This is a genomic window from Streptomyces sp. SP18BB07 (assembly GCF_036322545.1).
Taxonomy (GTDB): domain Bacteria; phylum Actinomycetota; class Actinomycetes; order Streptomycetales; family Streptomycetaceae; genus Streptomyces; species Streptomyces deccanensis.
This window is the reverse complement of the sequence record NZ_JAQYWT010000317.1, coordinates 1-56,444: the sequence shown is the minus strand read 5'-3', so window position 1 is coordinate 56,444 and position 56,444 is coordinate 1. Positions and strand designations below refer to the sequence as shown.

Here is a 56,444-nt window from a genome sequence, read left to right as displayed (position 1 = left end):
CGCCGTGGTGCTGGGCGGCCTCGACCCGGGCGGCCACGTCGGAGACGGAGAAGTGCACCTGCCAGTGGGGGCGGATCGTGGGATCGGGCGCGGCCTCCAGCGCGCCGGAGGTGATCCGGGCCACCACCTCGCCCTCGCTGCGCAGGACGACCTCGTTCGCCTCGTAGTGCACCTCGCAGCAGCCGGGCTTCTCGGTGGCCCACTCCAGGACCTCGCCGTAGAAGATCGCCGCGTCGAAGGCGTCGCGGGTGTGCAGCCGGATGAAGGCGGGGGCGGCCTTGCGCCAGGTCTCCCAGTCCGTGAAGAGCGCGCCCTCCCAGATCCCGAAGGAGGCGCCGTGCCGGTCCGCCAGCAGGGCGGCGCGGCCGGGCGGGAAGGAGAGGGGGCCGACCGCGACCGTCCCGCCGCGCTCCCTGGCCCGGGAGGCCGCCGCGTCGGCGTCCGACACGGCGAAGTACGGGGTCCAGGCGACCGCCATCTGCCACAGGGAGGCCACCCCGGCGATCCCGGCGACCGGCACGCCGTCGGCCAGCGCGATCCGGAAGTGGTCGCCGAGCTTGGCGGTACGCCACTGCCAGCCCAGCACGGCGGCGTAGAAGTCCTCCGTGGCCGGCAGGTCCCGGCTGGTGAGGCTCACCCAGCAGGGCGCGCCGAAGACGGAATGGCTGGAGACGACGTTCTCGGCGTCCCGGTGATCGCTGTCGCAGTTCATGGCAGTCGTGTCCTGATCTCGTCCGTCGGCACACCCCGGCCCCACTCCAGTGTCCAACCGGATCCGGGGCCGGTGCCCGTCGAGTACCCCGCTTCGGTGTTCCGACCCCGGTGGCGGGCGATCTTCGGACGGCCGTTCGAGTGATGACCGGGTGTCCCGGGCCCTTACCGGGCGCCGCCTCCGAGCGCGTGCGCCCGGAAGCGGATCAAGGGAAGATTCGACGCATGGCCGACATGAAGGAACGTTCCGGGCCGGGGCCGGCCGCGTCCGGCCCCGCCGCGCCCCGTCAGACCCTGGCCCTCGCGGCGATGATGTTCGCCGTGTCGATGACCTTCATCGACCAGACGATCGTCGCCATCGCCGCTCCGAGCATCGTGGACGAGCTGGACCTCTCCTCGTCGGGCATGCAGTGGGTCGTCAACGCCTATCTGCTCGCCCTGGCCGCGTTCTTCGCGCTCGGCGGCCGACTCGCCGACATCCTCGGACACCGCCGGATGACGGTGATCGGCACCCTGACCTTCGTCATCTCCTCCGTGCTCTGCGGCTGCGTCCCCGACAACGGCTTCGCCCAGACCTGGCTGATCGTCTTCCGCGCCACCCAGGGCCTGGGCGCCGCGCTGATGTTCCCGGCCGCGCTCGCCGTCGTGGTCGCCGTTTTCCCGGTCGACAAGCGGGGACGGGCCCTCGCCCTGTTCTTCGGGCTGTCCGGCGCCCTCACCGCGCTCGGCCCGCTCCTCGGCGGCTGGCTCACCAGCTGGACCTGGCGGGCGATCTTCTGGGTCAACGTGCCCGTCGCGATCGTCGCCCTCGTCCTGACCGCCCTCGCCCGCATCCCGCACCAGGCCCGTCGTGAGCGACTCGACCTGCCCGGCGCCGTCCTCGTGGCCGTGGGCATGGGGCTGAGCGTGCTCGGTCTGCAGCAGGCCTCCGCCTGGGGCTGGAGCAGCTTCGCCACCTGGGCCTGCGTCGTCGGCGGCCTCGCGGTCCTGGTGCTGTTCTGCGCCTACGAACTCCGCGTCGACGAACCACTCATCAAGCTCCACGTCTTCCGCGACAAGGCCTTCAGCGTCGACGCGGCCGTCCTGTTCTTCGCGATGCTCGCCTTCGTCCCCCTGTTCTTCTTCGCGTCGGTGTACGCGCAGGTCTCGCTCAGCGCCTCTCCCAACCAGGCCGCGCTGTTCCTGCTGTACTTCTTCATCGGCTTCGCCATCGCCTCCCAGTGGGGCGGCCGGATCCTCGACAAACGCGGCGCCCGGCCCGCGCTGAAACTGGGCACGGCCCTCGGCGCGGTCGGCTTCGCCCTGTGGGCGAACAAGCTGACGGACCTCTCGATGCACGACCAGTGGCCCTACGTCGCCCTCGCCGGCGCAGGCATCGGCTTCCTGCTCGCGCCCGCCTCCACCGACGCGGTGAACCGGTCCCTCAACGCCTCGTACGGCGAGGTCACCGGCATCACCCAGACCGTGCGCAACTACGCGGCGGCCGTGGGTCTCGCGGTGTACGGCACGATCCTGACGCATGTCACCACCGACAAGGTCGTCGAGACGCTGACGTCCAGGGGAGTGCCGGACGACGCGGCGCGGGACGCGGCCCGTGACGTCTCCGAGGCGGTCACCGGCAATCCGGACAGCCAGGCACCGGGCGGGGACAGCGAGGTCGCCACGGTGATGCGCGACTCGATGGACGCCATCCGCATGGACTTCGCCGAGGCCAACCAGTGGGTGTTCTACGGCATGGCCATCGCGCTCGGCATCGGGTTCCTGTGCGCGCTGCGGCACCCGGGCACCCGGGTCACCGAGGAGACACGGACACCCGACCGGGAGCCCGTGCACCACTGACGGCGGCACGGGCCCCGGACGTGTGCGGCTTCAGGCGGACTCCCGCCGCACCAGCTCCGTCGGCAGGATCACCGCGGCCGGGGCCTCGCCGCCGATCTGCGCCAGCAGGACCCGCACCATCTCGTTGCTGATCCGGTCGTAGGGCTGGCGGATGGTGGTGAGGGCCGGGACGGACTCCGTCGCCGCGGCCGAGTCGTCGAAGCCGCCCACGGACACGTCCTCGGGGACCCGGCGGCCCGCCCGGCGCAGCGCCGCGAGGGCGCCCTGCGCCATCAGGTCGGACGCCACGAACACGGCGTCCATGTCGGGGGCCCGCTCCAGCAGCAGGTCGGTGCCCACCTCGCCGCTGGCCCGGCTGTAGTCGCCGGAGGCGATGAGCCGCTCGTCGATCTCGACACCGGCCTCGGTGAGCACCTCCTTGTAGCCGGCGAGGCGGTCGACACCGCCGGGCGAGTCCAGCGGGCCGGTCACGACACCGATCCGGCGGCGGCCCAGCGACAGCAGATGGCGCACCATGTCCCGGGCGCCGTCGCGGTCGTCCGCGGCCACGTAACTCACCTTGGAGCCGGGCGTCATGGGCTTGCCGCACTGGACGAGGGGGATGCCCGCCTCGCGCAGCTCCTGGGCGACCGGGTCCGCGGAGTGACTGGACACCACCAGCACCCCGTCGACGTGGCCCGCCGTGATGTACCGCGTGATCCGGCGCCGCTCGTCCTCCGTACCCGCCACCATCAGCAGCAGCGGGATGTCGTGCGCGGCCAGCGCCTGGGTGCAACACCGCAGGAGGACATTGAAGTTGGGGTCCTCGAAGAGCTTCTCCTGCGGTTCCGTCAGCAGGAAGCCGATCGAGTCGGAACGCCCGGTGATCAGCGAGCGGGCGTGCCGGTTCACGACGTAACCCGTCCTGCGGATCGCGGCGTTGACCGCCTCGGCTGCCGTCGGGCTGACGTAGTGACCGCCGTTGAGCACGCGTGAGACGGTTCCCCGGGAGACTCCCGCCTCGCGCGCCACGTCGTGAATGGTCGGCGGTTTGCGCCTGCCCCCCGTGTTGCTCATGGTCATGACTTTACGGCTCCGGAGAGCAGATCGAGGCTCCAGAACCGCTGGATGACCAGGAAGAGCGCGATCAGCGGGATCACCGCAAGCAGCGCGCCCGTGATCACCAGCGTGTAGAGCGCCGGCGTGTTTGACCCTTGTTCGAGGAGCGTGAACAGGCCGAGGGTGATCGGGAACTTCTCGTCGTCGCTGAGCATGATGTACGGCAGCAGGAAGTTGTTCCAGACCGCCACGAACTGGAACAGGAAGACCGTCACCAGCCCCGGCACCATCATCGGCAGCGCGATCCGGGTGAAGATCCGCCACTCGCTCGCCCCGTCCATCCGCCCGGCCTCCACCACGTCGCCGGGGACCGCGGCAGCGGCGTAGATCCGGGACAGGTACACGCCGTACGGGGAGAGGACCAGCGGCAGCAGCACCGACCAGTAGCTGTCCGCCAGGTCCGCCTTGGCCATCAGCAGGTACTGCGGGATCGCCAGGATCACCGGCGGCATCAGCACGCCCGCCATCAGCACGTTGAAGACGGCCTCGCGGCCCTTGAAACGGTAGATCGCCAGCGCGTAGCCGCTGATCGCGGAGACGGCCGTCGAGAGGACGGCGCCGAGGCCCGCGTACAGGGCGGAGTTGCCCATCCACTGCCAGTAGACGCCGTCCCGGTAGGCGTTCAGGTCGGACAGGTTGTCCGCGAACCCGGTGCCCGGCAGGAAGGTGAAGGTGGAGAACAGCTCGCTGCCCGACTTGGTGGCCGCGATCAGCACCCAGGCCACGGGCAGCAGACAGTAGATCGCGCCCAGCAGCAGGGTGAGCGTCGGGACGAGGGCGATCCGGCGGCGCAGCGGCGGGCCCTGGGCGGTGCCGGGCGTGGTGCCGGCCGCCGGGGCGGCCTTGCGTACGGCAAGAGAACTCATCGTGCTGCCTCCTGCTTCTGACGGGAGTTCGCGGCCCTCAGGAAGCCGAAGGAGAGGACCAGGGTGGCCACGGCGATGATCACCGCGCCGGCTGCCGCCGCATAGATGTCGCCCTCGCCGAACGCGTCCCGGTGCACCTTCATCAGCGGACTCCACGTCGTGGAGACCGAGTTGGTGAGGGGCTTGAGAGTGGTGGGCTCGCTGAACACCTGGAGCGTGGCGATGATCGAGAAGAAGAAGGTCAGCACCAGCGACGGCGCCACCATCGGGATCTTGATCCTCAGCGCGATCTGGAGCGGCGTCGCGCCGTCCAGCTTGGCCGCCTCGTACACCTCGGCGGGGATCGACTGGAGCGAGGTGTAGATGACGATCATGTTGAACCCGGTGCCGCCCCACACCGCGATGTTCGACAGCGCCGCGTACAGGCCGCCGCCGTCCAGCAGGTCAGGCTGCGGCAGCCCCAGCTTCTCCAGGACGAAGTAGAAGGGGCTGACGTCGGGCAGGTAGAGGAAGCCCCAGAGCAGGGCCGCCACGACGCCCGGGACGGCGTACGGCAGGAAGATCGCCAGCCGGGTGAACGGGGCGAGGCGCACCTTGTCGCTGTCCAGCATCAGGGCGAGGACCAGGGCCAGACCGAGCATGACCGGGACCACGATCGCGCCGTAGCCGAGGACGCGCAGGGCGCCGTCGATCAGCTCGGGGTCGGTCAGCGCGCCGGTGTAGTTCTCCAGGCCCGCCCACACCTCGCTGCGCGCGCCCGCACCGAGGCCGAGTCCCTTGACCTGCACCTTGTGCAGGCTGAGCCAGACCGCGTAGCCGATCGGGAGCGCGAAGAAGAGAGCGAACAGGATCGTCGCGGGGAGGAGGAAGGCGTACGGGGCCCCCTTGACCCCGTACGACCTCCGGCGTGCGCTGGTCACTCCGCGACCTCGAAGCCCTGCTTCTTCATGTCGGCGACCGTGTCGTCCTGCATCGTCTTCAGGGCGGCACCGAAGTCCGACTTGTTCTTCGCGGCGGCGCCGAACGCGTCCTTGAAGGTGGTGTACGCGACGTTCACGTTCGGGCCCCACGCCGAGGGCGCGGTCGTCTTCGCGACCTCGGAGGCCACGGTGTAGAAGTCGGCCTGGTTGGAGAAGAAGGCCGGCGGCTCGGCGAACGCGTCACTGGTCTGCGCGGTCGTGGCGGCGGGGTAGATGCCGCCCTCCTTCGCCAGCGCGGTCAGCGCCTCGGGGTCCGTGTTCAGCCAGGTGGCGAACTTCGCGGCGGCACCCTTGTTCTTGGAGTCCGTGGTGACGGCGGTCGAGGAGCCGCCCCAGCTGCCGGTGGTGTTCTCGGAGGCCGACCACTGCGGCAGCGGCGCCACCTTCCACTTGCCCTCGGTGTCGGGCGCGGCCGTGGTCAGCGTGCCCGGCGCCCACACGGCGCTGACCCAGGCGATCTGCTTGCCGGTGTTGAGCGCCTTGTTCCAGGCCGGGGTGTACATCGGCTGGTTGTCGATGGCGCCCTCCTTGACGAGGCCGCCCCAGAAGTCGGCGACCCGCTGCGTCGCCGTGTCGTCGATGGCGACCTTCCACTTCTGGCCCTCGGTGGTCCACCACCGGGCACCCGCCTGCTGGGCGAGGCCGGCGAAGAGACCGGAGTCGGCGGCGGAGAAGGTGGTGAGGTCGACGTCCGGATTCTCCTTCTTCAGCTTCCGCGCGGTCTCGGCGAACTCGTCCCAGGTCGCCGGGACTTCGAGGCCGTACTTCTTGAAGAGGTCCTCGCGGTAGTAGAACATCATCGGCCCGATGTCCTGCGGTATCGCGTAGACGGCGTCCGAGCCCAGCGTCGTCTGCTGCCAGACACCGTCGGCGAACTTGCCCTTCGCGTCGCCCGCCTCGCCCGCGATGTCGGCGACCGCGTCATTGCTGACCAGGGTCGGCAGCGCCTGGTACTCGGCCTGCACCAGGTCCGGGCCCTTGCCCGCCTTGTGCGCGGTGAGGATCTTGGTGACCAGGGTGTCGCCGGAGGCCTGCTTCTTCGCCGTGACGGTGATCTGCTGCTCCTTGCCGGGACCCTTGTTCCACAGGTCCACGACCTTGTCCATGCCCGGCGTCCAGGTCCAGTACGTCAGCTTCGCCGGCCCCGACTGGGTCTCGCTGTCGTCGGAGCCGCCGCAGGCGGCGAGTGTGGTGGCGCCGAGCGTGACGGCGACGGCGGTGGCCACAAAGCGCCGGTGCTTCGTGATGTTGGGCATGGATCGTTCTCCCCTGACCTGGGTCCTCGCCTGCTGCGAAGACCATGCCATGCTGCTGTGAGCGTTCACAGTAGAGAAACATCCCGGACACTTGTCAATGGTTGTTGCTGTGCGGTTATGTTGGGCTCGCACCGCCGCCGCCGTGTGTGCACGTTCCCAAATGATCGACTCAACGGGAGAGATCCATGCCGGAGACCACCCCCACGGGCCTCACCAGGCTCGCCTTCGGTGGGGACTACAACCCCGAGCAGTGGCCGGAAACCGTCTGGCACGAGGACGTCCGGCTGATGCGCGAGGCCGGCGTCACGATGGTGAGTGTCGGCATCTTCTCCTGGGCCCTGCTGGAGACCTCACGAGGTGTCTACGACTTCGGGTGGCTCGACCGGCTGCTCGACCTGCTCCACGAGAACGGCATCCGCGTCGACCTCGGCACCCCCACGGTCGTCCCGCCGGTCTGGTTCTACCGCGAGCACCCCGAGGCGCTGCCCGTCACCGCCGACGGCACCCGCTACGAGTTCGGCTCGCGCGGCGCCATCTGCCACAGCAACACCGACTACCGGGCCGCAGCCGCGACCATCACCACCAGGCTCGCCGAGCGCTACGCGGACCACCCGGCGCTCGCCCTGTGGCACGTCCACAACGAGTACGGCGTCCCCGTCTCCGCCTGCTACTGCGACTCCTGCGCCGCGCACTTCCGCCGCTGGCTGGAGCGGACCTACGGCGACGTCGCGGCGGTCAACGAGGCCTGGGGCACCGCCTTCTGGGGCCAGCACTACACCGACTTCGCGCAGATCAACCCGCCCCGCACGACCCCCACGGTCGGCAACCCCGGGCAGGCCCTCGACTACAAGCGGTTCGCCGACGAGACCATCCGCGAGAACTTCGTCGCCGAGCGGGACATCCTGCACCGCCTCGCGCCCGGCATCCCGGTCACCACCAACTTCATGGCCGCGCTCAGCCAGTGCGACTCCATGGACTACTGGGCCTGGGGCCGCGAGGTCGACCTCGTCACCAACGACCACTACCTGATCACCGACGGCCGCCGCACCCACGTCAACCTCGCCATGGCCGCCGATCTCACCCGCTCGGTCGGCGGCGGCGCCCCCTGGCTGCTCCTGGAGCACTCCACCTCGGGCGTCAACTGGCAGGCCCGCAACCCCGCCAAGGCCCCCGGCCAGATGGCCCGCAACTCCCTCGCGCATGTGGCGCGCGGCTCCGAGGGCGCCATGTTCTTCCAGTGGCGGCAGTCCCGGCGCGGCGCCGAGAAGTTCCACTCCGCGATGCTGCCGCAGGCCGGCACCGAGTCACGCGTGTGGCGCGAGGTCGTCGAACTGGGCGCGTCCCTGGACTCCCTCAGCCAGATCCGCGGCACCCGGACCGTCGCCGACGTGGCCGTCCTGTGGGACTGGCACTCCTGGTGGGCGCAGAACCTCGCCTGGCGCCCCACCGAGGACCACGAGGCCCGCGAACGCGCCGACGCCTTCTACGAGGCCCTCTACGACCGCCACCTCACCGTCGACTTCGCCCACCCGGAAGCCGACTTGTCGGCCTATCCCCTTGTCGTCGTCCCCGCGCTGTACCTGATGACCGAGGCGGCCGGGGACAACCTCAAGGCGTACGTCGAGAACGGCGGCACCCTCGTCGTCTCCTACTTCTCCGGGATCGTCGACGAGCACGACGCCGTCCACGAGGGCCCGTACCCCGGTGCCCTGCGGGACGTACTCGGCCTGACCGTGGAGGAGTTCTCGCCGCTGCTCGGCGGGGAGAGCGTCCGCATCACCGGCCCCGACGGCTCCGAACTCACCGGTGACGTGTGGACCGAGTTCGTGGTGACGCGCGGCGCCGAGCCCGTGTGGACCTACGCCGACGGACTCGCCGCCGACCGGCCCGCCGTCACCCGGCACCGGCTCGGCGAGGGCTCCGCCTGGTACGTGTCGACCCGTCTCGACGCGCACGGCCTCGACGCGCTCCTCGGCTGGGCCGCCGACGACGCGGGCATCGCCCCCCGCGCCGACCTGCCGCGTGACGTCGAAGTGGTGCGCCGCGCGGGGGAGTCGGGCGACTTCCTCTTCGCGATCAACCACACGGCGCTCGACACGAAGGTGCCGCTGGACACGGCCGGCACGGAGCTGTTGACCGGCGAACGAGCGGCGGGCCACCTGGGCGTGCCCGCCGGAGCCGTCAGGGTCGTACGACTCGACACCTGACCAGCAACTGTGGGCGGCGACCGGTCACCGAGCCGTAGGGGTGACCGCCGCCGCTCCCCGCCCGGGGCCGTTCCTCAGCCACGGGCCATCCCCGACCCCGACCGGATCTCTGGGGACATCCGGTCGGTCCGGCGGCGCCACGCCCACGGCCTTCGGGCGTGGCGCCGCCACAGCACCGCACCACCCGGCTCCCCACCTTCGTCGAAGGGACGACGATGTTCCACGCGAGACGCGCCCTCAGGGCCCTGCTCATACCGCTGTTCGCGGGACTGGCGCTCACCACCCTGCCCGCCGGCTCGGCACACGCCGCCTCCACGCTCACCAACGGGGGCTTCGAGTCCGACGGCACCGGGACCGCCACGCCGGCCGGCTGGTCGACGTACTCGGCGGCCGGGCAGAACGCCGCCTCGTTCACCGAGTCCGGTGGCCACGGCGGCAGTTACCGCCTCACCCATTGGTCGGCCTCCGCCTACAAGGTGGAGACGTACCAGTACCTCTCCGGCCTCACCAACGGGAACTACAAGCTCACCGCGTGGGTGCGCTCGGGCGGCGGCCAGAACTCCGCGTACCTCGCGCTGAAGAACTGCGGCAGCGCCGAGCAGCGCACCGACATCCCGGTCTCCGCGAGTGGCTGGATCCGGATCGTCACCTCGATCGCGGTGACGAACAACCAGTGCACCATCAGCATCAATTCCGATGCCAACGCCGGAAACTGGATCAACGTCGACGACCTGACCTTCGCGTCCGGCACGTCGGGCGTGCCCATCAAGGGCTCCGACGTGTCCTCGCTCATCAAGAGCGAGGCCAAGGGCGGTGTCTACCGGAACAGCTCGGGCACCACCGGCGACGCGCTCGCCATCCTCAAGGGCGCCGGGCAGAACTACGCCCGCGTCAAGGTCTGGGTGAACCCCGCCGACGGCTACAACAACAAGACGCGGGTGCTCGCCGCCGCCAAGCGCGTCAAGGCGCAGGGCATGAAGCTGCTGGTCGACTTCCACTACTCGGACACCTGGGCCGACCCCGGCGCCCAGACCGTGCCGTCCGCGTGGACCGGCCACTCCTACAGCCAGCTGCGGACGGACGTCTACAACCACACCTACGACGTCCTCAACGCCCTCAAGTCCCAGGGCACCACCGCCGACATGGTCCAGGTCGGCAACGAGATCAACGGCGGCATGCTGTGGTCGGCGGGCTCCACCTCCAACTGGTCGCAGCTCGCCGGTCTGCTCAACTCCGGCTACGACGCGGTCAAGGCGGTCAACTCCTCCACCCAGGTCGCGCTGCACCTCGCCAAGGGCGGCGATCTGTCCGGCACCCGCTGGTGGTTCGACAACGCGGTCGCCAACAACGTGAAGTTCGACGTCATCGGCCTGTCGTACTACGGCTACTGGCACGGGACGCTCGCCGACTTCCAGACCACCCTGGACGACGCGGCCTCGCGCTACGCCAAGCCGGTGTTCGTCGCCGAGACGGCGTACCCGTTCCGGCTGGACAGCGAGGACGCGCACGAGAACATCATCGATCTGAGCAGCGAACTCGTGTCCGGCTACCCGGCCACGACCGCCGGTCAGACCCGGTGGATGAAGGACATCGCGAGCATCGTCGAAGCCGTCCCGAACGGCCGTGGTCTCGGGATCTTCTACTGGGAGTCGACGTGGACCGCGGTCTCGGGCAACGGCTGGGACCCGACGGACGCGGCGTCCGGCAACGGCTGGGAGAACCAGGCGCTGTTCGGGTACGACGACCGGCTGCTTCCGGCGGCGGTGTGGTTCAGCCACCGGTGAGTGCGCGCGTCTGATTGATCGGAGGGGCCGTACGTTTCGACGTGCGGCCCCTCCGGCCGTTCACTCGCCGAGGAACGCGTGCAGCGAACCGGCCATGGCCGTGACGAAGGTGTCCCGGACCGGCTCCGGAACCCGGTCCACGGCGGGCGAAGTCCAGGTCGGCCCCCGTGGCCTCGTAGGGCTCCAGGACCCAGCGACGGTCGGGATCAGGCGCGTACAGGGCGTACTGGAGGGTGTCGTCGACGTAGTAGAAGGACACCTCGTAGCGGAAGTCGACGCGCGGCTGGACGAGGATGTCGCCCCAGGTCAGGCCCGCCAGCTCGGGGCCGGTCAGGAAGCGCAGGCCGAGGGAGTCCGCGCCGTCCTTCGGCTTCACCGGGTACGAGGCGGCCTCCGGCAGCCGCTCCAGGTCCTCCGGCCGGTCGACGGTGGGGATGACCGGGTACCCGGCACCGGCGAGGTCCGGCAGGTACTGCTTGCCGACCATGTCGCCGCGGCCGGTCAGCGGGTTGTAGACACGGGTACCGAGGGCGCGGGCCCGCTCGCGGAAGGCGTCGTACGCCTGCTGTAGTGCAGGACGGCCCCGCTGTTGCGGACCACGACCGCGTCGAAGCCGTCCATCAGGGCCGCCGCGTCCAGCGGATGGCACAGGGCGAGGTCGAACTCGGCGCGCAGCCGGGAGGTGAGGAAAATGTCCTCGTCGCCGTAGCGCCGCCCCCGGCCCGGGTAGGCGAGGTCGGTGACATACAGCAGGCGGGGGCGGGCGGCCACGGCGGTCTCCCTGGTCGGCGGCGGTGGTCCGTGGCGGCCAACCTGACCCGAGGCCGTGTGGGGCGGCCCGGCCCCCTGCCAGGATGGTCCGGCGCGGGCATCGGGCGGACCACCGGGAGGCGGACATGGCGGGCAGGGCGGTTTCACGGGGCGCGGGATTCCTGCCGGAGGCGTACGTCGGGATCGGCGGCCGCGGGCCCGAGGACGTCGTCGCCGACGGGCGCGGGCGGGTGCTGACCGGTGTCGAGGACGGCCGGGTCCTGCGGGTGGACGGGCTCACGGAGCCGGGGCGGGCCCGGGTCGAGACGCTCGCCGACACCGGCGGCAGGCCGCTGGGCCTCGAACTCCTCCCGGACGGCGACCTGTTGGTGTGCGACGCCGAGCGGGGGCTGCTGCGCGTCACGACCGGCGACGGCACCGTGCGGCTGCTCGCCGACGAGGTGGACGGTGAGCGGCTGCGGTTCTGCAGCAATGCCGTCGCGCTGTCCGACGGCACGGTGTACTTCACCGTCTCCAGCCGCCGCTATCCCCTCCACCAGTGGATCGGCGACATCGTCGAACACACCGGGACCGGGCGGCTGCTGCGGCTCGCGCCGGGGAAGGGGGCGCCCGAAGTCGTCCTGGAGGGGCTCCAGTTCGCCAACGGCCTCGTGCCCTCCGCCGACGAGTCGTTCCTCGTGGTCGCGGAGACCGGCCCGCGCCGGCTGACCCGCGTCCACCTCACGGGAGCCGGCGCCGGCACGAGCGAGCCCTTCGTCGAGGACCTGCCGGGCACCCCCGACAACATGTGGCGCGACCCCGACAGCGGCCTGATGTGGGTGGCGCTGGCCGGCCCGCGCATCGGCGCCCTCGACCGGCTGCACCGCGCCGGTCCGGCCGTGCGGAGCGCCGCGAGCCGGGTGGCGGTGCGGGCACCCTTCCGCCCGCTCGGCTTCGCCGGTGTCGTCGCGGTCGACGACCAGGGGCACGTCGTCCACACCCTTGTCGACCGCCACTCCCGATACCGCATGGTCACCAGCGCCTGCGTGGCCGAGGGCCGGCTGATCCTGGGCAGCCTGTGGGAGCGCGGGATCGCGGTGTGCGAGCTGCCGGGGAAGGGGCAGTCGGGCTGACGTCGGCCCCCGCCCGGGCACACGAGGCGCGTGCGGTGCCGTCGGGGCCCGCGTTACGCTGTTGACCGGCCGCAGGACCCCTCGTCCTGCGGCGCGGCGGTGGGGCCCGCCGTACCCGAACCGCGGCATCGCTGCCGACAACGGTCCCTGCTTGCGACGGAGCGTGCCCGGCGGACACCGGGCCCCGGCGAGTAGGAGACGTACAGCGTGCCAGCCCCACAGCTCGACGGGCCCGACGCCCCCGTCCCCGATCCACCCCGCCCCGCCCCCTGGCACGGCCAGGCACCGGTCGTCGCGGTCGTCGCCGTCGGGGGTGCGACCGGGGCGGTGGCCCGCTACGCGGCCGCCCTCCTCTGGCCCACCGGCACGACCGGCTTCCCGTGGACCACGTTCTGCGTCAATGTCGTCGGCTGCTTCGTGATCGGTCTCCTCATGGTCGCGATCACAGAGAAGTGGACGGTCCACCGCCTCGTCCGCCCCTTCTTCGGCACCGGCGTCCTCGGCGGCTTCACCACCTTCTCCACGTACGCCGTCGACATCCAGCGCCTGATCGAGGAGGGTCGGCCCGCCACCGCCCTGGCCTACCTCGCCGCGACCCTCCTCGCCGCCCTCACGGCGGTCTGGGTCGCGGCGGCGACGGCCCGGCGCGTGCTTCCCGCCGGGCCCACCGCAGGGCGTGAGAAAGGTAAGAGGTCGTCGTGAACTGGGTGCTCGTCATCCTCGGCGGAATGGTCGGCGCGCCCCTGCGCTATCTCACCGACCGCGCGGTGCAGTCCCGTCACGACACGGGCTTCCCCTGGGGCACCTTCGCCGTCAACGTCTCCGGCTCCTTCGTCCTCGGCCTGCTCACCGGTGCCGTGACGGCCGGTGCCGCCGGCTCCCACCTGCAACTCCTCCTCGGCACCGGCCTGTGCGGGGCGCTCACGACGTACTCGACGTTCTCGTACGAGACCCTGCGGCTGGCCGAGGGCGGCGCCCGCTTCCACGCCGCCGCCAACGTCGTCGCGAGCGTGACGGCGGGGCTGGGCGCGGTCTACGTGGGGCTGGCGGTGGCGCGCGGTCTCTGGTCCTGAGCGCGTCCCTTACCCGGCTGCGGTACCACTGCGTCCACCGCCCTCGCAGACCTCGCAGAACAGAACTGGACCCCATGAGCACCATCAGCGTCGGTCAGGCAGTCGTCCTCGGAGCGGTGGAGGGGCTGACGGAGTTCCTGCCGGTGTCCTCCACCGGCCATCTGAAGATCACCGAAGGGCTGATGGGGATCCAGGTGGACGACAAGGCCGTCGTCGGGTTCTCGGCGGTCATCCAGGTGGGTGCCATCGCCGCGGTGCTCGTGTACTTCCGGCACGACATCGCCCGCATCGGGTCCGCCTGGTTCCGGGGGCTGTTCGACGCGGGGGAGCGGCAGGAGCGCGACTACCGGTTCGCGTGGTGGGTGATCGCCGCGACGATCCCCATCGTCGTCGTGGGGCTGGCCGCCCGGTCGCTGATCGAGGGGCCGCTCGCCTCCCTGTGGGTGGTGGCCGGCTCGCTGGTCGTCGGCAGCGGTGTGATGTGGGTCGCCGAACAGGTGGGCCGGCGCAGGCGTGCCGAGGAGGACACCCGGTTCCGGGACGCGATGCTCGTCGGCGGTTCGCAGATCCTCGCTTTGCTGTTCCCCGGCTTCTCCCGCTCCGGCGCCACCATGTCCACCGCGCTGCTGCTCGACCTCGACCGGGTCGCCGCCACCCGGCTCTCCTTCTTCCTCGGCATTCCGGCCCTCACCGGCGCCGGGCTCTACGAGCTGAAGGACGCCCTCGGCGCGGGCGTCGGCGCGGCCCCGCTGATCGCCGGCACCGCCGTGTCGTTCGCGGTCGCGTACGCCTCCGTCGCCTGGCTGCTGAAGTTCGTGACCAGGCACTCGTTCAACGTGTTCATCTCCTATCGGATCGTGGTCGGGGTGCTGCTGTTCGGGCTGCTCGGCGCGGGTGGACTGAGCTGACCAGCTCAAAGATCAAATCAGGGGGCTCTTGACAGCTCCCTCCCGTCACCCGCAGGATCACCCCCGTGAACCTGTCAGACAGCCAGACAGGTGGCTCGGCACCCCGGCGCGTCAGCGCCATGGAAGCGGTGCTCACCCACCTCCGCGACGCGATCGAGCGCGGCAAGTACGCCATCGGGGACAAGCTCCCCTCGGAGGCGGAGCTCTGCCGACAGCTCGAAGTGAGCCGTCCGGTCCTGCGCGAGGCCCTGCGCGCCCTCCAGGTGATGGGGCTGACCCAGTCCCGTACCGGCAAGGGCACCTTCGTGATCGCGAACGCCGTCGAGGACCCCACCTTCGGCGACTACGTGGCGAGCGACCTGCTGGAAGTGCGCCGGCACGTGGAGATCCCGGTCGCCGGGTACGCGGCCGTGCGCCGCACCCCGGAGAACCTGGACCATCTGGCCCACCTGCTGGACCGGATGGAGCGGGAGACCGACACCACCGCCTGGGTCGCGATGGACACCCTCTTCCACCTGGCCGTGGCCGAGGCCGCCCAGAACCCGGTGTTCCGCCGGGTGATCGAGGAGATCCGGGACGCGCTGGCCCGCCAGTCGGCCTTCCTCAACGAGCTGGGCGGCCGGCGCGAGCAGTCCAACCGCGAGCACCGGGCCATCGTCGAGGCGCTGATCGACGGTTCCGCCAACGACGCGGTGGAGGCCATGTCCCACCACCTCGACCGCGTCGAGACCACCCTCACCGACATCGTGCGTTCCCCGCGCACGGACAGCTCCACGGAAGGCGGACCCGAGGCGTGAGCGAGCAGTCCCTCGAAAAAGACGTCGTAACCGGCGGGAATTCCGCCCATGTCGACGCCGGAGACGCCGGCTACAGCAAGTCCCTGAAGTCCCGCCATGTCAACATGATCGCCATCGGCGGCGCGATCGGCACCGGCCTCTTCCTCGGCGCCGGCGGCCGTCTCGTCGACGCCGGCCCGTCCCTGTTCATCGCGTACGCGGTCTGCGGAGTCTTCGCCTTCCTCGTCGTCCGCGCCCTCGGCGAACTGGTCCTCTACCGGCCCTCGTCCGGCGCCTTCGTGTCCTACGCCCGCGAGTTCATGGGTGAGAAGGGCGCGTACACGGCCGGCTGGATGTACTTCCTGAACTGGGCCACGACCGGGATCGCCGACATCACCGCCGTCGCCGTCTACACCCACTACTGGGGCATGTTCTCCGACGTGCCGCAGTGGGTGATCGCCCTGGTCGCCCTCGCGGTCGTCCTCGCCGTGAACCTGATCTCCGTGAAGATGTTCGGTGAACTGGAGTTCTGGTTCGCGATCATCAAGGTCGGCGCGCTCGTCCTGTTCATGTGCATCGGCATCTGGCTGCTCGTCACCCAGCAGCCCGTGGACGGCCACACCCCCGGCCCGGCCCTGATCACCGACAACGGCGGCCTCTTCCCCAACGGCGTCCTGCCGATGCTGCTGATCATCCAGGGTGTCGTCTTCGCCTACGCCTCCGTCGAACTGGTCGGCGTCGCCGCCGGAGAGACCGAGAACCCCGAGAAGATCATGCCGAAGGCGATCAACTCGATCATGTGGCGGGTCGGACTGTTCTACGTCGGCTCCGTGATCCTGCTGTCGATGCTGCTGCCCTGGTCCTCGTACAAGGCCGGCGAGAGCCCCTTCGTCACGGTGCTCTCCAACATCGGCGTCCCGGCCGCCGGCGGCATCATGAACCTGGTCGTGCTGACCGCGGCCATGTCCTCGCTCAACTCGGGCCTGTACTCCACCGGCCGCATCCTGCGCTCGATGGCCGTCGCCGGCTCCGCCCCGAAGTTCACCGGCGTGATGAGCCGCAGCCAGGTCCCCTACGGCGGCATCCTGCTCACCAGCGGCATCTGTGTGCTGGGTGTCGGCCTGAACTTCGTGGTCCCCGCCGAGGCGTTCGAGATCGTCCTCAACTTCGCCGCCATCGGCATCATCGCCACCTGGGGCATGATCATGATCTGCCACCTGCTGTTCTGGCAGAAGACCGAGCGCGGCGAACTGACCCGCCCCAGCTACCAGCTGCCCGGCTCCCCCTGGACCGAACTGGTCACCCTGTTCTTCCTGGCCGCGGTGCTGGTCCTGATGTACCTGGACGGCGGTGTCGGCCGCACAACCGTGCTGTGCCTCCCCCTCATCGTGTTGGCGCTGGTCGCGGGCTGGTTCGGCGTACGACGCCGGGTCGGCCGGCAGCCGGCCGGAGTGAAGAAGTGAAGCAGGCAGTGATGTACGACCCCACGACCACCGGCGCCTCGGCGACCCCTGCGGCTCCGGTGGCCGCGGCCCCCGCGATCCGGGAACCGCTGCACGCCCCCGTCGCCCACCTCGTACGCGGAGGTGTCATCGAGGGCATCCACTACGGCTCCGTCGTGGTGCTGGGGGCCGACGGGGAGGTGGAACTCCAACTCGGCGACATCGAGGCGGCGTTCTACCCCCGGTCGGCGCTCAAGCCGGTCCAGGCCGTGGCCATGCTGCGCGCCGGACTGTCGCTGGACGGCGACCTGCTGTCCCTGGCCGCCGCCAGCCACTCCGGCGAGGAACGCCACCTCGCCGGAACCCGGCGGATCCTGGAGTTGGCCGGCGCCACCGAGGCCGACCTGCGCAACGTCACCGACATGCCGTACGACCCGGCCGTCCGCGACGCGTGGATACGCGAGGGGAGGCAGCCCTCCCGTCTCGCGCAGAACTGCTCGGGCAAGCACGCGGCCATGCTCTACACCTGCAAGCTCAACGGCTGGTCCCTGGACGACTACCTCGACCCGGCCCACCCCCTGCAGCAGGCCATCGCCGAGATCGTCGAGGACCTCACCGGGCAGGCCATCGCCCGCGTGACCGTCGACGGCTGCGGCGCGCCCCTGTTCTCCGTCTCCCTGCACGGTCTCGCCCGCGCCCTCGCCCGGATCACCACCGCCGCCGAGGGCACCCCCGAGCGCACCGTCGCCGACGCCATGCGCGAGCACGCCGAGATGGCCTCCGGCGCCGGACGCGACGTCGCCGAGCTGATGCGGGCCGTCCCCGGACTGCTCACCAAGGACGGCTTCGAGGGCGTGCAGGTCGCCGCGCTGCCCGACGGCCGAGCCGTGGCCGTGAAGATCGCCGACGGTGCGAACCGGGCGAGGGTGCCGGTGTGCGCGGCGGCGCTCGTGCGGGCCGGCGTCGAGCCTGCGGCTCTCGCCGGGTTCGCGGGGGAGGCGTTGCTCGGGGGCGGGCGGGAAGTCGGGCGGGTCAGTGCGGTGCGGGCGCTCGATCCGTTGCCGCGGTTGCCCTGACGGGGGGCGGGTTGTCGGCTGCGGGTCCGGTGGGGCTTCTCGCGCAGTTCCCCGCGCCCCTGAAGAGCAGGGCTGCGCCCCGTGCTCTTCGGCCCCAAAAAGCTGGGGCGCAGCCCCGCTTTTTCAGGGGCGCGGGAAACCGCGCGACCAGCCCCCACCGGACCCGCACCCGAAGACCGCACCCACCCACGCCACCCCACCCGCACCTCACCAAGAAGGGCTCACCCCACCATGACCGCCGCAGCCACCCGCAGCGAACACGATCTGCTCGGAGACCGTGACGTCCCCGCCGACGCGTACTGGGGCGTCCACACCCTGCGCGCCACGGAGAACTTCCCCATCACGGGCACCCCGATCTCCGCCTACCCCCATCTGGTCGACGCCCTGGCCGCCGTCAAGGAGGCCGCCGCCCGCGCCAACGAGGAACTCGGCCTGCTCGCCCCGGAGAAGGCCGCCGCGATCATCGAGGCCTGCCGGGAGATCCGCGACGGCAAGCTGCACGACCAGTTCGTCGTCGACGTCATCCAGGGCGGTGCCGGCACCTCCACCAACATGAACGCCAACGAGGTCATCGCCAACCGGGCGCTGGAGCTGCTGGGTCACGCCAAGGGGCAGTACGCGCACCTGCACCCCAACGAGGACGTCAACCTCGGCCAGTCCACCAACGACGTCTACCCGACCGCCGTCAAGATCGCGACCGTGTTCGCGGTGCACGGACTGCTCAAGGCGATGGCCGTCCTCCAGGACTCGTTCGCCCGCAAGGCCGTCGAGTTCCGCGAGGTGCTCAAGATGGGCCGCACCCAGCTCCAGGACGCGGTCCCCATGACGCTCGGCCAGGAGTTCTCCGCGTTCGCGGTCATGGTCGACGAGGACCGCAGCCGCCTCGCCGAGGCCGTCGAGCTGATCCATGAGATCAACCTCGGCGCCACCGCCATCGGCACCGGCCTCAACGCCCCCGCCGGCTACGCCGAGTCGGCGCGCCGCCACCTCGCCGAGATCACGGGACTGCCGCTGGTCACCGCCGCCAACCTGGTCGAGGCCACCCAGGACTGCGGCGCGTTCGTGCAGATGTCGGGCGTCCTCAAGCGCATCGCCGTCAAGCTCTCCAAGAGCTGCAACGACCTGCGACTGCTGTCCTCCGGGCCGCGCGCGGGCCTCAACGAGATCAACCTGCCGCCGGTGCAGGCCGGTTCGTCCATCATGCCGGGCAAGGTCAACCCGGTGATCCCCGAGGTCGTCAACCAGGTCGCCTTCGAGGTCATCGGCAACGACGTCACCATCACCATGGCGGCCGAGGCCGGACAGCTCCAGCTCAACGCCTTCGAACCGATCATCCTGCACTCCCTCTCGGAGTCCCTCACCCACCTCCGCGCGGCCTGCCTCACCCTCGCCGAGCGCTGCGTCGACGGCATCACCGCCAACGAGGACGAACTGCGCGCCGCCGTGGAGAACTCCATCGGCCTGGTCACCGCCCTCAACCCGTACATCGGCTACACGGCCGCCACCGACATCGCCAAGGAGGCCCTCGCCACCGGCCGGGGCGTGGCCGAACTCGTCCAGGAGAAGGGCCTGTTGCCCGCCGAACGGCTCCGGGAACTGCTGCGGCCCGAGGTCCTCGCGGGCAGCGGCGCCCCGCCGGCCTGATGGAATCCGCCGCCCTCCGGCCGATCCTGGAACGCATCGCCGAGGAGATCGAACGGACCCCGGGGAGGGGCCGGCCCGCCGACTACATCCCGGCGCTCGCGGCCCGCGACCCGCGCAGCTTCGGCATGGCCGTCGCGGAGCCGGACGGCACGGTGTACGGCGTGGGGGACTGGCGCGAGCCGTTCTCCACGCAGTCCATCACCAAGGTCTTCACCCTCGCGCTCGACCTGGCGCGCGAGGGTGACGCCCTCTGGGAACACGTGGGCCGCGAGCCCTCCGGCAACCCCTTCAACTCCCTGGTGCAGCTGGAGTACGAGAACGGCATCCCGCGCAACCCGTTCATCAACGCGGGCGCCCTCGTCGTCACCGACCGCCTGCACACCTGGACCGGCGACGCGGCGGGCACGCTGCTGTCCTTCCTGCGGGAGGAGAGCGGCAACCCCGGCCTCGACTTCGACCCACAGATCGCCGCCTCCGAGTCCGCCCATGGCGACCGGAACGCGGCACTCGCCCACTTCATGGCGTCGTACGGCAACATCGACAACCCCGTACCGGCCCTCCTCGACCAGTACTTCCGCCAGTGCTCCCTCACCGCCTCCTGCGCCGACCTCGCCCTCGCCGCCACCTTCCTGGCCCGGCACGGCGTCCGCGCCGACGGCACCCGGCTGCTGACCCGCAGCCAGGCGAAGCAGATCAACGCGGTGATGCTCACCTGCGGCACGTACGACGCGGCCGGTGAGTTCGCCCACCGCGTGGGCCTGCCCGGCAAGAGCGGGGTGGGCGGCGGCATCATCGCGGTCGTCCCCGGCCGCCTCGCGCTCTGCGTGTGGAGCCCGGGACTGGACGAGCGGGGCAACTCGGTGGCCGGGGTGGCCGCCCTGGACCGGTTCACCACCCTGACGGGGCTGTCGATCTTCTGACCCCACCCGCACAGGACCCGCCGCCCCGGTACCGCGTCCGTCGGCCGGGGCGGCGGTTCGCTCATGGTCACGTCCTGGTACCCGCACGGAGGGCGTCACGTCGCCTGCACGCCATCCGGCGTCGACAGCCTGACCGAGTGTTGGCCATCGCTTTCCCCGTAGACCTGCGCCGCTGCCAGGCACTCGGCCTGGCCGGATCCGCCTTTCTCGCCCTGGGAGGTGAAACCGCCGGAGCCCTGCCCGTGCGGGAACTGCTCTCGCCGACCTCGGGGCGCGGCGCGCTGGGCCTCGTCGGCGTCTACTTCGGCGTCGTCCTGCTGATAGCCGCCTGGGCGCTGCTGGGCAAGGTCATACGGGGCCCGGAACCACCGACTCCCCGCGCCCTGCTGGTCGTTCTCGCCGTCTGGGCGGCACCCCTGCTGCTCGCGCCCCCGCTGTTCAGCCGGGACGTCTACAGCTACCTCGCCCAGGGCGCCATGGTCGACGCGCACATGGACGTCTATCTGCACGGGCCCGCCCGGCTCGGCGGACCGCTCGCCGACGAGGTCGCCCCGATGTGGCGCCAGACCGCGACCCCCTACGGCCCGGTCTTCCTCTCCCTGGCCTCCGGGCTGTCCGGCCTGACCGAGGGCCGGATACCGGCCGGACTCATCGGGATGCGACTGATCGCCCTGCTCGGAGTGGCGCTGATGGCCGTGGCGCTGCCCCGCCTCGCCCGGCACAGCGGAACCGACCCGGCGGTCGCCCTCTGGCTCGGCGCGCTCAACCCGCTCGTCCTCCTGCACCTGGTGGCCGGTGCCCACAACGACGCGATGATGCTGGGCCTGTTGGGCGTCGGGCTGGCACTCGCGCGGGGCCGCTGGTACCTCGTGGGCGTCGTCCTGGTGACGCTCGCCGCGCTGGTGAAGGCACCCGCCGCGCTCGGGCTGGTGGCCGTGGTCGTGATGCGCGGCCGTACGGCATGGATCCGGACCGTGGCGGGCACCCTGGCCGTCGCCGTCGCCACCACGGCCGCCGCCACCGCCCTGGCCGGCACGGGATACGGCTGGATCGCCGCGCTGCGCACCCCCGTGTCCCCGCAGAACTGGTCGCCCACCAGCGTCCTGGGCCGCGCCACCGGCACCCTGCTGCACGGCCTCGGCAGCGACCTGGCGCCCTTCGCGCTCCCGGCCTGGCGCGCCGCCGGACTGCTGCTGACCCTCGCCGTCGTCCTGCACATATGGTTCCGGCTGCGACCCGGCCCGGTGTACGCGCTCGGCCTCAGTCTGGCCGCCGTGGCCGCGCTGGGCCCGGCGATCCGCCCCTGGTACGCCCTGTGGGGCCTGTTCCTCATCGCCGCCGCCGCGCGGACCCTCTCCGTGCAGCGCCGGGTCGCGGCCGCCAGCGGGGTGCTCGCGCTGGCCGTCCTGCCGAGCGGGAATCCGGCGGACACCGAGCAGATCGTCCTCGCGGTGTGCGGCGGAGTGCTCGCGGTGGTCGTGCTGTGGCAGGCCGAACAGGCCTCCCGGGTGCCGGCGCTGGAGCGTACGGCATGAGCGAACCGCGCCGCACACGGCTCCGGCCACGCACCGACCGGGCCCGCGTCCTCCTCGTCCTCGGGGCGGCCGTCGCCGTCACCGTCTTCACCGCGACCGTCCCGCTGCTGCGTGACTTCTTCGACCTGCGCGTCTACCACGGCACGATCGACACCTGGGTCCACGGCGACGGCCGTGTCTACGACTACCTGGTGCCGGGCACGACCTACGGCTTCACCTATCCGCCGTTCGCGGCCGTCGTGATGTCGCCGATGGCGCTGGTCGGCCTGGGCACCGCGATCGCGCTGTGCCTGGGGCTGAACCTGGCTGCGCTCGCGGCCGTCCTGTCCGTACTGGCCGGGCCGCAGCTGCGCCGCCACGGCTGGTTCGGTGTCTCCCTCGCCCTCTGCGCGCTCGCGTTGTTCGAACCGTTGCGGGACACGTTCAGCTTCGGACAGGTGAACCTCCTGCTGCTGGCCCTGGTCCTCGCCGACGCCTGGCTGCTGGCCACGGGCCGGGGCCGCTGGGCGGGGGTGGGCATCGGCCTGGCGGCCGCGGTCAAGCTGACGCCCGCGATCTTCATCGGACTGCTGTTGCTCACCCGGCGGTGGCGGGCCGCCGGGCTCGCGACGGCCGTCGCCGTGGCCGCCACCGCGGCGGCGGCCTGGATCGCCCCGGCCGCCTCGCGTTTCTACTGGACCGAGGCACTGTGGGACACCAGCCGCGTCGGCCGCCTCGACTACGTCTCCAACCAGTCGTTGCAGGGCGTCCTGGCCCGGTTCGTGGCCCCCCACGAACCCAGCCGCGTCCTATGGGCGGCGCTGGTGCTCGTGGTGGTGTGCGTGTGGGCGTGGCGGACCCGGGCGGCGGTGCGCGCCGACGACTGGATCGCCGCCTTCGCCCTCACCGGGCTGACCGGCTGTCTGGTCAGCCCCATCACGTGGGTGCACCATCTGGTCTGGCTGCTGCCGTCCTTCGCCGTCCTGCTGAGACACCGTCGGCTGTGGCCGCTCACGGCGGCGCTGTACGTGGTGCTGTGCAGCAGCGTCGTCTGGCTGTGGTTCGACGACGCGTCCGGCATCGGCGGCTTCGTCGGCTCCAACACCTATGTGTGGATCACGCTCGGTCTGCTGCTGGGGCTGCCGGTCGGTCAGTCCCGCGCGGACCGGCCGAACCTGAGCCGCAGGGCGAGGGCCATGGCCGCCGCGCCCACGCCGGCCGCGCCCGTGATCGCGCCCACCACCGGCCAGTCGGGAACGTTCACCTCGGCCGCCTCCGCGCGGACCGTCGGCAGGGACCCGGGGTCGGCCTGAGGCGCGGCCGCCGGGCGCGGTGGGACGAGGGAGCCCACGGCGTCGACCCGTCCGGCGGCCTCGAACCCCCAGTCGAGCAGGGAGCGCGCCTCCTCGTAGACGGCGAGGCCGCCGCCCGACTCGGGGCGCATCACCGTCACGACGAGGGTGCGCCCGCCCCGTTTCGCGGCGGCGATCAGCGTGTTGCCCGCGTTGGTGGTGTAGCCGTTCTTGACGCCGATCAGCCCCGGGTAGCGTGCGACGCCGACGCCGGTGAGCAGCCGGTTGGTGTTCTGGATGCCGTACGACCAGCCGCCCGCCGGGAACTTCGCGGTGGCGGTGGCGCAGTACCCGGCGAACTCCGCGTTGCGCAGCCCGGCCCGCCCGAACACCGCCAGGTCGTAGGCGGACGACACCTGGCCGGGCGCGTCGTAGCCGTCGGGGGAGACGACGTGGGTGTCGCGGGCGCCCAGGGCGCGGGCCTTGGCCCGCATCTCCTCGGCGGTGGCCTTCCAGCCGCCGTTGAGGTGCGCCAGGACGCGTACGGCGTCGTTGCCCGAGCTGAGGAAGACCCCGCGCCACAGGTCGGCGACGGTGTACGTGCGGTTCTCCTTGACGCCGACCAGGCTGCTCCCGGCGCCGATGCCGGCCAACTCCTCGCCCTTCACGGTGTGTCTCAGGCCCGCCGGGAGGGCCGGCAGCACGGTGAGCGCGAACAGGGTCTTCAGCGTGCTCGCGGGCGGCAGTCTGCGGTGCGCGTCGTGCGCGGCGAGCACCGCGCCGCTGTCGGCGTCGGCCACCAGCCACGACACCGCGGACACGTCCTGCGGCACTTCGGGCGCCCCGGCCCGGCGCCGCACCTGTGTCCCGTGCCCGTACAGGGACGGTGTCTCCTGCGCGGCCTTGGCGTCCCGCGTGCCCGTCGCGGACCGGGGGCCGGCGGTGTCCGGGTCGGTCACGACGGCCAGGGCCCCGAGCGCGCAGACGGCGGTGCAGCAGACGGTGAGGCGGGCCGCACGGGTGGCGCGGCCCGCACGGGGACCGAGAGCAGCACGGGGAGCGCGAGCAGCACGGGCAGCGCGGGAGGAGAATCCGATGGTCATACCGCAAACGTAGGAAGGGGCGTGCCCCAGTCCGGGATGCCCGGGCCGAGCGCACGGATGGAGCACCCGGATGCCGCATGTCATGCCGCCGGCAGCGTGGGCCGCACCTGCCGCAGGAAGGCCGCGTTGTCCGGCGTGGCGCGCAGCCGCTCCAGCAGCGTCTCCAGGTTCGCCTGCCCCTCGTGCGACCGCAGGGCCCGCCGCAGACCGCGTACGGCCGTCAACTCGCCCGCCGTCAGCAGGAGTTCCTCGCGGCGGGTGCCGGACGGGGTGATGTCCACCGCCGGGAAGACCCGCCGGTCGGCGAGGGCACGGTCCAGGCGGAGTTCCATGTTGCCGGTGCCCTTGAGCTCCTCGAAGAAGAAGCCGTCGGCGCGGGAGCCGGTGTCCACCAGGGCGGTGGCCAGGATGGTGAGGGAACCGGCCTCCTCGGTCAGCCGGGCGGCACCGAAGAGCCGCTTGGGGCCGTGCAGGGCGGCGGCGTCGACCCCACCGCTGAGGGTGCGGCCACCGGACGCGGCCGCGTTGTTGTGGGCCCGGCACAGCCGGGTCAGGGAGTCCAGCAGGATCACCACGTCCTCACCCTGCTCGACGAGCCGCTTGGCGCGCTCCACGACGAGTTCGGCGAGCGCGATGTGCTCCTTGGGGGACCGGTCGAACGTCGAGGCGTACACCTCGCCCCGCACGGAGCGCCGCATGTCGGTCACCTCCTCGGGCCGTTCGTCGAGCAGGACTACCATCAGGCGGGCCTCGGGGTGGTTGGCGGCGATCGCGGCCGCCACCTGCTGCAGCAGGACGGTCTTGCCGGTCTTGGGCGGCGCCACGATCAGCCCGCGCTGCCCCTTGCCGACGGGGGCGATGAGGTCGACCAGACGGCCCGTCAGGCCGCTCGCCGGGTGTTCGAGCCGCAGCCGCTCGCGGGGGTGCAGCGGGGTGAGTTCGTGGAAGTGCGGGCGTCCGCGCAGCTCTTGGGGTGTTCGGCCGTTGATCCGTTCGACCTCGGTGAGGGCGCGCCGACCGTCGTGTACGCCCTCGACGGTGTCGCCCTTGCGCAGGCCGTAGCGGCGGATCAGCGCGGCGGGGACCTGGGGGTCGGAGGGTGCGGGGAGGCAGCCCTTGACGCGCAGCCGGCCCTGTCCGCCCTGTCCGCTCTGCGCGGTCTCCAGGACGCCGGTGACCCGGGCCGGAGGCTGTCGATCTGTGGTGGTGCGTTCGAGTGTGGTGGTGGTCATGGGTGGGGGGTCCTTTCGAGGACGTCGGAGAAACGCGAGGAAGGGGGAGGGGAAGACACACGTCCATGGGGCGGCCCGGTGGGGCGCGGACGGTGCGGGAAAGCTGACGGCCGGTCGGAACCCGACGGGCGCTTCAGCGGAAGAGACCTCGGAAATCGAGGGTGAGAGAGCGGCACCGGCGCCCGAGAAGGGGCGATACACACGTGCCAAGGCCAATGTACCACCATCGGTGGCCGGTCGTTGGGGGATTCCTTACCGATGGCTTACCCGTGGTCGTTGAACTGAACTCGCGAGCCCCCCGTACAGATGGGCGCACCGCCAGCGGTCTTCGCACGGAAGGAACGTCGCGTGTCGCTCTCCACGCGCTCCAGCACATCACCCGACGCGGACACATCATCCGATGCGGACACAACGTCCGACGCGGGCACAGCGTCCGACGCGGACGAGACGGTCGGGAAGGACGGAGCGAGCGAGCCGTCGACGGAGGCCGCACCGGTTGGGCCCGCCGCCCCCGTCCGTCGATGGCGGCGGTACCGGACGGCCCTCCAGGAGAAGTACCCGGTCGCCGCGCGGAGCGTGTCGTGGGGCGTCACGGCGCTCGCCGCCGCCCTGGTCTACTTCGCCCTGCTCATGCCGGGCCAGCCCGAGTACTTCGTGGTCCGGCAGTTCCTGCGGCTGCCCGTGGAGCCGATCCTCGCCGCCGCCCTGATGCTGGTGCTGCCCCGACGGCCGCGGCTGGTCGCCGCGGTCGTCATCGGCGTCGGCCTGGCCGCGCTGGTGGTCGTGAAGGCCCTCGACATCGGCTTCAACCAGTTCCTGGGCCGCGGCTTCAACGTCGTCCTCGACTGGGGCCTGCTGGACGACGCCGAGTCGTACGTCCAGGACACGCTCGGCTCGACGGGCGCGACGGCCGCCGTGGTCGGCATCGTGGTCCTGGTGCTGCTGCTGTTCGTCGTCATGGCACTGGCGGTCGTACGGCTCGTCGGCCTCCTGGTCCGCCACCGGGACCGGGCGGCCCGGGGCACCATCGTCGCCGGCGCCGTGTGGATCACCTGTGCCGCGCTCGGCCTGACGCCCCTGGAGAACACCGCGTTCGCCTCCCGGAACACCATCGGTTTCGTGCAGGACCGCTGGGTCCGTGTCCAGGAGACGCTGCGGGACGAGGCCGCGTTCGCCAAGGAGGCCAAGAAGGACAAGTTCGCCGACGTGCCCGCCGATCAGCTGCTGACCGGGCTGCGCGGCAAGGACGTCATGATCGCCTTCATCGAGAGCTACGGCCGCGCCGCCCTGGAGGACCCGGCCATCGAGCCCGGCGTGGACGCCGCGCTCGACCAGGAGGGCGAGGCGCTGACCAAGGCCGGATTCGCGGCGAAGAGCGGCTGGCTGACCTCCGCGACGTACGGCGGCAGCAGCTGGCTCGGCCACTCCACGTTCCTGACCGGCCTGTGGATCGACAACCAGAGCCGCTACCGCACGGTCACCGCCGGCGAACGCCTCACCCTGCCCGGCGCCTTCGCCAAGACGGACGCCTGGCGCACGGTCGGGGTCGTGCCCGGCGTCCAGTACAACTGGCCGGAGGGCGACTTCTACGGCTTCGACAAGGTCTACGACTCCCGCGATGTCGGTTACCAGGGGCCGAAGTTCAGCTGGTCGACCATGCCCGACCAGTACGCCCTCACCGCGTTCGAGCGTCTGGAGGCCGCCAGGAAGGGCGACAAGCCGCTGATGTCGGAGATCATCCTGACCTCCAGCCACCAGCCGTGGGCGCCGCTGCCGGAGATGGTCGACTGGGACGAGGTCGGCGACGGCTCGGTCTACAAGGACATCGAGAAGGCGGGCAAGGACCCGGCGGACGTCTTCACCGACCCCGTCAAGGTCAAGGAGGAGTACGGCAGGTCCGTCCAGTACTCGGTGCACAGCCTGCTGCAGTACGTGGAGAAGTACGGCGACGAGAACACCGTGCTGGTCTTCCTCGGCGACCACCAGCCCATGGCGAGTGTCAGCGGCAACGGCGCCAGTCACGACGTCCCCGTCACGATCGTCGCCCACGACCCGAAGGTCCTCGATCGGATCGACGACTGGGGCTGGTCCGACGGACTGCGGCCCGGTGACGACGCGCCGGTCTGGCGCATGGACTCCTTCCGCGACCGGTTCCTCACCGCGTACGGCGAGGAACCGAAGGCGGCCGGCTCGCCCGCGCCGTAGCAACATGAGGCCGGCGCGGGCGACCGGGCCGCGCCCGGCTAACCGTCGAGTTCGAAGATCCCGTAGCCGAAGCCCCGTGCGGTGATCGTGCTGCCCGTGACCGCCACGCCCTGTCCCTCCAGGGTGTCGCGGACGGCACGCTCGTACGGCCAACTCGCTTCGCTCCGCTGGGGGTTGACCACCACCAGATATCGTCCGCCCCGGACGTACACGAACGGATATCCCGCGTGCAGCACCTCCACCGAGCCGGCGGAGCCCAGTTCGGGTGTCCGGCGGCGCAGGGCGATCAGGCGGTGGACGAGGTGGAGCAGCGAGGTGTCGTCGGCGCGCTGGGCGGTGACGGTCGGATGGTCGGGGGAGGGGTCCACGGGCAGGTAGAGGCGGTCGGCGCTGGCGGTGGAGAACCCCGCGTTCGGGGTGCCGTCCCACTGCATGGGGGTGCGGGAGCCCGCGCGGTTGTAGTCGGGGCCGAGGACACTGCCCTCCTTGTCGGGCAGGCCCGGGAGGTAGCGCATGCCGATCTCGTCGCCGTAGTAGATCGCCGGGAGCGTCGGCCAGGTCAGCTGGAACGCGAAGGTGGCGGGGAGCTGATCGGGCGTGCGGGGGCCGCAGTTGAGGCGGGAGAAGTCGTGGTTGGCGGTGGGCAGGGAGACGAAGCCCGTACCGTCGACGGCCGCGGTCGCCTGCTGCCAGGCCTCGACGAACGGGTGTGGTGAGCCCGCGCCGCTCGCGTCGAAGAAGCAGTCGAGGGGGTCCCAGTCCTCGTGGACGGTGCCTCCCCCGTTGTTCCACAGCGAGCGCAGGGCGAGGCCGTCGGTGGGGCCGCCGAAGTGGAGGAAGAAGTCGGCGTGGAAACCGGCCGGGATCGACACCTCCGGCTCGCCCCACTCGGCGAGCAGCACGGCGTCCGGGTGGGCGGTGTCCAGCCAGTGCCGCAGTTCCGTCCACACACGGGCGGTCTCGGTCCGGTCCGGGTCGTCCTTGACGAGCGACGCGGCCATGTCGACGCGGAAGCCGGACAGGCCGAGGCTCAGCCAGTGGTCCATGATCGTGCGGAGCGCGAGGCGGTTGGCGCGCGGCCCGTCGGCGTCGACCGGCAGCCGCCACGGCTCGGCCGGATGGGCGCGTGCGTAACCGAAGTTGAGGGCGGGCTGGGAGTCGAAGAAGTTCGGCAGGTACGCGCCCGGCCGGGTGCCGGGGGAGGCGACGAAGCCGTCGGGCCGGCCCTCGGCCGTCCAGATGTAGCGGTGGTCGTCCGGGTCGTTCGCGGAGGCCCGGAACCACGGGTGGTCGACCGACGTGTGGCCGGCGACGAGATCCAGCAGGATCCGGATGCCCCGGCGGCCCGCCTCGTCGACGAGCCGCGCCAGGTCGTCGTTCGAGCCGTAACGCGGGGCCACGTTCAGATAGTCCGCGACGTCGTACCCGGCGTCGCGGAACGGTGAGACGAAACAGGGGTTCAGCCAGACGGTGTCGACACCCAGCCAGGACAGATGGTCGAGACGGTCGCAGATCCCGGGGAGATCACCGATGCCGTCTCCGTCGGAGTCGGCGAAGGACTGCGGATAGATCTGGTAGAAGACGGCGTCGGCCAGCCAGGACGGGGCAGGACGGAACGAAGTCATGTCCCGGACCATAGGGGAGAGTCCGTGCCCGGCGCTGCCCCGAGTCAGGGCCTAAGCTGAGGTGATGTTCACCCCGCAAGGCCCCAGCCTCCGCGAACTCGCCGTTCAGGCGCTCTCCTCCGTCGAACACGGCTACGACCTGCTCGCGCCCAAGTTCGACCAGACCCCGTTCCGTACACCGGACTCCGTCCTGGAGGCGGTCGAGGCGGCCCTGTCGTCGATGGGCCCGTTCGAGGACGGCCTCGACCTGTGCTGCGGCACCGGCGCCGGGATGGAGGTGCTGCGCGAGGTCTGCCGGAAGAGCGTCACCGGGGTGGACATCAGCGCCGGGATGCTGGCGGTGGGCAGGGAGCAGGTGGGTCCCGGGCGCGCGTCCGCCGGCGAAGGCCCCCTCCTCTCCTGGGTGCGCGGCGACGCCCTCGCCCTGCCCTTCACCTCGGCCTTCGACCTGGTCGTCAGCCTCGGCGCGTTCGGGCACTTCCTGCCGGAGGAGCTGCCACGTCTGTTCTTGGAGGTCCACTCCGTCCTGCGGCCGGGCGGACGCTTCGCGTTCCCGCTGCCGGCGCCCGCCCCGGCCCGCTCCCCCTGGTACTGGGCGGCCCTGGGCTTCGACGCGGCGATGTGGGTGCGCAACGCGGTCTGGCGGCCGCCGTTCGTGATGTACTACCGGCCGTTCCAACTCGGCGTCGTACGGCCCGAGTTGGAACGCGCCGGATTCGAGGTGGAACTGTTCGCGCTGCCCGAGTTCGGCCGGCGGCCCGACGGCAGTCCCCGCTGTCGCCTGGTGGTGGCCACCCGCGAGGGCTGACCCGGACCTACGGGCCGAGCCTCAACGAGTCGACTTGGCCGCCGACTTGATCAGCGCGGTCACCTTGTCCGAGTGGGACATCATCACCACGTGCGAGGAGTCGACCTCGACGGTGTGCGAGCCGGCCCGTTTCGCCTGGAAGCGCTCCAGAGCGGGGGAGATCGTCTTGTCCCCGGTGGCGACCATGAACCAGGAGGGGATCGTGCGCCACGCCGCGGCCTGCGCCGTGGACTCGAACGCCGAGAGGCTGACCGGGCGTTGGGACACCGCCAGCACCGAGGTCTGCGAACGCGGCAGGTCGCCGGCGAACACGTCGTGGAACTTGTCGGGCTTGATGGCCACGTCGGGATGGCCGGCCCCGTCCGGAAGCGCCTCCAGCGCCGGGTTGAGCTCGGAGCCCGGGAAGCGGTTCGCGAGTTCGCCGAGCACCTCACCCTTGTCGGGCATGAAGGCCGCCACGTACACCAGCGCCTTCACCTCGGGCACGGACGCGGCGGCCTCGGTGACGACGGCACCGCCGTAGGAGTGCCCGACGACGATCTTCGGGCCGTCGATCGTGCCGAGGAGGGAGGAGAGGTACGCGGCGTCCGACTGCAGGCCCCGGAGCGGGTTGGCCGGGGCGACGACCGGATAGCCGGCCTTCTTCAGCCGTGCGACGACACCGGACCAGCCGGAGGCGTCCGCGAAGGCGCCGTGCACCAGGACGACGGTGGGCTTCGGTGACGTGCGGTCGGCTGCGGGGGCGGCGGCCGACGGGATGACCGTCGCGGTGAGCATCCCGACCGTGACGGCGACGCCCAGGATCAGAGGACGATGATGTCTGCGCATGTGTGTGTCAGCTCCTGACGAAGTCGAGAAATCGGCGTCGAAGGACCGCTGTTCGCTTCAGAAGACAGCGACGCGAGACAGCGAGGGACCACAGCTCGCTCGGGGTCGATGCTGGCACCGGACGGGGTGCGGGAATCGACTGAGCGTGCACTGACGCAGGACTCTCCGTGCAGGGGGAGCGCACCCCTGACACACGTGGGGCGGGCCGCCCCGTGGGTCACATCGCGCTGTAGAGCGCGTCGACGAGCGCCATCTTGCGCGGGTCGTCGGCGATATGCGGACCCATACGGTTCATGACGTAGCCGAGGGAGACACCGGCCTCCGGGTCGGCGAGACCGCAGGAGCCGCCGTAGCCGTCGTGACCGAAGGCCCTCGGGTTCGGCCCGTACGAGCCGTGCGGGCCGCTCAGCCACAGCCCGAGCCCGATCTCCGTGTCCCGGCCGAACCCGGCGCCGAGCACCAGGTCACGGCAGGCTCCCTGTCCCTCCCGGACCCGCTCGGCCGCCTCCGCGGACAGCACCTCACGGCCGTCCCAGGTGCCGCGCAGCGCGAGGATCCCGTACAGCGCGGCCACCGCCCGGGCGGTGCCGTGACCGTTCGCGGCCGGTACCTCGGCGGCGCGCCACTCGGGGGTGTTGGCCTCCGCCGCGCCGACCACCGGGTTGGCGAGGGCGGCCAGCGCGGCGGACGTCAACTGGGCGAAGACCGCCGCCTGTTCACTGGTCGTCGCGGCCGGCGGATGCACCAGCTCGGCCGCCCGCGACGCCTGCGCCTCGGGCAGCCCGATGGTGAAGTCGACGCCGAGCGGGCCCGTCACCTCCCGCGCCAGGAACGCGCCCGGCAGCAGCCCCGACACCCGCCGGACCACCTCGCCGACGAGGAAGCCGAACGTCATGGCGTGGTACCCCGACCGCGTGCCCGGCTCCCACCACGGCTCCTGCGCGGCGAGCCGTTCGACGGTCTTGTCCCAGTCCAGGAGCTGCTCGAACGAGAGCGGCTCACGCGGCCCCGCGAGCCCCGCCCGGTGCGAGAGCAGATGCCGGACGAGGACGCCCTCCTTGCCGGCCGCCTCGAACTCCGGCCAGTACGCGGCCACCGGGGCGTCCAGGTCGAGCAGTCCCCGGTCGGCCAGGAGGTGCGCGCACAGCGCGGTCGGGCCCTTGGTCGTCGACCAGACGTTGACCACGGTGTCCCGCTCCCAGGGGCGGGTCCGCGCCGCGTCGGCCCAGCCGCCCCACAGGTCCACCACGGTCTCCCCGCGCAGCGTCACCGTGACCGCGGCCCCCAGTTCCCCGCGCTCGGCGAAGTTCTCCTCGAACGCGGCGCGCACGGCCTCGAACCGTGCCTCGCAGTGACCCCGCACCTGAGACTGAGACATGAGCCCTCCGTCGTCCACGGCCGTGCGCCGGGACGAGGGTCGCCCCGGCCACGCAGAACATACCGACTGGTCGGACAGGAGGGAAGGAGTCCGCCGGAACCGCGCCTACCGATCCGGCTGCTCCTGCCGACGCGGGTCCGGGAGCAGGAACATCGGCCCGGCCGGGTGTGCGTGCTCCGGGATCAGATGCCAGTAGTCCCGGGTCTCCACCGCCAGACCGGCCGCGTCGAACCGTACGAAGACACAGCCCGCGAGGGTCTGCGGGTCCTCGTCGACCTCGGACATCACCCGGAACTCGGCGACGGCCAGGCCGGCCTGACCGATCATCGGCTCCGAGAAGCGCACCTCGTTCACCCGCTCGCCGGTGAACGACCAGCGCAGATACTCGGCGAGCTGGTCCAGGCCCCGGTGCGGCTCGCGGAACGGGGCCGAGCGGTGCACACAGTCCGGCGCGTACAACTCCAGGATCGCGTCGACGTCATGGGCGGGCCATGCCCGCTGCCACACCCGCACGAAGCGGCGCGCCGCCTCGGTCGTGTCCATCCGCTCGGCCCCTCCCTCAGAGCTGGGCCGCCAGCCAGCGCAGCTTGACCGCCTCCTGGAACGGGCCGCCGCCCTCGTGGTCGTTGAAGTCGTAGACCTCGATCCGCTTGTTCGCCTCGGCCCAGGCGTTGAAGGCCGCGAAGACCGTGGACGGCGGGCAGGTCTGGTCCTCCAGGGCCGCCGAGAACAGCGCGGCGGCCCGGCCGCGCGCGGCGAAGTGCACGGCGTCGAAGTAGGCGAGGGTGCGCCCGACCTGCTCGGTGCGGCCGCGGTGGGTCTTGAGGTACTTGCCGATCTCGCGGTACGGATCCCGGTCGGTGATCGTCGTGGAGCGCGGGAAGTCGCACAGGAACGGCACGTCGGGCGCGACCGCCACCAGGTCGGGGACGAGTCCGCCGACCGCGATCGAGATCCCGCCGCCCTGGCTGGAACCGACCACGGCGGTGCGCGCGGCGTCGGTCCGCGGATGCGCGCGGGCGGCCTCCACCGCGCGCACGGCGTCGGTGTAGACCCGGCGGTAGTAGTAGTTCTCGGGGGCGTCGATGCCCCGGGTCATGAAGCCGGGGAAGGCGGGCGCGCCCGCCACCGGGTCGGGGGTGTCACCGCCTCCGCCCCAGGCGCTGCCCTGGCCCCGGGTGTCCATGACGAAGTGGGCGTAGCCGGCGGAGGCCCACAGGAGGTGGGTGTGGGCCAGGCCGCGACCGCCGCCATAGCCGATGAACTCCACGACGGTGGGCAGCGGTTCGGTCGCCCCGGCCGGGAGGACCAGCCAGCCCTTGACCGGGTGCCCGCCGAATCCGGAGTAGGTGACGTCGTACACCTCGACCGTCTTCAGATGGGTCTCGACCGGCTCGAAACGGGCGTCCAGGTCGTGCTCGCGTGCCTCCTGGAGCGTCTTCGCCCAGAAGGCGTCGAAGTCCTCGGGCTCCGTTGAAGCGCTTCGATAACCACGGAGCTCGTCCAACGGCAGGTCGAACAGGGCCATGAAGGACCACCTTGTGAGTTCTGAGGTGCGGATGATCACACCGTACGTGGGGCGTCGCGGCCCGCCAAGGGGCTTTTCTCGGTCCGCGACGCCCCACGGATCAGCCGCGGCCGGTGCCGGGGCTCACTCCTGGCCGGCCTCGGCCCCGGCCCCGACCAGGGCCCGGACCTCGAAGTCCTCGTACGCGCCCGCGTCCTCCCGGGGGCCGAGACGGGAACCGAGCCACCCCAGCAGGAAGCCCGCGGGGATCGACACGATGCCCGGGTTCTGCAACGGGAACCACGCGAAGTCGGCGTGCGGATAGACCGAGCCCGGGGCGGAGGAGACCACCGGCGAGAACAGTACGAGCAACACGGAGGTGGCCAGACCGCCGTACAGGCTGAGCAGGGCGCCGCGCGCGGTGAACCCCCGCCAGAACAGGCTGTAGACGATGGTCGGCAGGATGGCGGACGCGGCGATCGCGAAGGCCAGGAACGCGAGGGTGGCGGTGTTGGTGCCCCAGGCCAGCAGAGCGAACATCATGCTCAGCACACCCAGGATCACCGCGGCGATCCGGGCCACGCCCAGCTCCTGGGTCTCCTTGGCCCTGCCCTTGCGGATCACCTCGCCGTACAGGTCGTGGGCGACGGACGAGGCCGCCGCGAGCATGAGGCCGGCGGCGACCGCGAGCAGGGTGACGAAGGCCAGGGCCGAGACGATCGCCGTGAGCACCTCGCCGCCCAGTTCGTGGGCGAGGAGCAGGACGGCGGCGTCGCCCTTGTGGTCGATGCCGGCGATGGTCTCCCGGCCGACGAGGGCCGTGGCGCCGAGACCCAGCACGCCGGCCATCAGGCACACGAACCCGACCAGGCCCACCGCCCACACCACCGAGGCGCGCAGCACCCTGGTCCGGCGCGGCGCGAAGAGCCGCATCATGACGTGGGGGAGCGCGGCGAGCCCGAGCACGATCGCCAGTTGCAGACTGAAGAAGTCGATCTTGCTGATGGGGCCGGCCCCGTAGCGCAGACCGGGCTGCAGGTACGCGTCGCCCAGCCCGCTGCCCGCGGTGGCGGACGCCAGCAGTCCGTCGATGTTCCAGTCGAAGCGGTTCAACACCAGGACCGCGACCACCGTGACCCCGGCGACGAGCATCACGGCCTTGACCACCTGGATGAACGTCGCGCCGGGCATACCGCCGATGGCCGCGTAGATCGTAACGATGGTGCCGATGATGATCACGATCATCGTGCGGGTGGTGGGGCCGGGTTCGCCGACGAACTGGGTCATCAGCGCGATGCTGCCGACCAGTTGGGCGACCAGGTACAGGGTGCACACGGAGAGCGTGCAGATGGCGAGCGCCAGCCGGACCTGTCGCTGTCGCAGCGGGAGCCGTCGGGCCAGGGCGTCGCCGAGGGTGAACTTCCCGGAGTTGCGCAGGGGTTCGGCGATGAGCAGCAGCACCATCATCCAGGCGACGACGGTGCCGCCCAGGTAGAGCAGACCGTCGTACCCGGTGAGGGCGACCAGACCGGTGCTGCCGAGCAGCGTCGCGGCCGAGAGGTAGTCACCGCACATGGCGAGGCCGTTGCGCAGCGGCGACATGTCCCGGTTGCCGAGGTAGAACTCGCCGATCTCGTCCCGCTGGGGTGCCGTCAGCAGGGCGGTGAACAGGGTGATCACGACGACGGACAGGAACAGCACGAACGTCAGCCGCAGGCTGAACGCGTCGGCCACACTCGCGGAGAGGGTCACCATGCGCCGAACCGCCGTCCGGCCGGAACCCGACGCTGCTCGGCCTCGTGCTCCTCCCACTCGGCACGGAGCCGCCGGGCCACCGGGTCGATCTTCTCGCGCATGTGCCGGACATACAGGAACGCGGTCACACCCATGACGGCGAACTGCGCCAGACCGAGGGTCAGCCCGAGCGTGAGATGTCCGATCAATCGCTGATTCATTACCCCTGGCGCGAAACTCGACAGGAGGACGTACGACAGGAATCCTCCGACGGACAACGCGGTCGCCGTTATCCCGAATCGTCGATATGCCGCGCTTATTGAACGAAATTCAGGATGGGCGTGGAGCGGATGTCGGCCTGTCCGTGAGGGGGGAGACGGGACGGAACTGTCGTACCGTGCCGCGTGGTTGGACACAATGCACCTTCTTCGCTGCCTTATGTCTGTGGGGGAGGAAGCGGAGTATGGCAGCAACGCAATTGAAGTATCAACTGCGTCGAGGAAGTGGATATTGTGGATGTTTCGCGGGTGGCCGGAATGCGGTGCGCGCGGCTATGAGCTGAGAATTGTTCTCGTTCCGCGTCAGGCCCAACGGTGTCCCCAATCGGGCCCCGTCCGCGCCCACTCCCGCTCCCATTCGGCGAGCCGGTGTCGAATGGCGACCCGGCGGACGACCACGTGTCCCAGCAGCACGAAGGCGACGACGCCGCCCGTGGCGCAGGTCCCCATGGCCAGCGCGTGCTGCCAGACGGCGGTGTCGGTCGGCGGTGGCTGGACACTGCGCCCGGCCCCGTCCAGCCACACATCGGCGCGATCGCCGCGCTCGGTGCCCGCCGACACCCGGGCCTCACCGGTACGGGAGCCGCCGTCGGGTTCGGTCCAGCGGGCCCCCACCCAGTACATGGGCTGCCTGTCGCCGTGCGCGGAGGGCACGGAGGCCGGCGCCTTCTCGAGGACCACGGCGCTGACCCGGTCCAGCGCGGCGCGCTCGGCCGTGGCGTGCGCCCGCGCGTCCCCGTGGGCCCACCGGCCCACCGCGACCCCGGCGGCCGGCGCGCCCAGCACGAGCAGCAGTACGACGCACAGCACCGTCCACGCCTCGACGACGTCCGAACGTCGCCGCAGCGGATTGGCGCGCCAGCGCCACCCGAAGACCTGGCCTCGCATCACGCCCTCCCTCACCGGCACGGCCCTCAGTACGAGAACCCCGGTTAGGACTGGTCCGCACTTCCGGTCTACCCGAAAGAGGCCGTGATGGCATGGTTTGCGCCAGAAATCCTGGAGCGAAGGTCAGCCGAACCGCTCGATGCGGATGCGGTCCACCGGCTGTCCCGCCGCCACCAGCAGCCGCGAGGCGTGCTCGGCGAACGCGTTGGAACCGCACACGTACGCCTCCCACCCGCCCGGCGGCCGCTCGGTCAGCACCGGCGCCACATGCGCCGCCGACAGCCGCCCCACCGGCACCCCCTCGGGCGCCCGCCGGGTGAACACGGCCGTGGTCTCCGCGCCGTACTCCGCCGCGTAGATCAGCTCCTCCGGCCCGCGCGCGGACACCAGCAGCCGCAGGGGGACGTCGAGCGCCCGCCCGCGGTGGTGGCGGAGCATCGACATCAGTGGCACGACACCGGAACCGGCGCCGATCAGCAGCGCGGGACGGTCCCCGGGCCAGGCGAAGAAACCGCTGAGCGGGCCGCGCACCTCCACCTCGTCGCCCGGCCGGGCCTCGGTGTGGAACCAGCCGGACACCTCGCCGCCCTCGACGTGGTCCAGGGTCAGCTCGATGTGCCCCGCGTCGTCCGGCGGGGACGCCAGTGAGTAGTGCCGCTGCGCGGTGTAGCCGTCGCCGGCGGTCAGCCGCAGCATCAGATGCTGCCCGGGCAGATGTCCCGCCCACCCGGGCACCGCGAACCGGAACGTCGACACGCGGGGCGTCTCCCGCCGGATCTCCGTCAGCGTGGCCGTCCGCCACCGCGCCGCCGCCCGGTTGCTCACGGCGATACGGCCGGGCACGGCGAACCGGGTGGGTGGCGTGAAGGGCGTGTGCGGCGCGATGGACGTCTGTGGCGCCATGGTCGTCTGCGGCGCGATGGTCGTGTGCGGGGCTGTCGTCTCAGTCACCGGAGTACCGCTGCTCCTCCCACGGGTTGCCCCGCGCGTGGTAGCCGTTCTGTTCCCAGAAGCCGGGCTCGTCGTGGTCGAGCAGGCGCAGGCCCGCGATCCACTTGGCGCTCTTCCAGAAGTACAGGTGCGGCACCAGCAGCCGCGCCGGACCGCCGTGCTCGGCGGGCAGCGGCCGGCCGTCGTACTCCCAGGCGATCCAGGCCCGCCCGCCGGTGAGGTCGGCGAGCGGGAGGTTCGTGGTGTAACCGCTGTGCGAGTACGCGACCACGTGCGTGGCCGACGCGTCGGGTTCGACCACGTCCCAGAACGCGTCCAGCGAGACGCCCCCGAAGCGCACCCCGAACTTCGACCAGCTCGTCACACAGTGGATGTCGCCCTCGTACACCGACGCGGGCAGCGCGTGCGCCTCGTCCCAGTTCCAGGAGCGCGGTTCCGCCACCAGTCCGTCGATCCGGAACGTCCAGTCGGCGGGTGCCAGGTCGGGGGTGACCTCCGCCGACAGGACGGGCCAGTCGTCGCCGGCGTCGTACTGGCCGGGCGGCAGTCCTGGGTGGTGGACGCGGGGGCGTCCGGTGAAGCCTCGGGTGACGTTCATGGGGGTCCAACGTGACGGCGGTGATTGCTCAGTCGTACAACCGTACGTGGCGGTCGAGGGTGCCCCGGCCCCGGGGGCGGATGGCGATCATTGCGGCCGCGTGAACTCTTCAAAGTCCCGGGAACAGGGTCGCGGCGATCTTCCTTACCGCCAGTGGACGAGCCGGACGGGCACAGCGGGCCGGACGACGGCTGAGCGGAGCGGAGTGGGAGAGCGCATGACCGAGTATGCGACGGGCGGCGGCAAGGGCACGGACACCGTGCCGCACGTCCTCGACAACCCCGCCCTGGCCTCCCTCACCGGGCCGCACGCCCACCTCGCCGAGCGGCGCGGCCGGGTGCTGCGCTATCCGCTGGACGTCTCGCCGTGGCTGGGCCTGCCCGACGACCCGGACGCCGACGACTGGGCCGATCTCGCGGCGCTGGCGGGCCCCGGCGCCGAGGTCCCGGTCCCGGCCTACACGGGCGGTTTCCCGGCCGGCTGGGAGATGACCCTCGACCTGGCGGGTGTGCAGCTCGTCGACGACGGCGTCGCCGCCGCGCCCGACGAGGAGGCGGTACGGCTGGGCCCGGCCGACGTGCCCGAGATGCTCGACCTCGTGGCACGCACCCGGCCCGGCCCCTTCCTGCCCCGCACCATCGAACTCGGCACCTACCTCGGCATCCGCCGGGACGGCGTACTGGTCGCCATGGCCGGTGAGCGGCTGCGTCCGCCGGGCTGGACCGAGATCAGCGCGGTCTGCACCGCCCCGGCCTTCCGGGGCGAGGGCCTCGCCACCCGCCTCGTCCTCGCCGTCGCCCACGGCATCCGGGAACGGGGCGAAACCCCCTTCCTCCACACCTCCGCCACCAACACGACCGCCATCCGCCTCTACGAGTCCCTCGGCTTCCGCCTCCGCCGCACCACCCGCTTCATGGCGGCCCGCGTACCGGCGGCCGCGACGGGGGAGGAGCGGGTGGGCGTGTGAGGGGGAGGGGGAGGGGGCACGGCGGACGGCGGGGTTCAGGCGGGGCCCGCGCCCCGAAGGGGCGCGGGGAACTGCGCGAGAAGCCCCACCGGCCCGCAGACGATTTACTCCCGAGCGGGGCCGAAGGCGCAGCCCTGAAGGTCTGTCGTGGAGCCGCTCGGAGTCTTGATCTCCGGTCGTGACCATGGGGTAGGGTTGCCGGGCCAGTCATCACGTGGACCGAGGAGGTGAGACCCATTACCGCTGTGTCAGGTCGGGTGCTCTCACCTCGTCGCGGCGCGATGCGCCGCCGATAGGTCACCGCGGAGCGCCCTTCGGCCCACCGAAAGGCTCCTCGGCGTCATGCCACTTCTCTCCCTCACCTCCGTCGTCACGGCACTGCGCGCAGCCGGTTGCGTCTTCGCCGAGGACGAGTCGGAGTTGATCCTCTCCACCGCCCGCACCCCCGACGAGGCCGCCGCCATGGTCGACCGGCGTGTCGCGGGCCTCCCCCTCGAACTCGTCCTCGGCTGGGCGGAGTTCGCCGGCCTGCGCATCACCGTGGAACCCGGGGTGTTCGTCCCTCGCCGCCGCACCGAATACCTCGTCGAGCAGGCCCTCGCCACCGCCCCCGGCGCCCGTCTCGTGGTCGACCTCTGCTGCGGCTCCGGCGCGGTGGGCGCCGCCCTGGCCGCGTCGCTCGACGGCGTCGAACTGCACGCCGCCGACATCGACCCCGTGGCGGTCCGCTGCGCACGCGGCAACTTCGCGCCCCACGGCGGCCACGCCCACCGGGGAGACCTCTTCGCCGCCCTCCCCGAGGGGCTGCGAGGCCGGGTCGACATCCTCGCGGCGAACGTCCCGTACGTCCCCACCGGCGAGGTCCCCCTCCTGCCGAGCGAGGCCCGCGACCACGAACCCCTGGTCGCCCTCGACGGCGGCGAGGACGGCCTCGACGTCCTGCGCAGGGTCGCCGCCGAGGCCCCCGACTGGCTCGCCCCCGGTGGCTGCCTCCTCGTCGAGACGAGCCGACGGCAAGCACCGCTCGCCCTCGCCACCTTCCGCCGCGCCGGCCTCACCGCCCGCACGGCCGTCTCGGAGGAGAGACACGCCCACGTGGTGATCGGCACCAGACCCTGAGATCCCGGTCGGATCGCCCGGCGGCGGACCGAAGCCAGAGCCCCGCCCGACGGGGTCCCCTCCCCTCTAGGGCAGCCCTTCGCCGGGCCGCCTCCTCCGCCAAGCCCGGCCCTGCGGCCTGCCGCGCCCCGGTGTGGCCTTGCCCTCAGTCATTGTGCAACTAGTTGCACAATCGGCGTGGCGTCGTCTACAACCTTGCTGACGACGCCACGCACGGAGGGCCCCATGAGCCGTTACCCGCACCTGCTGAGCCCGCTCGACCTGGGCTTCACCACGCTCCCGAACCGCGTCCTCATGGGCTCCATGCACGTGGGCCTGGAGGAGGCCGAGCGCGGGTTCGAACGGATGGCGGAGTTCTACGCGGCCCGGGCACGCGGGGGAGTGGGCCTCATCGTCACCGGCGGCATCGCACCCAACGAGGCCGGACGGCCGTACGAGGGCGGCGCCAAGCTCACCACCGACGCCGAGGCCGACAAGCACCGCGAGATCACCGACGCCGTGCACCGCGAGGGCGGCCGGATCGCGATGCAGATCCTGCACTTCGGCCGGTACGCCTACCACCGCGACCTCGTCGCGCCCAGCGCACTCCAGGCCCCGATCAGCCCTTTCGTCCCGCACGCGCTCACCGACGCCGAGGTCGAGCAGACCGTCGACGACTACGCGAACGCGGCCCGCCTCGCCCGCCGGGCCGGCTACGACGGCGTCGAGATCATGGGCTCCGAGGGCTATCTGATCAACGAGTTCATCGCCGCCGGGACCAACCACCGCGACGACCGCTGGGGCGGCTCCTACGAGAACCGCACACGCTTCCCCGTCGAGATCGTGCGCCGGGTGCGCGAGGCGGTCGGTGAGGACTTCATCGTCATCTACCGGCTGTCGATGCTGGACCTCGTCCCCGGCGGCTCCACCCTCGACGAGGTGGTGACGCTGGCGAAGGCCGTCGAGGCGGCCGGGGCGACCATCATCAACACCGGCATCGGCTGGCACGAGGCCCGTATCCCCACCATCGCGACCTCGGTGCCGCGCGGCGCGTACACCTGGGTGACGAAGAAGCTGATGGGCGCGGTCTCCGTCCCGCTCGTCACCACCAACCGCATCAACACCCCTGAACTGGCCGAGGAGTTGCTCGCCGACGGCCACGCCGACATGGTGTCCATGGCCCGCCCGATGCTCGCCGACCCGGACTTCGTCAACAAGGCGCGCGAGGGCCGCTCCGACGCCATCAACACCTGCATCGGCTGCAACCAGGCCTGCCTGGACCACACCTTCAGCGGCAAGATCACTTCCTGCCTGGTCAACCCGCGCGCCTGCCACGAGACGGAACTCGTGCTCTCCCCGACCCGGCGGCGCAAGCGCGTCGCGGTCGTCGGTGCGGGCCCGGCCGGACTCGCCTGTGCGGTGAGCGCCGCCGAACGCGGCCACGAGGTCACGCTGTTCGACGCGGCGAGCGAGATCGGCGGGCAGCTCAACGTCGCCCGCAAGGTTCCCGGCAAGCAGGAATTCGACGAGACCCTGCGCTACTTCCGTACCCAGCTCGACGCGCACGGCGTCGACGTACGCCTGAACACCCGGGTCACGGCCGACGATCTCACGGCGACGGCGTACGACGAGGTCGTCGTCGCCACCGGTGTCACCCCCCGCACCCCCGAACTCCCCGGCGTCGACCACCCCAAGGTCCTCGGCTACCTGGACGTCCTGCGTGACGGCGCCCCCGTCGGCGACCGCGTCGCGATCCTCGGCGCCGGCGGCATCGGCTTCGACGTCGCCGAGTTCCTGACCGACGGCGGCGAGAAGACGAGCGAGGACCCGGCCGCGTACTTCCGGCAGTGGGGCGTCGACATGGACTACCGCGCCCCCGGCGGCCTCGCCGCCCCCGAGCGGCCCGCCCCGCCGCGATCGGTCCACCTCCTGCAGCGCAAGACCACCAAGGTCGGCGCCGGACTGGGCAAGACCACCGGCTGGATCCACCGCACCGAACTCAAGCACCGGGGCGTCACCATGGTCCCCGGCGTCCGGTACGACCTGATCGACGACGCCGGGCTGCACGTCACCGTCGACGGCGTCCGCCAGGTGCTGGAGGTCGACACCGTCGTCCTCTGCACCGGCCAGGACCCGCGCCGCGACCTGTACGACGACCTGATCGCCGCCGGGCGCTCCGCGCACCTCATCGGCGGCGCCGACGTGGCGGCCGAACTGGACGCCAAGCGGGCGATCAAGCAGGGCACGGAGGTGGCGGCGGCGCTGTAGGAGGCGTCGCGGGAGTCCGCCCGAGGGGGTGCGCGCGGCCGTCGCGCACTCCCGGCCTTCCTAGGATGAGCCCATGTCACTCCCGCACGCGATCCTCACCGCCCTGCTCGAGAAGCCCTCGTCGGGCCTGGAGCTGACCCGGCGGTTCGACAGGTCGATCGGCTACTTCTGGTCGGCGACGCACCAGCAGATCTATCGCGAGCTCGGGAAGCTGGAGGGCGAGGGCTACATCCGGGCCCTGCCCTCCGAACGGCCCGCCCGGGGCCAGAAGAAGAGCTACGAGGTACTGCCGGCCGGCCGCGAGGAGCTGGCCCGCTGGACCTCCGCGCCCCAGGAACCCAAGCCGTGGCGCGACGCGCTCTTCGTCCGGCTGCGTGCCGCAGCCGTGGTCGGCACGGCGGGCCTGGAGGATGACCTGCGGCGCCATCTCGCGTTGCACCAACGGAAGTTGGCGGAGTACGAGCAGATCGAGCAGCGGGACTTCGGGCCCGGCCGCGACACCGCCCAGGACCGGCTCCAGCATCTGATCCTGCGAGCGGGGATCGACCTGCAGACCTTCTGGACACAGTGGCTGACGGGCGCCCTGGAGGAGTTCGAGACGCTGCCGGGGGACGCCGGCGGCGGCGCGGACGGGGGCGCCGAGCAGGAGAGCGTCGGCGGGGAGTAGGCGGCCGTCCGTGTCACGGGCGGCCGGTCAGCCGGGCATCGGGACGAGCGCCCACCGGGGGGTCAGAGGCGGTGCGGCTTGGCCCGGCGGCGCAGGTACCAGACGGCCGCTCCCGTGCCCAGGGCCACCAGCGCTCCGCCGCCCACGAGCGTGACGGTGCCGTACTCCCGGGTCGCGCCGCCGACGCCGCCCATGACGCCGCGTGCGGGCGAGGCGGTCGTGGAGATGGTGGGGGTGGCCGCCGTGACGATGACGGACTGGGTGCCCGCCGTGGTCCCGTCCTTGCACACCACGATCACGGTGTAGGTGCCCGGGCCCACGTTCGCCCAGGAGGCGGACTGGGCGGTGCTGGTGCCCGTGAGGGTCACCTGACGCCCCTGGGAGAAGTTCGCCTGCCCGCCGGAGAGCAGCGATGCGGTGCCGAACGTGCCGTTGGTGCTGTCGGGGCAATCGCTCGTGGTGACGCTGACCGAGGAGCCCGTGGTGCTCACCGAGATCCCCGTCGGGACCGCCGCGGCCGGCTGCGCGGTCAGGGCGATCGGCAGCGCGGCGGCGGCCACCGTCAGGCCGGAGCGGAGGAGTAGCTGAGACGTACGCATGGTCTGCCCTCCAGCGGCACGGTGACGGCACATCCCTTGCGCCGCCGAGGATCGGGGGAACCGTGCTGCTCAGGGGTGAGCCAACGTGCCCCGCGCCGCGCCCGCATGTGGACGACACCCGGGCAGGTGACGCGTACCGCCGTGCGGGGGACACCGTGGCTCTCACCCGTCGGTGGTGACCGTCCGCTCCGCCGAGAACCCGCCCCACGTCCCGTCCGGCAGTTTCGCCCGGATCCGCACGCGGTACGTCACCCCGGCCTCCCGGCCCACATGGAAGCGGTACGTGGCCCGGCCCCGGGGCGGGGTCCCGCCCCAGACGAGGGTGGTCGCCGTCCGCCCGTCGAGCTGGATCTCGTACTCCGTGACCACCCCGTCCACGGGCGGAGGCAGCCAGGACAGCTCCACGGAGTACGCCTGGTCGTCCCGGCGCGCTGTCGCGCGGAATCCGGTGGGCGCGGTGGCTCGCCCGTCGTCCGCGCCCGGAGCGGTGGTGAGCCGTACCGGCGCGCTCACGGGCGAGAGGTTGTCCGCCGCGTCCCGTGACCGCACGGTGAAGGAGTAGCGGGTGCCGGGCCGCAACCCCGTGACCACGGCCGCCGTCTGCTCCCCGCCCACACCGTGGATCTTCGAGCCGCCCTGCAGGATGTCGTACGACACCACGTCCCGGTCGTCCGTCGACGGCTCCCAGGACAGCTGCACCGCCCTGCTCCCGAGCACCTTCCCGTCGAGGCGCCCCGGCCGGCTCGGGGCCCGTCGGTCCGCCGTCCCGGCGGCGGGTGTCGTGACCCGGACCTCCGCACTCGGCGGCCCGAGGTCCCCGGAGGTGCCGCGGGCCCGCACGGTGAACACGTACGTGGTGGAGGGCCGGAGCCGGGTGACGTCCACCATGTGCTCGTCGCCCGGCACCTCCTTCACCTTGCCGCGGCCCCGGTACACCTCGTACCGGGCGATCTCCGTGTCCCCGGGCGCCCGGTTCCACATGACGTGCACGCTGGTGGCGCTGCCCGCGTCGCGGTCACGCCGGGTGGGGCGGGCGGCGGGCGACTGCCGGGGCGCTCCTCCGTCGCGCAGCCGGCGGTGAGGAGCAGCGAGCAGCAGAGCGTCGGCACCAGGACGAGTGCCGGCCCGGGAACGCGTCGCACGATCCTGCCCCCTCGATCGTCGAGCCATGACGGGATTGGTCTGTACCTATCTCCATGTATGGCATGACTGACGCGGTCACATCAAGGGGCGGGTCGGGGGAGGGCGCGGTTCACGGCACGCCGGGCGGCTACGTATGCTGGTGCTCCGACACGGCGTGAACTCGCCTCTGTGCCAGGCCAGTTCACGCCGTACGGCGCGGGCCGCTGTCGTCGCCGATCCCGCGCCGACTTGAGCGGCCGAGCGGCCGGGGCCGAGTTGGGCCCGGGCCCTCGGCCGCGCACCCGCGCGAGGAGCGTGGCGTGGTCCGTCCGGCCCCCTCCCGGTGGCCGTCCTCTCCGACCCGCACCACCTTTGGGTGAGTGTCCGTCATGTCCCCCCAGGAGAGGGTTCCTCATCGTGCGTGTCCGCTCGTTGACGCTGGCCGCCGTCGGCGCCGCCCTGCTGGCCCCCGTCGCCCTGCCCGCTCTGGCCCATCCGCAGCGCCCGGCGCGGTACGAGGGCGGTGTGACCGCCGCCGAGCTGCTGGCCAGGGCGCGCGGCTGCGTCCGGGTCTCCGAGGGGCTGTACAGCAGCGACGCGGGGAAGCCCGCCGTGATCCCGGTGTGCGGGGTCGACGGCGCGGTGTACTGGAAGGCCGACATGGACATCGACTGCGACGGCCGGCCGAGTCCGCGCTGCAACCGTGAGACCGACCCGTGGTTCCAGCCCGCCACGTCGTTCCTGCAGTCCGACGGACGCCACCTCCGCTCCGAGAGCCTGCCGTTCGTCGTCGTGCCCGCGGCGAGCCGCGTCTGGGACTACCGGGTCCACGGCATCAAGGGCGGTTCCGTCGCCGCCGTCGTCCACGGAGACCGGGTCGAGTACGCCGTCGTGGGCGACACCGGCCCGCGGAACATCATCGGCGAGGCCTCCTACGCCACCGCCGAGGCGCTCGGCATCCGCCCCGACCCGCGCACCGGCGGCACCGCGTCCGGGGTCACCTACATCGTCTTCGAGGACTCCGAGGTGACCCCGATCGAGGACCATGAAGCGGCGGTCGAACTGGGCGAGGAGCTGGCCCGGAAGTGGGTGAAGGGTTCGGTGCTGCGCCGAGGCGCGACGATGCGGGGCGGAGCGACGAACTGACACCACCGCTCCTTCCCCACACGCGCCCGCCATCCCCTGGTGCGGTCGGAGGGTCACTCCTTCCGGTACGTGTACGCCTCCGACGCCGCGGCCGCCACCGTCGTGAGGTCCGCGCCCGTCGAGGCCGTGACGACCGCCGCCACGGCGCCCTCCACGAACGGGGCGTCCACCAGGCGCGTGTCCGCCGGGAGTTCGTCGCCCTCGGCGAGGAGTGCCTTCACGGTGAGGACCGCGCTGCCGAGGTCGGTCAGGACCGCGACCCCGGCGCCCCGGTCGACGGAGGCGGCCGCCGCCGAGATCAGTTCGGCGCTGGTGCCCAGGCCCCCGTCCTCGGTGCCGCCGGCCGGGGCGACGGGAACGGAGGCGCCCGCACCGGCGAGCCCCCGCGCCAGCTCGGCCACCGAGTCGGCGACGGCGGCGCTGTGCGACACCAGCACGATGCCGACCCGCTTCTCCTCAGACATCGGCGGCCTCCGGATCGGCGGTGGCGGCGAGGGCGGCGATCAGCAGCGCGGCGGAGGTGGCACCGGGATCCTGGTGGCCGATGCTCCGCTCGCCCAGATAGCTGGCCCTGCCCTTGCGGGCCTGCAACGGCGTGGTCGCGAAGGCACCCTCCTCGGCCGCGGCCCGCGCCGCGGCGAACGACTCGGCGAGCGCGTCGACCGCCGGGACCAGCGCGTCGATCATGGTCTTGTCCCCCGGGGCCGCCCCGCCCAGCGTCATGACCGCGTCGACCCCGGCGCGCAGCGCGTCCCCGAGCTGGGCCTCGCTCACCTCGGCGGCGTCGCCGAGCGCCTTGCCGGTCCGGCGCAGCAGGGTGCCGTACAGCGGGCCGGACGCCCCGCCGACGGTCGAGATCAGCTGCCGTCCGGCGAGCACGAGGACGGCGCCGGGCGTGTCCGGCGCCTCCTTCTCCAGCACGGCCGTCACGGCGGCGAACCCGCGGCGCAGATTGCTGCCGTGGTCGGCGTCCCCGATCGGTGAGTCGAGCGCCGTGAGCCGCTCGGCCTCGCGCTCCACCGAGGCCGCGGTGGCCGTCATCCAGCGACGGAAGAAGTCGGCGTCGAGCACGGAATCTCCTTGCGTGGTGAGGAAATCGACTGATGGTGAGAGGCACTGCCACGCGACCCGGCCGTGCGTGGCCGCCGGTTCGGCCCGCTCACACGCCCCAGCGCAGGCCCGGCGTCCGCACGGGCGCGTCGTACAGCCGCAGCAGTTCCTCGTCGACCTGGCACAGCGTCACCGACGCGCCGGCCATGTCGAGCGAGGTGACGTAGTTGCCGACGAGGGTGCGCGCCACGGCGACCCCGCGCTCGGTGAGCACCCGCTGCACCTCCGCGTTGAAGCCGTACAGCTCCAGCAGCGGCGTGGCGCCCATGCCGTTGACGAGCAGCAGCACCGGGTTGCGGGGGCTCATGTCGTCCAGGATGGCGTTCACCGAGAAGTCGGCGATCTCCCGCGAGGTCATCATGGCGCGCCGCTCGCGCCCCGGCTCACCGTGGATCCCGACGCCCAACTCCAGCTCCCCGGCGGGGAGATCGAAGGTGGGGCTGCCCTTGGCCGGGGTGGTGCAGGCGCTCAGGGCCACCCCGAAGCTGCGGGAGTTCTCATTGACCTGCCGGGCCAGTGCCTCGACCCGCTCCAAGGGCTGCCCCTCCTCGGCGGCGGCCCCCGCGATCTTCTCCACGAACAGCGTCGCGCCCGTGCCGCGCCGCCCGGCGGTGTAGAGGCTGTCGGTGACGGCGACGTCGTCGTCGACGAGGACCTTGGCGATCCGGATGCCCTCGTCCTCGGCGAGCTCGGCGGCCATGTCGAAGTTCAGCACGTCACCGGTGTAGTTCTTCACGATGAACAGCACCCCGGCGCCGCTGTCCACGGCGGCCGCCGCCCGCACCATCTGGTCCGGCACGGGCGACGTGAACACCTCACCGGGACAGGCCGCCGACAGCATCCCGGGCCCCACGAACCCGCCGTGCAACGGCTCGTGCCCCGATCCGCCCCCGGAGACCAGCCCCACCTTCCCGGCCACCGGCGCGTCCCGCCGCACCACCACCCGGTTCTCCACGTCCACGGTCAGCTCGGGATGCGCGGCAGCCATGCCCCGCAACGCGTCGGCGACCACGCTCTCGGCCACGTTGATCAGCATCTTCATGTGAGTCTCCCGGTGGGGTAGGCGGGCCCTCGACCCGCGTGTGGCCAGGTCGGAGCTTTCTCGATGATCCCTCAGATGTCCGCGGTCATGGTGCGTGTCGTCGCCGGTGTGGTGGAACCGAGCGTAGTGCTGGGCCAGTTGAGCGCGATACCGCGGGATCCGTCGGCCCGTCGGCCGGGCCCACTGTCCGGTGGGCCCGTATCCGCCGGGTGGCGGGGGTGGGCCGGACGTTCGCCGGATACTCCCGGCACGCGTCGCGACACAGCCTGGACGCATGACCCAGAACGCGGACGGCACGGTGGCCGACCCACCGGGCGCCCCTTCGACCGCGGTCCCGGCGTGCGCCACGAGCGCGCCCACCGTCACGAAAAGCTCCCAGGTGGGACGCCTGATCGGGGTGGACCTGGCACGAGGGCTCGCGGTCTTCGGGATGTACGCGGCCCATGTCGGCCCCGACCCCTCCGAAGGGGGCACGACCGGCTTCGTCATGGAGCCGGCGCACGGGCGGGCCTCCGCGCTCTTCGCCTTCCTGGCGGGTTTCTCGATCATCCTGATGACCGGCCGTCGTGCTCCGAAGACGGGCCGTGCGGGCCGCCAGGCGGTCGCCAAGGTCGTGATCCGAGCGCTGGTCCTGCTGGCCGTGGGCACCGCGCTCACCCTCTCCGGTACTCCGGTCGAGGTGATCCTCGCCTTCTACGGCCTGTACTTCCTGATCGTCCTGCCGCTCCACCGGCTCGGCGCCCGCTCGCTGGCGGTCGTCGCGGCGGCCGGCGCCCTGGTGCTGCCGCAGGTGCTGTACCTGGTCCAGCGCGTGCTCGAAGAAAGCGACCCCGGTGGCGTCTGGAGCTGGCCCGCCGACGCCGACGGCTTCCTCTCGCTGATGTTCACCGGGAGCTACCCGGCCCTGACCTGGATCCCGTTCGTCGTCGCCGGTATGGCCGTGGCCCGTCTCGACCTGGCCGCCACCGCCGTACGCCTACGCCTGACGATCACCGGTGCCGGCCTGGTCGTGCTCGGCCATGGCGGTTCGTTCCTGGCCCTGCACCTGGTCCCGGGCGCCCTGAAGTCCCTGGCCGAGGGCGGTTGGGGCGACCCCGGCTCCGTGGGGTCGGCCTGGTGGTCGGACACGTGGGGCTACCCGGACGGCACCCCCGCAGGCCTGCTGGTGGCGTCGCCGCACAGTGAGACGACCCTGTCGATCCTGGGCAACACCGGTGTCGCGATCGCCGTCCTGGTCGTCTGCGTCGCCGCGATCGACGGCTTCCCCCGTCTGCACCGCCTGGCCCGCCCGGTGATCGCGGTCGGCACGATGTCGCTGACCGCGTACGTCTTCCACATCGTCGGGGTCCATCTCCTCGGCATCGAGGAACTGCCCGGTTCCCCGCTGCACGTGCTGCTGGGCTTCCTCGCCGCCGTGACCGTGTTCGCGACCCTCTGGTCCCGCTTCTTCCGGCGCGGCCCCCTGGAATGGGTGATCGGCAAGGCGACCAAGCCCGCCGAACTGATCCGCTGACCGGGCCACCGCCCCCGTCCCCTCGACCAGCCCCCCGCCTTCCCCTCCCCACACGGATTGGAACTCCTCGATGCTGTTCAACCCGCTTCCGAACCCGAACCCGAACCCGAACCCGAACCCGAACCCGAACCCGAACCGCGACCGTTCCGCACGGCCGACGCGCTTCTCCTGCGGGGACCACGAAGGAGGAGACCAAGTCGCTCGACCAGCTGTACGCGGCGGCGAAGGCCGAGGGCGGACGGCTCGTCGTGTACGCGGGCGCTGACTGGAAGGACCGGCAGGACGAGACGAAGAACGCCTTCGAGAAGCGCTTCCCGGGCATCGAGGTCGAGATGGTCGTCGACTACAGCAAGTACCACGACGCCCGAGTCGACCACCAGCTCGCGACGGACAGCCTGGTGCCCGACGTCGTGCAGCTGCAGACGCTCCAGGACTTCGAGCGCTGGAAGCGGCAGGGGGTGCTGAGGCCGTACAAGCCGGCGACGCGACGCTCCATCTCTACAGCCGGTACGTGAAGAGGTTCGGCTGGACGTGGCTGAAGGGCATGGCCCGCAACACCGAGTTCCTGCGCGGCTCCGACTCCGCCGGCAACCGGATGGCCGCCGGGGAGAAGGCCATCGGCCTCGGCGGCTGGGTCACCCCGGACGTGGGGAACGACCCCGAGGCCGAGACGGTCGGCATGCTCCCCCGCACGGACGACCCGTTCGTCGCCTGGGGCCAGCGGGAGGCGATCATGCGGGACGCCCGGCACCCCGCCACCGCCAAGGCCGAGCGGACGCGCCGGCAGATGACGCTGTACATCGGCGAGGTCGGGTGCCCCGACGCCGGGCCGCCTGGGCACCCACCCCGGTTCCGGGAAGCCGTAGGCGAATCGATCCGCGGACCTGTGCGGTGCGGGTGCCGGTGCCCGTGGCGCCGTCTCCACCATTTGGCCAGGGCAGGGCGGTCCCGACCCCTGGCTTCTGGCCGTTCGGCCGAGGCGGTGCTGTGCCCCGGGGCAGCAGATTGGACCGCCGGGCCCGCGAGAGCGCGCGGCCGGACAGGACGGCGAGGGGTCGGAGATGGCGAAGGCACCACGGCACGACGCGCGGACGAACCGGCACTGGCGCGGGTCACGACGCTGGCCGTGGCCGTGCTGATCGGCGCGCAGTGGCTCGCCTCGGCGGCGGGCCTCGGCGTCCACTGATCACCACGTACGGCGTGTACTGAGGAAAGCGGGATGGCATGGCAGACAGCACGGTGATTCGGGTGGTCGTCGTCGACGACCAGGACATGGTGCGCTCGGGGTTCTCCGCGCTGCTGTCCGCGCAGAGCGACATCGACGTCGTGGGCGAGGCACCCGACGGCCGGACCGGCGTCGAGGTCTGCCGTCGCACCCACCCCGACGTCGTGCTGATGGACATACGGATGCCCGAGATGGACGGGTTGGAGGCCACCCGGCAGCTGCTGAACCCGCCGCGCGGCGTGGTGCACCGGCCCAGGGTGCTCATGCTGACCACCTTCGACATCGACGACTACGTCTACGAGGCGCTGCACGCCGGCGCCGGTGGCTTCCTGCTCAAGGACGCGCCGGTGGCCGAACTCGTACAGGCGGTACGGGTGATCGCCGCGGGTGACGCCCTGCTCGCGCCATCCGTCACCCGTCGCCTCATCGAGGACGTGGCCCGGCGGAGCCCCGTCGAACCGCGGGCCGCACGGCTCCGCCTGAACGGCCTCACGCCCCGCGAGACGGAGGTGCTGTCCCTGGTGGCGCAGGGGCTGTCGAACACCGAGATCGCGGCGCGGCTGGTGGTGGCCGAGCAGACCGTCAAGACGCACATGACCCGCCTGCTCGCCAAGCTGGGCGCCCGCGACCGGGCCCAACTCGTCGTCTTCGCCTACGAGTCGGGGGTCGTCGTGCCCGGGGCCTCGCCCGCCTGACCGACTGCCCGACCGGCCGAGTGTCATACCTCGGGGTGAGACGGGGATTGGCACCCGGGTGTGATGCGCGGCCCGCCGCCCACGCTCCAGCATCACCGCGTCCCGATCACGGAAACGGTTTCGCAGGAGCGTGAGGCATGTACCAGCCCGGCCACGACAGGAACGTCGGCCACCACCCGCACGAAGGCCGGCCCGCCGACGGGCCCGCGCGAGGGCACCTCGACGGTCGGCCCATCGACCTCGACCACATCAGCCGCCTCTACCGCACCTTCGCCGAGGACCTCGACCGCGCCCGCGAACGCCAGCGCACCCTGCTCGCGCCGCCCACCTCGATGAAGGCCCAACTCGACGACATAGAGGCGGAGATCACGTATCTCCTCCTGCGTGAGGCCCGGCCGGAGACGGTGGTGGAGATCGGCACCTTCCACGGCTGGTCCACCACCTGGATCCTGCGCGCCCTGCGCGACAACGGCACCGGCCACCTGCACTCGTACGACATCGTCGACCACGTCGTACGGGAGGTCCCCGACAGCCTCTCCACCGGCCGCTGGACCTTCACCCAGGGGGACGCCCGACAGAACCTGGAGAAGATCCCCGCCTCCACCGCCGACTTCCTGTTCATCGACGCGGCGCACTCCGCGAGCTTCGCCCGCTGGTACCTCCGTGAGCTGTTCCCGCAGCTGCGGGCGGGCATACCGGTGTGCGTCCACGACGTCTTCCACGGGCGCAGGGCACTGCCGTTCACGGAGGGAGCGGTCGTGCTGCGCTGGCTCGCGGAACGGGAGAACGTCTTCTTCACCGCGTCCCGAGCGCACGCTCCCGAGATCCACGACCGGCTGAACGACATCAAGAGGTCACTCGCGCTCGGTCACCCCGTGCGGGAGAGCAACGACAACCCGATGATCTTCTTCACGCTGCGCTGAGGTCCGGCCGGCGCCCCCTACCGGGGTGCTACGCCGAGGTTGGCTCCCCGGTGTGACGCCCGCCGACCACCCCGCTTCCTACCTTCGCCCACCACGGCAACGGAAGCACGACGGGGAAGCGGGGAGACACACCATGAGGCGTTTCACGCGAGGGCTGACCGCCTGCGCGCTGGTGCTGGCGACGGTCGCGGGGACGGCGGGCTGGGCGGCGGGCGACGTACAGACCGCCGTCACGGGCCCGCCTCCCGGTACGGCGGCGTGGACGGCCGACCGGCTGTTCGCCAGGCCGCTGCCGGACCCCGCGTCAGCCACGCCCGAACAGGTCGCACGGTTCTTCGCCGGACTGACGGCGGCCCAGCGGACCGCACTGGCCGAGCGTCACCCGCTCGTCGTGGGCGGCCTCGACGGAGCCCCGCCCGACCTCCGCTACGCGGCCAACGCCCGCGCCCTCACCGCCGGACGCGACCACGAACTGGCCCGCGCCGCGGACCCGGAGCAGCCCGAGGGCGCCCGCCGCGAGGCCCGGGCGCGGGCGGCGACGTACGACGGACTCCTGACCCCGGGGCGCCGCGTCCTCGCCTTCGACCCGCGAGGCCGGGGGCAGGTCGCCGAGGTGTACGGCGATCTGCGGACCGCCCGCCGGGTGGCGGTCGTCGTGCCGGGCTCCGACACGGACCTGGCCTCGTACGACGTCGCGGCCGGCATGGCCCGCGAGCTGCGCGCCGAGATGACCCGGCGTTCCCCGCAGGACCGCCCCGCGGTGATCGTGTGGGTCGGCTACACGACCCCGGTCGGCGTCGGCTGGGACGCCGCCACCGGGCACCTCGCGGAAGAGGGCGCGCCCCGGCTCCTGCGCTTCCTCGACGGACTGGCCGCGACCACCCGCCCGGTGGCCCCGCCCTCGGTGTTCTGCCACAGCTACGGCTCGGTGCTGTGCGGCGCCGCCGCCCACCGGCTGACCGGACGGCAGGCCTCCGACCTCGTGGTCGCGGCGTCGCCCGGTATGCGTCTCGAGCACGCCGGCCAGGTGCCGGTCGGGGCCCGTTCCCGGCTGTGGGCCACGGCCCGGAACGCGACCGACTGGATCAGCCGGATCCCGCCCGTCGAGCTGTTCGGACTCGGCCACGGCGCGGACCCGGCCGCCCCCGGTTTCGGGGCCCGGGTCGTCGCCTCCGACCGGGCCGAGGGCCACACCGGCTACTTCGCACCCGGCACCGCGTCCCTGAGCAACTACGCCGCCATCGCCGTCGGCGCCTACGGGGCCGTCACCTGCGCCCACCCGACCGGCGACACCACCACGAAGGACTGCCGCCATGGCCTTGCCTGACCTCTCCGTCGCCGCCGCCCGTATCGAGGCGCGCACACCCGTCCACCGCGACCGCGCCCTCGATGGCCTGCGCGCCCTCGCCCTCCTCGCCGTGCCCGTGGGCCACTGGATGCTCGGCGGGCTCGCCCTCGGCGCCGACGGCGCGCTGCACAACACCAGCCCGCTCGCCACGTTCGGGTTCCTCGCCCCGGTGAGCTGGGTGCTGCAGATGCTCGGCATCTTCTTCCTCGTGGGCGGCTGCGCCGCCACCCTGTCCCTGCGCCGCTCCGCCGACCGCGGAGTGCCGACGGGCGCCTGGCTGCGCGGGCGGCTGGCCCGTCTCGGCCGTCCCGTCCTCGGTGTCGCGGCGGTGTGGGCCGTGCTCCTGCCGGTGCTGTACGCCGCCGGGGTGCCGGCCACGACGCTGCGCACCGGGGCGGTGCTGGTCGTGCAGCCGCTGTGGTTCGTCGGCATATACGTGGTGGTGACCGCCCTCACGCCGTGGTGCGTGCGAGCCGCGCGGACCTGGGGCGGACGGTCCGCCGTACCGCTGCTCGCCTCGGTCGCCGTCGTGGACCTGCTGCGGTACGGCCCCTGGGCGGACGCCATGCCGTCCTGGCTGGGCCTGCTCAACCTCGGGCCGGGCTGGCTGTTCGCGTACCAACTGGGCGTCTGCTGGGGCGAAGGGCGACTCGGGCGGCGCGGCGCCCGGCTGATGCTGCTCGGGGGCGGCGTGCTGTTCGCCGTGCTGCTTCTCGTCCTCCACTACCCGGCGAGCATGGTCGGCGTGCCGGGCGCGGCCCGCACCAACTCCCATCCGCCGTCCCTGCTCGTGCTCGCGCTGGCCTGTGCGCAGTGCGGAGCGGCGATCCTCCTGCGGGACCGGCTCGACGGACTGCTGCGGCGCCGGCGCTCCCTGTGGGCGGCGGTCGTGGCCGTCAATCTCTCCGCGATGACCATCTTCTGCTGGCACCAGACGGCCCTGCTCACCCTGGCGATACCCGGTTCGCTCCTCGGCGCCCCGGTGTCCGGGCTCACCACGTCCCCGGACACCACCGCCTGGGTACTCGCCCGGCTCGCCTGGCTGCCCCTCATCGCGGTCACACTGCTCCTCCTGGGCCGCTTCACCCACCGCTTCGAGGCACCCTGGACCGGTGTCCGAGGGCCGCGTCGAGCGGCGGTCGCGCTCCTGGCGGGGGCCTTCGCCTGCTATGCCATGGCGGTCGTCTGACCGACCCGGACGCCGCCCGACCTCCACCACCCGCTCCAGGGATCGTGCTCCAGTGTTCGTGGAGGTGGCCTCAAGGCCGGTGCAGAGCTGTTGCACCCGCGCTGAAGGGTGCTCGTCGAGGCTCATGTGCATGACCACAGCGCAGGGCTCGAAGCCCGCAACCGCATCCGGACTCGCGTCCGCGTCCGTGCTCACATCCGCGTCCGCGTCCGCGTCCGTATCCGCATCAGCGTCCGTGCCCGCATCGACAGCGGTGCCCGTCCCCGTGCCCCTGTTCGTCCGGACGGTACGCCTGCTGCTCAGTCTCGCCGTCGTGCTGGCGGTCGCCACCGGCACCCTGGTGGCCGGTGCCGGCCTCGGCCACGCCGCCAGCCGCACCCAGATCGCCGCGATCGCCGAGGCGGAGGTCGGCGCCTCGGAGGCGAACGGGCAGTGCAAGAAGTACGGGCCCTGCACCAGCGTGGCCTGGTGCGCCTACTTCGCCTCCTGGGTGTGGCGGACCGCGGGCGTCGCCGACGTACCCGACACCGCCGTGGCCCGTGGGGTGGGGCTGTGGGGCAAGGAACGGGGACAGTTCAGCCCCCGGCCCGCGGGCGGCATCGGCAACCCGGAACCCGGCGACATCGTGGTGTACGGCACCCCCGCCGCAGTCGCCGGCGGCCATGTGTCGATCGTCAGCGCGGTCCACGACAACGGCACAATCACCACGGTCGACGGCAACTACGGCGACAAGGTCGCACGCCGGACCGTCAACCCTCGTACCGCCGTCTCGGGCGCGGACGACCTGTCCATCTCGGGCTATGTGAAGCCCGCCGGGCTGGAGTCCGGGACCCCGGCCACGCCCACCACGGGCCGGGTGTTCCACAATGTCCGTTCCGACGACGGCAGTTGGAGCGGAGCGAGCGTTGCCGACCCCAACAGCGGCATCGGCGACACGGCGGAGGCCGGCGGCCCCAACGGCGACCTGCATGTCCTGACGCTGTTGAACGGTCGGGTGTACCACAACCTCCGTGCGGCGGACGGTTCGTGGAGTGGTGCGCGGCAGGCGGACGGGAACGGGAGCATCGCGAAGGTGGCTGCCGCGACGACGCCGAACGGTGATCTGCATGTGGCGACGTTGCTGAGTGG

Annotated in this window: 49 protein-coding genes and 3 pseudogenes (1 of these 52 running past the window's edge); 29 read left to right on the top strand and 23 right to left on the bottom strand. The window is 72.0% G+C overall.

Annotated elements, in window-relative coordinates:
* On the bottom strand, positions 1 to 712 hold the 5' portion of the coding sequence (locus tag PUR53_RS22035) for a VOC family protein (RefSeq protein WP_329909392.1). 89 nt of this gene lie to the left of the window's left edge; the window shows 712 of its 801 coding nt (coding positions 1–712); it begins with the start codon at positions 710 to 712; its stop codon lies off the left edge, out of view.
* Between the two features lie 224 nt (positions 713 to 936).
* On the opposite strand from PUR53_RS22035, the gene PUR53_RS22030 reads away from it, so the two are divergent.
* Positions 937 to 2,550 (top strand): MFS transporter, encoded by a 1,614-nt coding sequence (locus PUR53_RS22030; RefSeq protein WP_443080343.1) that lies wholly within the window; start codon positions 937 to 939, stop codon positions 2,548 to 2,550.
* Between the two features lie 30 nt (positions 2,551 to 2,580).
* Here PUR53_RS22030 and PUR53_RS22025 read toward each other — a convergent pair whose 3' ends face one another.
* Genes PUR53_RS22025 through PUR53_RS22010 form a run of 4 tightly spaced genes read right to left on the bottom strand, consistent with a single transcriptional unit; the run spans position 2,581 to position 6,750 of the window.
* A complete protein-coding gene (locus tag PUR53_RS22025) occupies positions 2,581 to 3,612 on the bottom strand; it encodes a LacI family DNA-binding transcriptional regulator (RefSeq protein WP_329895367.1) in 1,032 nt (343 codons plus the stop codon).
* The gene (locus PUR53_RS22020) at positions 3,609 to 4,514 is read right to left on the bottom strand and encodes a carbohydrate ABC transporter permease (protein WP_329895368.1); all 906 of its coding nucleotides are present in this window, start codon (positions 4,512 to 4,514) and stop codon (positions 3,609 to 3,611) included. The genes PUR53_RS22025 and PUR53_RS22020 overlap by 4 nt, the downstream gene beginning before the upstream one ends.
* Positions 4,511 to 5,434 carry a carbohydrate ABC transporter permease gene (locus tag PUR53_RS22015; protein ID WP_329909390.1) on the bottom strand — a complete coding sequence of 308 codons (924 nt, stop codon included), beginning with the start codon at positions 5,432 to 5,434 and terminating at the stop codon, positions 4,511 to 4,513. Before PUR53_RS22015 ends, PUR53_RS22020 begins: the two co-directional genes overlap by 4 nt.
* The gene (locus PUR53_RS22010) at positions 5,431 to 6,750 is read right to left on the bottom strand and encodes an extracellular solute-binding protein (protein WP_329909389.1); all 1,320 of its coding nucleotides are present in this window, start codon (positions 6,748 to 6,750) and stop codon (positions 5,431 to 5,433) included. Before PUR53_RS22010 ends, PUR53_RS22015 begins: the two co-directional genes overlap by 4 nt.
* Positions 6,751 to 6,935: 185 nt before the next feature.
* On the opposite strand from PUR53_RS22010, the gene PUR53_RS22005 reads away from it, so the two are divergent.
* The gene (locus PUR53_RS22005; protein ID WP_329909387.1) at positions 6,936 to 8,957 is read left to right on the top strand and encodes a beta-galactosidase; all 2,022 of its coding nucleotides are present in this window, start codon (positions 6,936 to 6,938) and stop codon (positions 8,955 to 8,957) included.
* Between the two features lie 215 nt (positions 8,958 to 9,172).
* The gene (locus PUR53_RS22000) at positions 9,173 to 10,741 is read left to right on the top strand and encodes a glycoside hydrolase family 53 protein (protein WP_329909399.1); all 1,569 of its coding nucleotides are present in this window, start codon (positions 9,173 to 9,175) and stop codon (positions 10,739 to 10,741) included.
* Between the two features lie 60 nt (positions 10,742 to 10,801).
* Here the strand turns inward: PUR53_RS22000 and PUR53_RS21995 are convergent.
* Positions 10,802 to 11,512, bottom strand: a pseudogene (locus tag PUR53_RS21995) (hypothetical protein).
* A gap of 125 nt (positions 11,513 to 11,637) precedes the next feature.
* Between PUR53_RS21995 and PUR53_RS21990 the strand changes: the two are divergent.
* From PUR53_RS21990 to PUR53_RS21940, 11 genes and pseudogenes are all read left to right on the top strand, one after another.
* Entirely contained in the window at positions 11,638 to 12,624 is a 987-nt protein-coding gene (locus PUR53_RS21990) for an SMP-30/gluconolactonase/LRE family protein (protein WP_329909385.1), read from the top strand.
* A gap of 207 nt (positions 12,625 to 12,831) precedes the next feature.
* A complete protein-coding gene (gene crcB, locus PUR53_RS21985; RefSeq protein WP_329895373.1) occupies positions 12,832 to 13,326 on the top strand; it encodes a fluoride efflux transporter CrcB in 495 nt (164 codons plus the stop codon).
* The gene (gene crcB / locus PUR53_RS21980) at positions 13,323 to 13,697 is read left to right on the top strand and encodes a fluoride efflux transporter CrcB (RefSeq protein ID WP_329895374.1); all 375 of its coding nucleotides are present in this window, start codon (positions 13,323 to 13,325) and stop codon (positions 13,695 to 13,697) included. Before crcB (PUR53_RS21985) ends, crcB (PUR53_RS21980) begins: the two co-directional genes overlap by 4 nt.
* Positions 13,698 to 13,771: 74 nt before the next feature.
* Positions 13,772 to 14,605, top strand: coding sequence for an undecaprenyl-diphosphate phosphatase (locus PUR53_RS21975; protein ID WP_329895375.1), 834 nt, complete (start codon positions 13,772 to 13,774; stop codon positions 14,603 to 14,605).
* Positions 14,606 to 14,670: 65 nt separating this feature from the next.
* Complete coding sequence (locus PUR53_RS21970) at positions 14,671 to 15,402, top strand: FadR/GntR family transcriptional regulator (protein ID WP_239750910.1); 732 nt, start codon at positions 14,671 to 14,673, stop codon at positions 15,400 to 15,402.
* The gene (locus tag PUR53_RS21965; protein ID WP_329895376.1) at positions 15,399 to 16,844 is read left to right on the top strand and encodes an amino acid permease; all 1,446 of its coding nucleotides are present in this window, start codon (positions 15,399 to 15,401) and stop codon (positions 16,842 to 16,844) included. Before PUR53_RS21970 ends, PUR53_RS21965 begins: the two co-directional genes overlap by 4 nt.
* Positions 16,845 to 16,855: 11 nt before the next feature.
* Positions 16,856 to 17,899 (top strand): asparaginase, encoded by a 1,044-nt coding sequence (locus PUR53_RS21960; RefSeq protein WP_329895412.1) that lies wholly within the window; start codon positions 16,856 to 16,858, stop codon positions 17,897 to 17,899.
* Between the two features lie 231 nt (positions 17,900 to 18,130).
* Entirely contained in the window at positions 18,131 to 19,543 is a 1,413-nt protein-coding gene (gene aspA / locus PUR53_RS21955) for an aspartate ammonia-lyase (protein WP_329909384.1), read from the top strand.
* Positions 19,543 to 20,463: a glutaminase gene (locus tag PUR53_RS21950; protein WP_329895378.1), complete on the top strand. Its 921-nt coding sequence runs from the start codon at positions 19,543 to 19,545 to the stop codon at positions 20,461 to 20,463. The genes aspA and PUR53_RS21950 overlap by 1 nt, the downstream gene beginning before the upstream one ends.
* Positions 20,370 to 21,998, top strand: coding sequence for a polyprenol phosphomannose-dependent alpha 1,6 mannosyltransferase MptB (mptB, locus tag PUR53_RS21945; RefSeq protein ID WP_329895379.1), 1,629 nt, complete (start codon positions 20,370 to 20,372; stop codon positions 21,996 to 21,998). Before PUR53_RS21950 ends, mptB begins: the two co-directional genes overlap by 94 nt.
* Positions 21,995 to 22,852, top strand: a pseudogene (locus PUR53_RS21940) (glycosyltransferase 87 family protein); the annotation flags it as partial. The gene mptB and the pseudogene PUR53_RS21940, both read left to right, overlap by 4 nt.
* A 275-nt stretch (positions 22,853 to 23,127) precedes the next feature.
* Here PUR53_RS21940 and PUR53_RS21935 read toward each other — a convergent pair.
* Complete coding sequence (locus PUR53_RS21935; protein WP_329909382.1) at positions 23,128 to 24,372, bottom strand: D-alanyl-D-alanine carboxypeptidase family protein; 1,245 nt, start codon at positions 24,370 to 24,372, stop codon at positions 23,128 to 23,130.
* 80 nt (positions 24,373 to 24,452) lie between these two features.
* Positions 24,453 to 25,604: a transcription termination factor Rho gene (rho, locus tag PUR53_RS21930; RefSeq protein ID WP_329909380.1), complete on the bottom strand. Its 1,152-nt coding sequence runs from the start codon at positions 25,602 to 25,604 to the stop codon at positions 24,453 to 24,455.
* Positions 25,605 to 25,952: 348 nt separating this feature from the next.
* Between rho and PUR53_RS21925 the strand changes: the two genes are divergently transcribed.
* On the top strand, positions 25,953 to 27,809 hold the full coding sequence (locus tag PUR53_RS21925; protein WP_329909378.1) for a sulfatase-like hydrolase/transferase: 1,857 nt from the start codon (positions 25,953 to 25,955) through the stop codon (positions 27,807 to 27,809).
* Positions 27,810 to 27,847: 38 nt separating this feature from the next.
* On the opposite strand, the gene PUR53_RS21920 is transcribed toward PUR53_RS21925, so the two are convergent.
* Entirely contained in the window at positions 27,848 to 29,434 is a 1,587-nt protein-coding gene (locus PUR53_RS21920; protein WP_329909376.1) for an alpha-amylase family glycosyl hydrolase, read from the bottom strand.
* A 64-nt stretch (positions 29,435 to 29,498) separates the two neighbouring features.
* Here PUR53_RS21920 and PUR53_RS21915 point away from each other — a divergent pair, with 64 nt between their 5' ends.
* Positions 29,499 to 30,242 carry a class I SAM-dependent methyltransferase gene (locus PUR53_RS21915; protein ID WP_329909374.1) on the top strand — a complete coding sequence of 248 codons (744 nt, stop codon included), beginning with the start codon at positions 29,499 to 29,501 and terminating at the stop codon, positions 30,240 to 30,242.
* 21 nt (positions 30,243 to 30,263) lie between these two features.
* On the opposite strand, the gene PUR53_RS21910 is transcribed toward PUR53_RS21915, so the two are convergent.
* The 9 genes from PUR53_RS21910 to PUR53_RS21870 all read right to left on the bottom strand — a co-directional run bounded on the left by PUR53_RS21910 (position 30,264) and on the right by PUR53_RS21870 (position 38,404).
* Positions 30,264 to 31,070 carry an alpha/beta fold hydrolase gene (locus tag PUR53_RS21910; RefSeq protein WP_329895385.1) on the bottom strand — a complete coding sequence of 269 codons (807 nt, stop codon included), beginning with the start codon at positions 31,068 to 31,070 and terminating at the stop codon, positions 30,264 to 30,266.
* A gap of 217 nt (positions 31,071 to 31,287) precedes the next feature.
* The gene (locus PUR53_RS21905) at positions 31,288 to 32,448 is read right to left on the bottom strand and encodes a serine hydrolase domain-containing protein (RefSeq protein WP_329909373.1); all 1,161 of its coding nucleotides are present in this window, start codon (positions 32,446 to 32,448) and stop codon (positions 31,288 to 31,290) included.
* Between the two features lie 105 nt (positions 32,449 to 32,553).
* Entirely contained in the window at positions 32,554 to 32,991 is a 438-nt protein-coding gene (locus PUR53_RS21900) for a nuclear transport factor 2 family protein (protein ID WP_329909372.1), read from the bottom strand.
* A 16-nt stretch (positions 32,992 to 33,007) separates the two neighbouring features.
* A complete protein-coding gene (locus PUR53_RS21895) occupies positions 33,008 to 33,976 on the bottom strand; it encodes an acetylxylan esterase (protein ID WP_329895388.1) in 969 nt (322 codons plus the stop codon).
* Positions 33,977 to 34,099: 123 nt separating this feature from the next.
* Positions 34,100 to 35,710: a solute symporter family protein gene (locus tag PUR53_RS21890; protein WP_329909371.1), complete on the bottom strand. Its 1,611-nt coding sequence runs from the start codon at positions 35,708 to 35,710 to the stop codon at positions 34,100 to 34,102.
* Positions 35,704 to 36,105, bottom strand: coding sequence for a DUF485 domain-containing protein (locus PUR53_RS21885; protein ID WP_329895390.1), 402 nt, complete (start codon positions 36,103 to 36,105; stop codon positions 35,704 to 35,706). The genes PUR53_RS21890 and PUR53_RS21885 overlap by 7 nt, the downstream gene beginning before the upstream one ends.
* A 165-nt stretch (positions 36,106 to 36,270) precedes the next feature.
* A complete protein-coding gene (locus PUR53_RS21880; protein WP_329895391.1) occupies positions 36,271 to 36,855 on the bottom strand; it encodes an Rv1733c family protein in 585 nt (194 codons plus the stop codon).
* 123 nt (positions 36,856 to 36,978) lie between these two features.
* A complete protein-coding gene (locus tag PUR53_RS21875) occupies positions 36,979 to 37,758 on the bottom strand; it encodes a ferredoxin reductase (protein WP_329909397.1) in 780 nt (259 codons plus the stop codon).
* A 40-nt stretch (positions 37,759 to 37,798) separates the two neighbouring features.
* On the bottom strand, positions 37,799 to 38,404 hold the full coding sequence (locus PUR53_RS21870; protein WP_329909369.1) for a sulfite oxidase-like oxidoreductase: 606 nt from the start codon (positions 38,402 to 38,404) through the stop codon (positions 37,799 to 37,801).
* Positions 38,405 to 38,621: 217 nt separating this feature from the next.
* On the opposite strand from PUR53_RS21870, the gene PUR53_RS21865 reads away from it, so the two are divergent.
* The 4 genes from PUR53_RS21865 to PUR53_RS21850 all read left to right on the top strand — a co-directional run bounded on the left by PUR53_RS21865 (position 38,622) and on the right by PUR53_RS21850 (position 43,404).
* On the top strand, positions 38,622 to 39,371 hold the full coding sequence (locus tag PUR53_RS21865; protein ID WP_329895393.1) for a GNAT family N-acetyltransferase: 750 nt from the start codon (positions 38,622 to 38,624) through the stop codon (positions 39,369 to 39,371).
* A 342-nt stretch (positions 39,372 to 39,713) separates the two neighbouring features.
* Positions 39,714 to 40,490 carry a putative protein N(5)-glutamine methyltransferase gene (locus PUR53_RS21860; RefSeq protein ID WP_329909368.1) on the top strand — a complete coding sequence of 259 codons (777 nt, stop codon included), beginning with the start codon at positions 39,714 to 39,716 and terminating at the stop codon, positions 40,488 to 40,490.
* A 225-nt stretch (positions 40,491 to 40,715) separates the two neighbouring features.
* Positions 40,716 to 42,737: an NADPH-dependent 2,4-dienoyl-CoA reductase gene (locus PUR53_RS21855; RefSeq protein WP_329895395.1), complete on the top strand. Its 2,022-nt coding sequence runs from the start codon at positions 40,716 to 40,718 to the stop codon at positions 42,735 to 42,737.
* 73 nt (positions 42,738 to 42,810) lie between these two features.
* The gene (locus tag PUR53_RS21850) at positions 42,811 to 43,404 is read left to right on the top strand and encodes a PadR family transcriptional regulator (protein ID WP_329895396.1); all 594 of its coding nucleotides are present in this window, start codon (positions 42,811 to 42,813) and stop codon (positions 43,402 to 43,404) included.
* 62 nt (positions 43,405 to 43,466) lie between these two features.
* Here PUR53_RS21850 and PUR53_RS21845 read toward each other — a convergent pair whose 3' ends face one another.
* Positions 43,467 to 44,003 carry a hypothetical protein gene (locus PUR53_RS21845; RefSeq protein ID WP_329895397.1) on the bottom strand — a complete coding sequence of 179 codons (537 nt, stop codon included), beginning with the start codon at positions 44,001 to 44,003 and terminating at the stop codon, positions 43,467 to 43,469.
* Positions 44,004 to 44,165: 162 nt separating this feature from the next.
* Positions 44,166 to 45,145, bottom strand: a pseudogene (locus PUR53_RS21840) (fibronectin type III domain-containing protein).
* A gap of 397 nt (positions 45,146 to 45,542) precedes the next feature.
* Here PUR53_RS21840 and PUR53_RS21835 point away from each other — a divergent pair.
* Positions 45,543 to 46,271, top strand: coding sequence for a glycoside hydrolase family 75 protein (locus PUR53_RS21835; protein ID WP_329895398.1), 729 nt, complete (start codon positions 45,543 to 45,545; stop codon positions 46,269 to 46,271).
* Between the two features lie 53 nt (positions 46,272 to 46,324).
* Here the strand turns inward: PUR53_RS21835 and dhaM are convergent, their stop codons facing one another.
* The 3 genes from dhaM to dhaK all read right to left on the bottom strand — a co-directional run bounded on the left by dhaM (position 46,325) and on the right by dhaK (position 48,423).
* Positions 46,325 to 46,735, bottom strand: a complete 411-nt coding sequence (dhaM, locus tag PUR53_RS21830) for a dihydroxyacetone kinase phosphoryl donor subunit DhaM (protein WP_329895399.1) — start codon at positions 46,733 to 46,735, stop codon at positions 46,325 to 46,327.
* Positions 46,728 to 47,342 carry a dihydroxyacetone kinase subunit DhaL gene (dhaL, locus tag PUR53_RS21825; protein WP_329909367.1) on the bottom strand — a complete coding sequence of 205 codons (615 nt, stop codon included), beginning with the start codon at positions 47,340 to 47,342 and terminating at the stop codon, positions 46,728 to 46,730. Before dhaL ends, dhaM begins: the two co-directional genes overlap by 8 nt.
* Before the next feature lie 88 nt (positions 47,343 to 47,430).
* The gene (dhaK, locus tag PUR53_RS21820; RefSeq protein WP_329895401.1) at positions 47,431 to 48,423 is read right to left on the bottom strand and encodes a dihydroxyacetone kinase subunit DhaK; all 993 of its coding nucleotides are present in this window, start codon (positions 48,421 to 48,423) and stop codon (positions 47,431 to 47,433) included.
* 274 nt (positions 48,424 to 48,697) lie between these two features.
* On the opposite strand from dhaK, the gene PUR53_RS21815 reads away from it, so the two are divergent.
* From PUR53_RS21815 to PUR53_RS21780, 8 genes are all read left to right on the top strand, one after another.
* Positions 48,698 to 49,936, top strand: coding sequence for a DUF418 domain-containing protein (locus PUR53_RS21815; protein WP_443080342.1), 1,239 nt, complete (start codon positions 48,698 to 48,700; stop codon positions 49,934 to 49,936).
* A gap of 248 nt (positions 49,937 to 50,184) precedes the next feature.
* Positions 50,185 to 50,451 (top strand): hypothetical protein, encoded by a 267-nt coding sequence (locus tag PUR53_RS21810; RefSeq protein ID WP_329909366.1) that lies wholly within the window; start codon positions 50,185 to 50,187, stop codon positions 50,449 to 50,451.
* Positions 50,448 to 51,122, top strand: a complete 675-nt coding sequence (locus PUR53_RS21805; RefSeq protein ID WP_329909364.1) for a hypothetical protein — start codon at positions 50,448 to 50,450, stop codon at positions 51,120 to 51,122. Before PUR53_RS21810 ends, PUR53_RS21805 begins: the two co-directional genes overlap by 4 nt.
* Positions 51,123 to 51,160: 38 nt before the next feature.
* Complete coding sequence (locus PUR53_RS21800; protein ID WP_329909363.1) at positions 51,161 to 51,856, top strand: response regulator transcription factor; 696 nt, start codon at positions 51,161 to 51,163, stop codon at positions 51,854 to 51,856.
* A gap of 137 nt (positions 51,857 to 51,993) precedes the next feature.
* Positions 51,994 to 52,779 carry a class I SAM-dependent methyltransferase gene (locus PUR53_RS21795; protein ID WP_329909362.1) on the top strand — a complete coding sequence of 262 codons (786 nt, stop codon included), beginning with the start codon at positions 51,994 to 51,996 and terminating at the stop codon, positions 52,777 to 52,779.
* Positions 52,780 to 52,912: 133 nt separating this feature from the next.
* Positions 52,913 to 54,106 (top strand): alpha/beta hydrolase, encoded by a 1,194-nt coding sequence (locus tag PUR53_RS21790; protein WP_329909360.1) that lies wholly within the window; start codon positions 52,913 to 52,915, stop codon positions 54,104 to 54,106.
* Positions 54,093 to 55,316 (top strand): acyltransferase family protein, encoded by a 1,224-nt coding sequence (locus PUR53_RS21785; RefSeq protein WP_329909358.1) that lies wholly within the window; start codon positions 54,093 to 54,095, stop codon positions 55,314 to 55,316. The genes PUR53_RS21790 and PUR53_RS21785 overlap by 14 nt, the downstream gene beginning before the upstream one ends.
* A 265-nt stretch (positions 55,317 to 55,581) precedes the next feature.
* On the top strand, positions 55,582 to 56,444 hold an 863-nt coding region (locus tag PUR53_RS21780), incomplete at its 3' end, for a CHAP domain-containing protein (protein ID WP_329895409.1).

What these genes read in the sequence shown, in the direction of transcription:
- PUR53_RS22030 (WP_443080343.1), top strand. Translation starts at nt 937, where the DNA reads ATGGCCGACATGAAGGAACGTTCCGGGCCGGGGCCGGCCGCGTCCGGC.
- PUR53_RS22025 (WP_329895367.1), bottom strand. Translation starts at nt 3,612, where the DNA reads ATGACCATGAGCAACACGGGGGGCAGGCGCAAACCGCCGACCATTCAC.
- PUR53_RS22020 (WP_329895368.1), bottom strand. Translation starts at nt 4,514, where the DNA reads ATGAGTTCTCTTGCCGTACGCAAGGCCGCCCCGGCGGCCGGCACCACG.
- PUR53_RS22010 (WP_329909389.1), bottom strand. Translation starts at nt 6,750, where the DNA reads ATGCCCAACATCACGAAGCACCGGCGCTTTGTGGCCACCGCCGTCGCC.
- PUR53_RS22005 (WP_329909387.1), top strand. Translation starts at nt 6,936, where the DNA reads ATGCCGGAGACCACCCCCACGGGCCTCACCAGGCTCGCCTTCGGTGGG.
- PUR53_RS22000 (WP_329909399.1), top strand. Translation starts at nt 9,173, where the DNA reads ATGTTCCACGCGAGACGCGCCCTCAGGGCCCTGCTCATACCGCTGTTC.
- PUR53_RS21990 (WP_329909385.1), top strand. Translation starts at nt 11,638, where the DNA reads ATGGCGGGCAGGGCGGTTTCACGGGGCGCGGGATTCCTGCCGGAGGCG.
- PUR53_RS21975 (WP_329895375.1), top strand. Translation starts at nt 13,772, where the DNA reads ATGAGCACCATCAGCGTCGGTCAGGCAGTCGTCCTCGGAGCGGTGGAG.
- PUR53_RS21960 (WP_329895412.1), top strand. Translation starts at nt 16,856, where the DNA reads ATGTACGACCCCACGACCACCGGCGCCTCGGCGACCCCTGCGGCTCCG.
- aspA (WP_329909384.1), top strand. Translation starts at nt 18,131, where the DNA reads ATGACCGCCGCAGCCACCCGCAGCGAACACGATCTGCTCGGAGACCGT.
- PUR53_RS21950 (WP_329895378.1), top strand. Translation starts at nt 19,543, where the DNA reads ATGGAATCCGCCGCCCTCCGGCCGATCCTGGAACGCATCGCCGAGGAG.
- PUR53_RS21935 (WP_329909382.1), bottom strand. Translation starts at nt 24,372, where the DNA reads ATGACCATCGGATTCTCCTCCCGCGCTGCCCGTGCTGCTCGCGCTCCC.
- rho (WP_329909380.1), bottom strand. Translation starts at nt 25,604, where the DNA reads ATGACCACCACCACACTCGAACGCACCACCACAGATCGACAGCCTCCG.
- PUR53_RS21920 (WP_329909376.1), bottom strand. Translation starts at nt 29,434, where the DNA reads ATGACTTCGTTCCGTCCTGCCCCGTCCTGGCTGGCCGACGCCGTCTTC.
- PUR53_RS21915 (WP_329909374.1), top strand. Translation starts at nt 29,499, where the DNA reads ATGTTCACCCCGCAAGGCCCCAGCCTCCGCGAACTCGCCGTTCAGGCG.
- PUR53_RS21910 (WP_329895385.1), bottom strand. Translation starts at nt 31,070, where the DNA reads ATGCGCAGACATCATCGTCCTCTGATCCTGGGCGTCGCCGTCACGGTC.
- PUR53_RS21905 (WP_329909373.1), bottom strand. Translation starts at nt 32,448, where the DNA reads ATGTCTCAGTCTCAGGTGCGGGGTCACTGCGAGGCACGGTTCGAGGCC.
- PUR53_RS21900 (WP_329909372.1), bottom strand. Translation starts at nt 32,991, where the DNA reads ATGGACACGACCGAGGCGGCGCGCCGCTTCGTGCGGGTGTGGCAGCGG.
- PUR53_RS21895 (WP_329895388.1), bottom strand. Translation starts at nt 33,976, where the DNA reads ATGGCCCTGTTCGACCTGCCGTTGGACGAGCTCCGTGGTTATCGAAGC.
- PUR53_RS21890 (WP_329909371.1), bottom strand. Translation starts at nt 35,710, where the DNA reads ATGGTGACCCTCTCCGCGAGTGTGGCCGACGCGTTCAGCCTGCGGCTG.
- PUR53_RS21880 (WP_329895391.1), bottom strand. Translation starts at nt 36,855, where the DNA reads ATGCGAGGCCAGGTCTTCGGGTGGCGCTGGCGCGCCAATCCGCTGCGG.
- PUR53_RS21875 (WP_329909397.1), bottom strand. Translation starts at nt 37,758, where the DNA reads ATGGCGCCACAGACGTCCATCGCGCCGCACACGCCCTTCACGCCACCC.
- PUR53_RS21870 (WP_329909369.1), bottom strand. Translation starts at nt 38,404, where the DNA reads ATGAACGTCACCCGAGGCTTCACCGGACGCCCCCGCGTCCACCACCCA.
- PUR53_RS21865 (WP_329895393.1), top strand. Translation starts at nt 38,622, where the DNA reads ATGACCGAGTATGCGACGGGCGGCGGCAAGGGCACGGACACCGTGCCG.
- PUR53_RS21860 (WP_329909368.1), top strand. Translation starts at nt 39,714, where the DNA reads ATGCCACTTCTCTCCCTCACCTCCGTCGTCACGGCACTGCGCGCAGCC.
- PUR53_RS21855 (WP_329895395.1), top strand. Translation starts at nt 40,716, where the DNA reads ATGAGCCGTTACCCGCACCTGCTGAGCCCGCTCGACCTGGGCTTCACC.
- PUR53_RS21850 (WP_329895396.1), top strand. Translation starts at nt 42,811, where the DNA reads ATGTCACTCCCGCACGCGATCCTCACCGCCCTGCTCGAGAAGCCCTCG.
- PUR53_RS21845 (WP_329895397.1), bottom strand. Translation starts at nt 44,003, where the DNA reads ATGCGTACGTCTCAGCTACTCCTCCGCTCCGGCCTGACGGTGGCCGCC.
- dhaM (WP_329895399.1), bottom strand. Translation starts at nt 46,735, where the DNA reads ATGTCTGAGGAGAAGCGGGTCGGCATCGTGCTGGTGTCGCACAGCGCC.
- dhaK (WP_329895401.1), bottom strand. Translation starts at nt 48,423, where the DNA reads ATGAAGATGCTGATCAACGTGGCCGAGAGCGTGGTCGCCGACGCGTTG.
- PUR53_RS21815 (WP_443080342.1), top strand. Translation starts at nt 48,698, where the DNA reads ATGACCCAGAACGCGGACGGCACGGTGGCCGACCCACCGGGCGCCCCT.
- PUR53_RS21800 (WP_329909363.1), top strand. Translation starts at nt 51,161, where the DNA reads ATGGCAGACAGCACGGTGATTCGGGTGGTCGTCGTCGACGACCAGGAC.
- PUR53_RS21795 (WP_329909362.1), top strand. Translation starts at nt 51,994, where the DNA reads ATGTACCAGCCCGGCCACGACAGGAACGTCGGCCACCACCCGCACGAA.
- PUR53_RS21790 (WP_329909360.1), top strand. Translation starts at nt 52,913, where the DNA reads ATGAGGCGTTTCACGCGAGGGCTGACCGCCTGCGCGCTGGTGCTGGCG.
- PUR53_RS21785 (WP_329909358.1), top strand. Translation starts at nt 54,093, where the DNA reads ATGGCCTTGCCTGACCTCTCCGTCGCCGCCGCCCGTATCGAGGCGCGC.